We start from the raw sequence: 55,221 nt of genomic DNA, 5'->3' as shown, positions 1-55,221 counted from the left end.
CCAGCCATAAATCTGCTCGTAAATGCGAACGACCAGATAGAACCCGTTCAGAACGGCCAAGCCGATCCACATGCCCTTCAGGTCTACTACAGCTTCCGTGCCAGCAGCAGCGCGGGCTGCTGTGTCAGTCGTTGAGCTCATACCCTTCTCCTCCAATGTGCTCCCAGGGAATTGCGCGTGACCGGTATCGCTCCGCCTCCCACAACGGAGCCGCTTCGTCCTCGTTTCGTAAAGCAAAGCGAAAGCGCGTCTTCTTCAAAAACACGCAAAACCGCCCTTGTCTGCCGCAGCCTTCCCGAACATTCAGAAAAAATCCCCGCCCATAGGCGAGCACATCATCCAAAACCCGGAACCCGGCTGCTTGTTGTTATCGGACGAAAACCGACGTCGCCGCCTAAGCCAAAATCCCCAATCCGCCCCCTTGAAAGAGCAGACCGTAGACCCAGCTCAGCGTGCCGCAACATTCCAATAACCCCCAATAATCACAATACCCGTTAGTATAGAGGAAAACAATCTATCGAATAGCTAATGCAACCCTAGTGGATAGTGTCATAACCACTCTTATGGGTTGGGTAGGATTACGAACGCGCCTGTGGTCCGATGAGTAATATCGCTTTTTATCAGCTGCTTAAGCAGCATGGCGCCATCCGCAGCGATTTTTTGGCATTACCGTGGCTGTTTGTGGCGGCCTCCTCGCCAGTTGGACAGACCCCCTGGCGGAAATCGACCGGAACTCATGGCGCGACCAGGGCATTGCGCAGATCCGTCGCCCTCGCGTCGCGCTCCGAAAGCGGCGCAACGCCGAAACGGAGCTCGATCGTGCGCAACACCGAGAGCGTGTCATAAACGGTCTTGTCGACGAAGCCCTTCTTGGCGAAGGGTGAGATGATAAGCGTCGGCACGCGGGCTCCCGGGCCGAACCGATCGCGGCGCGGCGGCGCGACGTGATCCCAGAACCCGCCATTTTCGTCGGCCGTGACGACGATCAGCATGTCGGCCCAGTTCGGGCTCTTGCGCAGCCGCGCGACGACGTCTCCGACATGGGCGTCGGCGGCCGCGAGATCGGAATAGTCCGGGTGCCCGTTGAAGACGCCCAGCGGCTTGTAGAAGCTGACCTGAGGCAGTTCGCCCTTGTCGATCGCCCGGAAGAACTCGTCGGCGTCCTTGAGGTGGAGGCGGCCTTCTCGACCTTCGGCGTAATTGGCGAAATAAGCGAATGGCTGATGGTGGGATTGAAAGGCGTCCGGCTTGTCCTCGTACGGCTTGAGGCGGCCTTCGCTGACATCGCGCCACCCGCCGGCGTACCAAGCCCAAGTGACGTTCTTGTCCGTCAGCCGGTCGCCAATCGTCGGCGCGTGCGCCGGCGGAAGCCGCTCCTGCGCTTCCGTCTTGTCATGTTTGGAAATGGCGTTCCCTGGCTGCAGCGTGCCGATCGCCTCCAAGTCCATCGTCAATCGGCCAAACCGTTTATGCCGCGGCGGACCGTCAAGCACGCTTCGCGGCGAATCCTCTTCGCGCTCGCGAATCGTGAGTTCGGCGCCCTGCGAATCCCTGATCGCCGCGAGCTTTGGCAGAAATTTCCTTCTGGTCGCCTCCACCGGATTGTCGAAGACCGGCGCGCAACCGCAGATCAGGAAGAAATGGTTGAGCATCGAGCCGCCGAACGCCGCATGGAAGAAATGGTCGGCGAGCGTGAATTCCTTGGCGAGCGCCCACTGCTTGAGCTCTGAACCGTCGTAATAGCCCATGACGAGCGCGCCAGCGTTCGACGCTTCGACGAAGCGGTCCATTTTACCGCCGTCGATCTGCTCCTGCTCGAGATAGAAATCATGGACCGGGTCCATGGTGCGTCCATCGATGTCGACGAAGGGCTCGAGGCGAAACGGCGCATTCGGCAGGCGGCGCGGAAAGCGATCGTCGGCGCGCGGACGCGGCAGCGCGGTCAGCGGCCGTCCATCAAAATCCACTTGTGGCGGGTGCTGCGCCGAGTTGACGCCCTCGGCGCCGGGAAACAGCCCGAACACATGATCGAAGCTGCGATTCTCGGTGAAAATGACAACGACGTGGCCAATTCGCGCGAAAGGATTTTCTTGTTCCTGCGCCGCGGCGCGTGCGCAGGTCGCGGTCGCACAAATGGCGAGCGAAATTACGAATCGTCCTACGGCTTTCATTGACAGGCGTTCTCCGCGCGGCGCTGCGCCGCGCGGAGAATTTAATTGGCGACGCCGCACCATTTGTGACGGCGCCGTCTTCTTTTCATTTTAACGGGCCCTTCGCTCAAGCCCGCTTACTGCGGAAGCGGCGTGTCCTTGGTGCGTGGCGGCAGCACCGGATAGACCGCCTTGGGCTGGTCGCCATTCAGAGTCCCAAGGAATGCGACGATCGCCTTGATGTCCGGATCGGAGAGATTTTCGCCGAGCTGGTCTTTGGCCATCAGGTCGACCGCCTCTTCCAGCGTCCAGACCGAGCCGGTGTGGAAGTAAGGCGCGCGCAACGCCACGTTGCGCAGCGGCGCAGAGCGGAAGACGAAGTCGTCCGCTACGTCATGGGTGACCTTGGAGCGGCCCTTGTCGGCGACGGGCATGATTTCGACGCTCGGCTTTTGAGCGACGCCGAAGGGGAAATAGCCGTTGCCGCCAATGTTGACGCCGCCGTGACAAGCGGCGCAGCCCTTGTCGATGAAAAGACGCAGGCCTTTTTTCTCAACGTCATTGAGCGCGTTGACGTCGCCCTTCAGGAACTTGTCGAATGGCGCATTCGGCGTCGTCAGCGTCGCCTCAAAAGCCTCGATGGCCTTCGCCAAGTTGTCGAAGCTGACGGGTTTCGGGTCGGCCGGAAAGGCGGCCTTGAACTCCGCGACATAGGCCGGCATGCTATTCAGCATCTTTTCGACCTGCGCCGGCGTGTTGTTCATTTCGACGTCGGCCTGAACCGGGCCTTTCGCTTGCGCCTTAAGGTCGACGGCGCGCCCGTCCCAAAATTGCGCGACGTTGAATACGGCGTTGAGAACTGTCGGCGCGCGGCGCGGTCCTTTCGCCCAGCCATGGCCGATCGACGTCGGGCCGGCGTCAACGCCGCCAGTTCCGAGATTGTGACAGCTGTTGCAGCTGATGATCTGACTCTTCGAGAGCCGCGGATCGAAAAAAAGCTTGCTGCCGAGGTCGATCTTTGCCGGCGTGATCTCGTTATTCTTGACGACGCTCGCGACGCTCGCGGCGTCGATCGGCTTGAAGACCGCGTTGGCGTCGGCGCGCAAATCGCCCGCGACGGCCATGGCCGGCGCCAGCAGAATCGCTGCGAGCGCGGCGAACCTGGTCAAATACATCCCTTACTCCTGCAGTTGATTTTGCGGAGGCGCTGTTTCGCGCCGCGAGGAAGGCCTCTCTGCGGACGTCAGCTACCACAGCCACGCTGGCGGCGGAAGGGCGCCTGGGGAGTGACCTCTTTAAAAACAGTCCAGTGTAGCATGAACACGACCTGAAGACCGTAGCGCCCGAACGGAACGCCAAGCACAAGCCAAGCAGGAGATCGTGCAGTTTATTGCGCCACTCTAATGCAATGCACAATCATTACTCGCCACAATGGAAATTCGTCCGGCGAGTTCTTTGACGGCGGCGCCGAGCGTCACAGCCATGACTTGCCCTGCCGCTAAAAGCAGAGCAAACTTAACGTGAAAACAAAAGCCGGCGAGAAGCCGAGCGGTCGCGGAGGAGCTCATGGCGCGCGTTCCTAAGTTTCGCAAATCCGTTGAGACGGCGCTTGTTGCGCTTCCGCTTGCGGCGCTGCTCGCCGCCGGCGGCTGGGCGATGGCTGAGCCGCTCGGCCTGCCAAAAGTCCCCGTCCCGGCGGACAATCCGCAGTCGCCGGAAAAGATCGCGCTCGGCGACAAGCTGTTCCATGACGCGCGCTTCTCGATCGACGGCACGGTGAGCTGCTCGACCTGTCACAACGACAAAAAAGCTTTCACGGACAGTCCGCTGCGGGTTTCCGAGGGTCACCATAAGCTGACCGGCACGCGCAACGCCCCGTCGGTTATCAACGCGGCCTATTACACCTCGCAGTTCTGGGACGGGCGCTCGATTTCGCTGGAGGATCAGTCGCAGCACCCAATGGTAAACCCCGTCGAAATGGGGCTGCCCGATCACGAGCCGGTGCTCAAGATCGTTCGCGAAGATCCCGCCTATGTAGAGGGCTTCAAGAAGGCGTTCGGCAAGAGCGGTCGCGATGTGACGATGGATGACGTGCAGAAGGCGATCGCGAGTTTCGAGCGCACGGTCATCTCGGGCGATTCGCCTTTCGACAAATGGTATTTCGGCGGCGACCGCAACGCCATCAGCGATCAGGCCAAGCGCGGCTTCGACCTTTATGTCGGCCAGGGACGCTGCATCTCCTGCCACGCCATCGAACAGACGCAGGCGCTCTTCACCGACAATCGGTTCCACAATATCGGCGTCGGCATCAACCGTATCCAAAACGACGTGCCGCGCCTCGCCGCCGAATTCCTCAAGGCGAAAGCCGCGGGCGCCTCCGTCGACAAGACGGTGCTCGCCGATCCGAAGGTCTCTGAACTCGGCCGCTTCGCCGTCACAAATTCCTTCGACGAAATCGGCGCCTTCAAAACCACGACGCTGCGCAATATCGCAATGACCGCGCCTTATATGCATGACGGTTCGCTCAAAACGCTCAAAGACGTGGTCAAGCATTACAACGAGGGCGGGAAGAGCCCCGGCGATCCGGCGCCGGTCAACCCCTATCTCTCCGGCGGCATTCGGCCGCTGGATTTGAAGGATCAGCAGATCGACGACCTCGTCGCCTTCCTGGAGACGCTGACGAGTCCTGCCTATGTGACGGCGCAGACAAAGTAACAGCGAGAAAAGCGCAGGAGAAAACAAGCGGCGTCGCCACGAAAGCGCGAAGCCGCGAGGGAGGATAGAAATGACCAGACTGATCACCCGACGCAGCGTGATCGCCGCCGGCGCCGCCGCCGGAACGCTCACGACCCTGCCGATCTCCATGGTGCGCCTCGCCTTCGGCGGAACGCGCGAGGATTTCAGCTTCACTTATATTTCCGATTCGCACATTCAGCAGATCAAGGGCGCGAGCTTCGTGCGCAACTGGGACATGGGCTTGAAGCGCGCCGTCGCCGAGGCCAATCTCATCCTCCCTGAAGCAGATTTCGTCATGTTCGGCGGCGATCTCGCGCAGCTCGGCAAGAAGGAGGAGCTCGACCACGGCGGCGAGATGCTTTCGCATGTGAAGGGCAAGCTCCACTGCGTCATGGGCGAGCATGACTATTATCTCGACCTCGGCGAGTATTGGTCAAAGCTCTATGGTCCGCAGTGGTACAGCTTCGATCACAAGGGCGTCCATTTCGTCGTGTTGAATTCGATTCTCACGACGGATGAATGGACGTTTCATCGGTGGCCGACGGCCGAGCAGCGCATGCTCGAGATGGCCGGCCTCGACAATCCCAACGGTTCGCCGTTCATGGTCGGCGAAAAGCAGCGCGCCTGGCTCAAGGATGATCTCAGCAAAGTGTCCAAGGACACGCCGCTCATCGTCTTCTCGCATTCGCCGCTGCAGAAGATCTACAAGGGCTGGAATTTCTGGACCGACGACGCCGAGCAGGTGCAGGAGCTGTTGCAGCCGTTCAAGACCGTCAATGTGATCTACGGCCATGTGCACCAGATTCAGTACAATCAGATCGGCAACATCGCCTTCAATGCGGTGATGGCGACGTCCTGGCCCTGGCCATATCCCGACACCTATGCGCAAGCCGGCGCGCATGTTCCTGTGCTGACGGTTCCGATGAACCGCGCTGACCCCTTCTTCGAACGCGACGCCACAGGCTGGCAGATGATCGACGTCAACTCCGGCCGCGTCACCGCGCGCTATCAGCTGTGGGACAACCAGGAGCGCGTCGTCGGCTACGATCCAAAGCTCGGGAAGCCCGTCGACAAGCGATATCAAGAGGCGATCGTCCGTAAGGCGCCGCAGCTGCATTACTAGGCCGAGGAGAATGACGATGCGCCGCTACACGATTGCGCTTGTTTTAAGCGCTGTGCTGCTTTCGCCGGCAACGCTCGCCGACGAATTTACGACGACGGACGTCGATCGCTGGCAGGGCGAATTTGATTCCGTTGCGAAGAAAGGCCGCGAGCTTTGGACCAGCGGAGCCGTCGGCACGAACGGCGTGGCCTGCGCGCAGTGCCATCCCAACGCCGCCAACACCCATCCGGAGACTTATCCAAAATTCCAAAAGCAGCTTGGCAAGGTCGCGCAGCTGTTCGAAATGGTGAACTGGTGCATCAGAAACCCGCTGCAGGGGGCCGCGCTTCCGGCCGACGACCCGAAGATGACGGCGCTCGTCGCTTATATTCATAAGGAGCGCAAAGGAGTCGCCATCGACGCCGGCAAGCACTGATCAAATTCGCGGCCGGTTGGAACCATCCGGCCGGCTGCACGTTTGCATACGGTTTATTTCAAAGCGCACGCGCCTTTAACGCGACCGCCAACTAGAGATATTGAATATGGTTCAGGAACTCATCGATCGTATTTACGAATGCTCCTTCGCGCCGGACATGTGGCCCGACGTGCTCGACGAACTTTCACATCTTGCCGAGGCGCAGGGCGGCGTGCTTTTCGCGGCGCGTGAAAAAGTCTCCCGCTGGACGGCGTCTCCGGCGATCTGCGAACATGTCGAGAACTTCATGCGCGGCGACTGGCTGAGCAACTGCACGCGCGGCGGCAGGCTGTTCAGTCGCCGCCATCCGGGATTCCTCACCGACGACGACGTCTATACGGCGGAGGAGCTTGAGCGCGACACCAACTATAGCGACTTCCTGCGGCCTCGCGGGCTGGGGTTCAGCGCGGCGACGGCGATCTCGCTGCCCACGGGCGACACTGGCATCATTTGCCTCGAACGCTCGCATAACCGCGGACCGGTCGAACCGTCCATCATCCGCAAGCTCGACGAATTGCGGCCGCACCTTGCCCGCGCCGCCTTCCTCGCCACGCGTCTGCAACTCGAGCGCGCCCGCGTCGCCGGCGAAACCTTCGCGCTCATCGGCCTTCCGGCGCTCGTGCTTGACGAGGACGGACGCGTCATTTCCGCCAATGACCCGAGCAATGCGCTGAACAAATACGTCCGCTGGCGCGCCCATGACCGCGTGTCGCTCGTCGACGCCTCCGCCGACGGGCTGCTGCGTCAGGCGATGGCTTCGCTCGACGACGATCTCGTCGGCGCGCCGAAATCCTTTGCCGCCCGCGCTGGCGAAGACGAAAGCCCGATGATCGCTAATTTGGTGCCCATCCGCGGTGCGGCGCGCGACATTTTCGTCCGTTGCGCGGCGGTTCTGGTGATGACCCCGGTCGGTTCGCCGCAGGCGCCGGCGATCGAATTGGTTCAGTCGCTCTATGACCTCACGCCGGCCGAGGCGGCGCGTCGCGCGTGGACTTGTCACGGGCAAGACGCTTGAGGAAATCGCCACCGAGCAGTCCGTGTCGCGCAACACCGTGCGCACGCATCTGCGCGGCGTGATGGAGAAAACCGGATGCAACCGCCAGGCGGAAGTGGTCGCGCTCCTGGGTGGACTCGTCCCGCTCAACCCGCCAAAGGGCGAATAAGCGTATACATTTGATTTCAAGCAATTGAGGGGCCGGCCTCATCCGTTTGGATGATGCCGGCCCCTTTCTTTCGTCTTAACGTTTTCTCGAACGTCGGGGGGGCGGACGAAATTGCCGCGGACGCTTCAGTAACTCGGGGTTCGATACTACGCGCTCAATTTTCAGCCTGGCTTTTGAGTCCGACTCTTTCAGCAGCCGTTTTGAGCTTAAATTTGGAGGGCCTTCGCGAGGCCCTCTGCTTACCCTACGTCAGCTTGAGGGCGCGCCATCAGAGCGCTTCCTTCCCGATCACATGGACCCATGTGCTCGGGAAGGAAGCGCTCGAAAATCAAAATATTGGAGCAGGTTCTCATCCAAAAAGTCTTCAACTTTTTCGGAACCTGCTCTCGGCGAATACTTGAGCCACGCTTCAAAAAAAACGCCGTCATCATCAATTCGAATGACGCGGAGAAGCGATTTTGGTCGTAGTTTTTTTATGAACAGTGAGAGGCGCAAGGAGTTAGACGAGCGCAAATGCTCTCATTGTTCGCTTATCTGGCGCTCACTTCTCAGTGATACTTTTACCAGGATGTTTCCTCCTCGACTTTTCTCCCATCTCTTAGGGGCCGTTGCGCGGCCCCATTTTTTTGCCCAGAGTCTCAGACGCCCGTCGGATAGTTCGGGCTCTCACGGGTGATCGCGACGTCATGCACATGGCTCTCGCGCAATCCGGCGTTGGTGATGCGCACGAACTGCGCACGCTCCTGGAACTCCTTGACCGTCGGCGCGCCCACATAGCCCATCGCCGCGCGCAGGCCGCCCGCGAGCTGGTAGAGAATCGGCGCGATCGGGCCACGATAGGGCACCTGTCCTTCGATGCCCTCTGGAACAAGTTTGAGCTGTTCCTTCACGTCGCCCTGGAAATAGCGGGTCGCCGACCCTGCGGTCATCGCGCCCACTGAACCCATGCCGCGATAGGCCTTGAACGAGCGGCCCTGATACAAAAACACCTCGCCGGGCGACTCCTCGGTTCCAGCGAACAGCGAGCCGATCATGACGACGTCGGCGCCTGCCGCGATCGCCTTGGCGAGGTCGCCGGAATATTTGACGCCGCCGTCGCCGATCACCGGCACGTCGGCTTTGCGCGCTTCGTCCGCGGCCTCCATGATCGCGGTGAGCTGCGGCACGCCGACGCCCGCAACGATGCGCGTCGTGCAGATCGAGCCGGGGCCGATGCCGACTTTGATCGCGTCGGCGCCGGCGCCGATCAGCGCCTTGGCCGCTTCGGCGGTGGCGATGTTGCCGGCGATGATCGAGACCTTGTTCGACGCCTTCTTGACCCGCGTCACTTGGTCGATCACCGACTGCGAATGACCATGCGCGGTGTCGATCACCACGCAGTCGACGCCGGCGTCGATGAGCTGAAGCGCGCGCTCGAAGCCGTGGTCGCCGACGGTCGAGGCGGCGGCGACGCGCAGCCGCCCCTCGTGATCCTTGCAGGCGTAGGGATGCAGCGTCGCCTTCTCGATGTCCTTGACGGTGACGAGGCCGACGCAGCGGTAATCCTCGTCGACGACGAGTAGTTTCTCGATGCGATGCTCGTGAAGCAGCCTCTGCGCCTCCGCCTGCCCCACGCCTTCTTGAACCGTGATGAGCTTTTTCGTCATCAGCTCGGCCACGGATTGGCTGCGGTCCTGGGCGAAGCGCACGTCGCGATTGGTGAGAATGCCCACGAGCTTGCCCCTGCCGCCGTCGCTGGCGCGCTCGACGACCGGAATTCCCGAAATGCCGTGGCCCGCCATCAGAGCGAGCGCATCGGCGAGGGTTTCGTCGGGGAAAATGGTGATCGGGTCGATCACCATGCCGCTTTCGTAGCGCTTGACCTTGCGCACCTCGGCGGCTTGCGCGGCGGGCGACAGGTTCTGGTGGATGACGCCGATGCCGCCCGCCTGCGCCATGGCGATCGCGAGACGCGCCTCGGTGACGGTGTCCATCGCGGCCGAAACGATCGGCAGATTGAGCGTGATCTCGCGCGTCAGCCGGGTCGTGACATCGACGGCGGAAGGCATCACCCGCGAATGGCCGGGCCGCAGCAACACGTCGTCGAAGGTCAATGCTTCGGTCAACGTGACGGGCGATATGGCCATTGGCGCCAACTCCTCTGAGCGGCGATGCAAACGCGTCAGCCGCGGGATGGAAATTTGACGGCCTGCGCCGTCAGGGGTTGGCGCGTGCTCATAGCATTATTCAGGACGAAGGCAAATGACAGGAAAACTCGCCTGGAGCAGCCGACGGACAGAGCCTTCGAGGACGGCTCCGTTTGAGAGTCCCCAGGCTGCGCACCGCTGCCTTGGGCGCGTTGGGCGTATGCGCGGCCGGCAGCCGAGAAAATTTGCTATGCTTTCAAGGTAATGATCCGAAACGCGAGCAGATTATGCGCTTTATTCAACTTAGCTTTGCTTCGCGCCTGGTTGCATTGGTCGCTGCGCTCAGCGTCGGCGCGACGCTGATGTCCTCGATACTGCTCTCCTGGTCCAACTACCGCGCCATGCTCGCCGAAGCCGAAGTTGAAGGCGAAAGCGTCGCGCGGCTTCTGGCGCGAAGCGCAAGCCTCGCGCGTGAACTTCCGCTCGAAGTCGAGCAGATGCTTTCGCAGCACATGATCGTCTCGGCCGAGCTTCTGGCGCAGTTTGTCGACGCCGCGGAAAAGGCTGGCATGACGTCGGCCGAGATCAAGAACCGGCTCAGCGCAATCACCGAGAAAACCGTTCTCGACGAGTTCTGGGTGACCGACGAAAAGGGCTACGCCTACATTCACCGCGACAACAACGCGGATTTCCAATTCAGCGCGTCCGCCGAGGCGCAGCCCCAGGCGCATGAATTTTGGAACCTATTGAGCGGCAAGACGGACAAGGTCGTCCAGGACGCCAGGAAGCGGGAGATCGACAATGAGCGATACAAATATGTCGGCGTGCGCGGCATAGACAAGCCGCGGATCGTGCAGGTCGGCTACAATGCGCGCATTCTTGAGAAAGTTGACGAGCAGATCGGCCTTCCGCGCGCCATCGACAACCTTCTGGGCAGCGGCGAAATCGACGCGATCTTCGTTTTCAATAAGGATTCGAAGCTGATCGCCAGTCCCAAGGCTGCACGGCTCAACAATGGCCGCGATCGGCTGACGGACGAGGAGCTGGCGCCTGTCCGGTCCGTTATCGCAAGCGGCAAGCCACGGTCGGTGAATGGCGCCGGCAAGCTCAGCGTCATCTCCCCGATCGATGCGGAAGACGGCGGCGGCGCGATCGGCGCCGCTTTGATCAGAATGCCGACGGCGCGACTGAACAGCGTTCTCGCATCGCAGATCGAAACGGCGCTCGGGATCGCTTTGGCCGCAACCCTGCTCGGCGGCGGCATGGCGGTCTGGATCGCGCGAAAACAGACGGCCCCTGTCGTGGCGATCACCAAGGCCGCGCACAATGTCGAGCGCAGAGCGTTTTCGGCCGGCGAATTGTCGGATGTCGAGGAGCGCACCGACGAAGTGGGACAATTGGCGCGCGTCTTCAAGAAAATGGCGCTCGACTTTCTCGATCGCGAGCGGACGCTCGACGCGCTCGTGACGCAACGAACCCAGGCGCTCCAAGAGAGAAATACGGAACTCGAGAGACTGTCGGCGCGCCTCTCGAAATATCTTTCGCCCCAGCTCTATGGCACGCTTTTCAAGAACAAAACTGTCGCGTCCATTTCAGCGAAGCGGAAGAAACTGACCATCTTCTTTTCCGATGTCGTCGGCTTCAGCGAAATGGCCGAGCGGCTGGAATCCGAAGACATCACGCGCATGCTCAACGATTTCCTCAATGAGATGGCGAACCTCGCGCTGGCCTATGGCGCCACCATCGACAAATATATCGGCGACGCAGTCATGATCTTTTTTGGCGACCCGGAGACGCGCGGCGTCAAGGAAGACGCCGTGGCGTGCATTCTCATGGCGCTCGACATGCAGGCGATGACCCGACAATTGGAGCGCCGATGGCGCGAACAAGGCTTGGACCAGAGGTTCCAGATCCGCATCGGCGTCAACACGGGTTACTGCACCGTCGGCGATTTCGGCAGCCAGGAGCGGATGGATTACACCATCGTCGGTCATCAGGTGAATGTGGCCGCTCGACTTGAGCAGTCGGCCGCGCCAGGCGCGATCCTCATCTCTCATGAGACGATGACGCTAGTGAGCGACGCGATCGAAGTCGAAGAACAATCTCCGCTGCATGTGAAGGGCGTCAGCGGCCCGATCCGCACATATAAGGCGATTGGCAAAAAGACGCCGTCCAAGACGGAGGCCATTCACGAGGAGCGTGAGGGTCTGCGCGTCGACGTCGACCTCCTGAAAGCCAATAAGGACGAGGCGATCAGTCTGCTGAAAGCGACGATCGAGCGCATCCGTTCAAGCGAATAAGCGACATCCGCGCGCTCAGGCGGCGGCGCCGGCGCGGTCGGTGTCGAACTGCAGTTTCGCAAGCCGCGCATAAAGGCCGCCCGCGGCGGTCAGGCTCGAGTGCGTGCCCTGCTCGACGATGCGGCCTTCGTCGATCACGATGATTCGATCGGCTTCCAACACCGTCGCCAGACGATGGGCGATAACGAGGCTCGTGCGCCCTTGCATGACGTCATGCAGCGCCGCCTGCACCAAAGCCTCGTTCTCGGCGTCGAGCGCCGAGGTGGCTTCGTCCAGGAGCAGCACCGGCGCGTCGGCGAGGATTGCGCGCGCGATGGCGAGGCGCTGGCGCTGCCCGCCAGAAAGCGTGATGCCGCGCTCGCCGAGCAGCGTGTCGTAGCCCATCGGCAGCGCCATGATGAAGTCGTGCGCCTGGGCGCGCTTCGCCGCGGCGACGATCTCCCCGCTCGACGCGTCGTCACGGCCGTAGGCGATATTTTCGGCGACGGAGAGTCCGAAGATCACCGGATCCTGCGGAGCGAGCGCGATCGCCCTGCGCAGCGCCACAGGATCAAGATCGCGCAGGTCGACGCGGTCCAGAGTAATGGAGCCGGAATCGACGTCGTAGAAGCGAAGGAGCAGCGCAAAGGTTGTCGATTTGCCCGCGCCGGACGGCCCGACCAGGGCGACGCGCTCGCCGGGCGCAACGACGAGCGAGAAATCCTGCAACGCGGGCTTCTCCGGCGCCGTCGCATAGGCGAAGCGCACATGATCGAAGGCGATGCGTCCCTGCCAGCGCGCCGGCGGCGGCGTCGGCCGCGCCGGGGCCACGATGCGCGGTTGAATGGCAAGAATTTCGGCGATGCGGCCGGCGGCGCCGGCGGCAGCGGAGAGCTCGCTCCAGGTCTGGGTGAGCTCGCCGAGCGAGCTTGCGCCAAGCACCGCATAGAGGACGAACTGGGACAGCACGCCCGACGTCATGTGTCCGGCGAGCACATCCTGGGCTCCCAACCAAAGCACGCCGACAACGCTCGTGAAGACGACGAGAATCGCTCCGGCGGTCACGAGGGCGCGAAGCAGCGTCGCCGCCTGCGCCGCGTCATAGGCGGCCACCACCGCGCGCGTGAATCGCGCCGTCGTCGACGCCTGTGCGCCGTTGGCCTGCATGGCGCGCACGGCCGAGAGATTTTCCCCGGCATAGGCGGAAGCCTGCGCCAGCGTGTCCTGAGCGGAGCGGGAGCGCTGGCGCACCGCCCGGCCTGACGCGATGAGCGGCAGAACGATGATCGGGATGGCCGCGAGCGTCATACCGGCAAGCTTGGGGCTCGTCGCCACCATCATGATGATTGCGCCGAAGAACATGAAGAGATTGCGCAGCGCGACCGACGCCGATGAGCCAAAGGCGGACTTCAGCTGCGTCGTGTCGGCGGTCAGCCGGGAGAGAAGCTCGCCTGTCTTCGCCGTGTCGTAGAAGGCGGCGTCGAGAGCTGTGAGATGTTTGAAGAGATCGGCGCGCAGGTCGGCGACCACATGCTCGCCGAGCGTCATGACGAAATAGTAGCGGGTGCCAGATGCGATCGCGAGCGTCGCGGCGACCGCGATCATCGCGCCGAAATAGGCATTCACCGCGCCGGCGCTGTCGGCCGAAAAGCCGTGGTCGATCATCCCGCGCACGGCGAGCGGCAGGGTGAGAGTCGCGCCCGCCGCCATGAGGAGCGCGACAAAGGCGAAAACGATCGTTCGCTTGTAACGCAGCGCATAGGGCAGCAAGGGCCGAAGCGGAGAGAGTGTGGCCTTCAAACCGCGATCCGGTTTGCGCGCCACGGGATCGACGGAATCGACGTCAGCGTTCTTTTTTGTCATCGGCAGGGGGTATAACGTCCGAGTTCGACGAAAACGAATTGAAGCGGGCGCTCCGCGACCGAAACCGACGCAGAAGTGTATCGAAATCGAAATTTCTTTTCTCTATTGAGCGACGAAAATCGTATCAAACACCGAACCATTATATCTATCATTTGGTTACATGCGCGACATCCTGTCGCACGGGCAATTGACTCAGCGCCAACTTGTGCTAACCTCCGGCCTGCGTCGAAATGACGCGCCCATGGGATGAGAATGCGCCGGCGGACAAGGCGCAACTCAGGGAACGAAAATAAGAGGAGTGAAGAACGATGGCTCAGAAAGAACTCGAAATCACCACGAACACCTACATCTTCGCTGGCATCGGCGCCGTGATCCTCGGCGGTCTCGCCTCTGTCGCGCTTGGCGGCATTCCGAACACGATCGCGGCGGCTGTCGTCGGCGCTCTGGCTGGCGGCTGCCTCGGACTCTTCTTCTAGATTCAAGCGACATAGCGGGGCGCGGAAAGTTTCGGCCTTCCGCCCCCGACGCGAAGCCGGCAGTCGTAAAGACTGCTGGCTTCTCTTTTTGGGCCGTTCCTTCGGCATCTTTTAAAGTGACGCCGTCGTCACGCTCGCCGGCCAGATTTCTCGAGCGCGCTCGCGTAGAACATATTTGCGAATCTTCCCTGTCGAGGTCTTCGGCAGCTCGCAAAAGACGACGTGGCGCGGGCATTTGAAATGGGCCAGATGCTGGCGCGTCCAGTCGATCAGCTCCTCCGCGCTCGCCTGTTCGCCATCCTTCAGCTCGACGAAGGCGCAAGGCGTTTCGCCCCATTTGTCGTCAGGGGCGGCCACCACCGCGGCGGCGCGAACCTTGGGATGGCGAAACAGCGCGTCTTCGACCTCGATCGAGGAAATATTTTCGCCGCCCGAAATGATGATGTCCTTCGAACGGTCTTTCAGCTGGATGTATCCGTCGGGATGGCGCACGCCCAGATCGCCTGAATGAAACCAGCCGCCGTGGAAGGCTTTTTCCGAGGCGCTCTTGTTCTTCAGATAGCCCTTCATCACGACGTTGCCGCGGAACATGACTTCGCCCATCGTCGCGCCGTCGCGCGGCACCGGCTGCATCGTGTCCGGGTCTATCACGTCGAGATTTTCGAGAACCAGATAGCGCACGCCTTGACGCGCCTTCATCTGCGCCTGTGCGGCGCCGTCCAGCAAATCCCAGTCGTCGTGCCATTCATTGACGGCGGCAGGGCCGTAGGTTTCGGTCAGTCCATAAAGATGCGTGACTTCGAATCCGGCGGCTTTCATGCCGGCGAGCACCGCCTGCGGCGGCGGCGCGGCGGCGGTAAAGAATCGCGCGGCCCGCTTCAGCGGCTTCTTTTCCGATTCGGTCGCGTTGAGCAGCGTCGACATGACGATGGGCGCGCCGCACAGATGCGAGACGCCGTGCTCGGCCATCAATTCATAGATCTGGCCGGCGCGCACCTGTCGCAGACAGACATGGGTTCCGGCGTTGACTGAAATCGACCAGGGGAAGCACCAGCCGTTGCAATGGAACATCGGCAGCGTCCACAGATAGACCGGATGGCGGCCCATGTCGCCGGTGAGGACGTTGCCAAGCGCGGTCAGATAGGCGCCGCGATGATGATAGACGACGCCTTTCGGATCGCCCGTCGTTCCGGAGGTGTAATTGAGCGAGATCGCGTCCCATTCGTCGCCCGGCGGCGACCATCGATAATCGGCGTCGCCCGAGCGCAGGAAGTCCTCATATTCGATCGAGCCCAGCCGCTCCCCGGGCACGTCATATTCCGGATCGCTGTAGTCGATGACCACGGGCTTCGCCTTCGCGAGCGAGAGCGCTTCGCGAATGACGTCTGAGAACTCCCGATCGACAATCAACGCCTTCGTCTCGGCATGATCGAGCGTGAAGGCGAGGATCGAAGCGTCAAGCCGCGTATTCAGCGTGTTGAGCACCGCGCCCATCATCGGAACGCCATAGTGGCATTCAAGCATCGCCGGCGTGTTCGCGAGCATGACGGAGACGGTGTCGCCGCGACCAAGCCCCGCCTTTTCGAGCGCGCTCGCGAGCCGCAGGCTTCGGGCGTAAAAATCGCGATAATTGCGCCGCAGCTGGCCGTGCGCGATCGCGATGCGTTCGGGAAAGACGGCTGCGGCGCGCTCCAGAAAGGTGATTGGAGTCAGCGGCTGGAAATTGGCGGGATTTCGTTCGAGGTCGCGATCATAAGGCGAGTTGGTCATCCGGAGAGTCCAAAGGTTCGCCAGCGAGAATGTGATCACGGCGAAAGCGACCTCGCCAGCGCGATAGGCGTAACGTCCGCGCGGCTAAGCTCTGTGAAAGATACGCGCGAGCTACCGGTTGATCAATCGGCGCTCGCGCGAAGACCAGCGTCGTCACTCGCCGAAATCGACGTCCTTGAGCCGTCCGAACACGCGATCGGCGTCGAAATTATCTTCATCGTCCGGCGGCGCCGCGGGCTTGGCCTTGCCGAAGACGTCCTCGGTCGTGGACGGCTCGGGCCGCGGACTGGTGGTGACGCTTGCAGGAACCAGCGTCTGGCCATGATCCTCCACGGTCGCCGGCTTGTCCTTCGCCGCGCGATTAACCTCAAAGTCGAGATCAATCTGCGAGCAAAGCCCGAGCGTCACCGGGTCCATCGGCGTCAGCGCCGCGGAATTCCAGTGGGTGCGCTCGCGGATCGCCTTCAGCGTCGTTTTTGTGGTGCCGACGAGACGCATGACCTGGGCGTCCTTCAGCTCCGGATGATTGCGCACGAGCCACAGAATCGCGTTCGGACGGTCCTGACGGCGCGAGAGGGGCGTATAGCGCGGACCGCGCGCCTTCTTGACCTCCGGCACGACGACCTTGGAGACGGAGAGATGGAGGCGATGGGCCGAGTTTTTCTCGGCCTTTTCGATCTCCTCGCGCGTGAGCTGCCCGGAGGTGATCGGATCATGGCCACGAATTCCAGCCGCGACCTCGCCATCGGCGATGCCCTTCACTTCGAGCGGATGCAGTTTGCAGAAATCGGCGATCTGATCGAACGTCAGTGATGTATTTTCGACGAGCCAAACGGCCGTGGCCTTCGGCATCAGCGGGGCGTTGCCCATCTGCAAACTCCTTGATCAGGCATGGGGGCGACGTCTGGCGCCGCGCCGCCCGGCGCCAGCGACCCACAGAACGACCGTCCATGTTGGGATTTTGCCTATATAATCCGCCGCCGCCTAAAGCGCAATCAACGGAAACTCCCGCTAAAGCGCCGCCAACTCGGCAAGCGCTCATGCGGAGTCCTGCTCGCGAGCATGCGCGGGGCGCAATCCGCGCAAATGCGCCGGCAACAATTCGCCGATCGTTTCGCCGATGGCGGCGCCGTAGCGGTGAAACAAGAGGCCGAAGACGATGAGCAGAACGCCGATGCCCGACAGCGCGAAGGGGAAAAGGATCGAATCCTTGAAAACGCTGCCGGCGAGATAGCTCAGATAAGTCGTGACGCCAACGGCGCCGAATACCGCATAGACGCGGCGCATCAGGAAGAGCGACAGAAAAATCAGTCCCACGTTGACGCCGCAGTAGAGCGCCTTACCCAATTCGTTGCCGCTGTGCTGGGCCGTCAGCCCCCCCCAAAAGGCCAGTAGCCCGAAGAGATGCAGCCAGAAGGCGAAATCGCCGTTCCGCCACCGCTTGAGATCGACGAGCCAGGCCACGGCGAGGACGACGAGCCCAAAATACATGCTCACCGTCGCCCGCTGATCCCATGAAAATTCTGCGACGCCCATGAGCCAGGGCGTCAGATCCATCGACATGAACCAGAGCGCGAAGGCGATGATCATGACGAGGAACGGAAAGGGAAAGGCGAGCAGTGCGACAGACGCCGCGCCGATCGTTCCAAGCTCCATGGGAAGCCAGCTGGATTGGATCCAAACGTAGAAGTCCCGGTAGGGGCGCGCCTCCCCCGCCGGATTGACGTCGTACATCGACTGCAGCGCGAAGATCGCGAGCGGCGCCATGCCGACCGCGCAAGCGATGAGCAGCCCGCCGGGCGTATGCAGGTCGCGCCGACGCCAGAGATAAGCGCCGGCGAAGGCGAACATGGCGGCGTAGACGATCGCGGTGACCAGCAGCGCCTTATCGCCCCAAAGGCCAAAGGCCGTCGTCGAAAACATGCCCATGGCGCCGAGCACGATCAGCGCGCCGGCGTACCAAAGCAGGTTGACGACGTCATAGCGCGGCGCTTGGGACGTCGCCTCCGCGAGTGCCGCGCGCCGCGACGCAAGAAACTGTGACAGCCGCTCGAAGGACGCGGCGTCAATCGCGCCGGCGTCGCGGGCGGCCGCGATATCGTTAATGGTGAACCGAATCTTCATGGCGCTGCTCCTTTGCGGCGACATTCATATGCCGCGCTACGGAAAAAACTTTGTGCAAACGCACAAGAGCGTAGCCGTTCCGAGCGGATTTGACAGCCGCCGCCGCTTGCGCCCATCTAACGCCGGCGCCCACGACGCGAAGGATGAAATGCAACAGAGAAATTCGGGCCTTACCTACGCTGGCGCCGGCGTCGACATCGACGCAGGCAATCGGTTCGTCGACATGATCCGTCCCGCCGTGCGTTCGACGCGGCGCTCCGGCGCCGACGGCGAGATCGGCGGCTTTGGCGGCGTATTCGATCTCAAGGCCGCCGGATTTTCCGATCCTGTCCTCGTCGCGGCGAACGACGGCGTCGGCACCAAGGTGAAGATCGCGATCGAATCCGGTCTGCATGAGACGATCGGAATCGATCTCGTCGCCATGTGCGTCAATGACCTGATCGTTCAGGGCGCCGAGCCGCTTTTCTTCCTGGATTATTACGCGGCGGCCAAACTCGACCCGAACGTCGCGACGTCGGTGGTGAAGGGCATCGCCGCCGGTTGCGTCGAGGCGGGGTGCGCCCTGCTCGGCGGCGAAACCGCGGAAATGCCCGGCCTCTATGCGCGCGGCGACTATGACCTCGCCGGATTCGCGGTCGGCGCCGCAGAGCGCGATCGCCTTCTACCCCGCGACGTCCATGCCGGTGACGTGCTTTTCGGACTCCCCTCCTCCGGCGTCCATTCCAATGGCTATTCGCTCGTACGCAGCGTTGTGAAGCGCGCCGGCCTTGCGTGGAGCGCCACCGCGCCTTTCGCGCGAGACCTCAATCTGGCCAAGGCGCTGTTGACGCCGACCCGCATCTACGTGAAGCCCCTGCTCGCGGCCTTGAAGGCGACGCCGCAAATCGTCGCCCTCGCCCATATCACCGGCGGCGGCTTTCCCGACAATCTCCCACGCGTGCTGCCAAGCGGGCTCGGCGTTGCGCTCGATCTGTCGACGTTCGCGCCTCCGCCGGTTTTCCGTTGGCTCGCCGAGACGGGCGGCATCGCGGCAAGCGAGATGCTGCGCACCTTCAACTGCGGTATCGGCATGGTGGTGGTGGCCTCCGAGCCCGCCGCCGGCGAGGTGGAATCGGCCTTGCGCGCTGTCGGCGAGAAGCCCGTGCGCATTGGCAAAGTCGTCGAGACCGACGGCGAGCGGGTCGTTACGCACGGGACTCTGACGTTGTGACGCGGCTGCGCACCGCGATTCTCATCTCGGGGCGCGGCTCAAACATGGACGCGCTGATCGCCGCCGCCAGGGACCCCAGCTTCCCGGCCGAAATCGCCCTTGTGCTTTCCAATCGCCCCGATGCGCCGGGCCTCGCCAAGGCGAAGGCCGCCGGCGTCGCGACGGCCGCTGTCGACCACAAGATTTACGCCGGACGCGAGGAATTCGAGCGTTCGCTGCAATTGGTGCTGGAAACCTACCGCATCGAATTCATTTGCCTCGCAGGCTTTCTACGCATGTTCACGCCCTGGTTCGTCGGCCTCTGGCGCGGGCGCATGCTCAACATTCACCCTGCCCTGTTGCCGTCCTACCGCGGACTCGACACGCATGAGCGCGCGCTGGCCGACGGCGTAAAGATTCACGGCGCCACCGTGCATTTCGTCGTACCGGAAATGGACGAAGGTCCGATCGTCGCGCAGGCCGCCGTGCCCGTGCTCGACGACGACACGCCGCAGACGCTCGCCGCGCGCGTGCTTGCCCAGGAGCATGTCATTTATCCGATGGCGCTGCGGCTGGTCGCGTCGGGCGCCGTACGGATCGAAGGCAATCGCGTGCTCGCGGCGCCGGCGCCCCGCGAGGCAGCCCTTATCGTTCCCGACGCCATCGCGCCGACCCAAGGAATTTCATGACGATCACGCTTTACTGCTTCCGCCCTGTCGCCGGACTGCCGGACGCATCGCCTTTCGTGACGAAAGCGATGGTGCTTTTGAAGATGGCGGGACTCGACTATGTCGAAGACCGCAGCGGGTTCTCGAAAGCGCCGAAAGGCAAGCAGCCCTACATCAACGACGACGGCGAAACCGTCGCCGATTCAACCTTCATTCGCTTCCATATCGAAAAGAAATACGGCGTGGACTTCGACGCGCAGTTGAGCGACGCGCAAAAGGCCGTCGGCTGGTGCGTCGAGAAGATGTGCGAAGAACATCTCTATTGGATCATCGTCCATACGCGCTGGATGGATGACGGTAATTTCGAACGCGGTCCGGCGCGTTTTTTCTCAAGCGTGCCAGCCATCGCGCGCCCGCTGGCGAAATGGTTCATTCGCCGCAAGATCGCCAAATCGCTTTGGGCGCAGGGCATAGGCCGTCACAGCCCGTCGGAAATTGATGCGCTCGGCGTGCGCGACATCGAAGCCCTCGCGACGCTGATCGGCGACAAGCCCTATTTGTTCGGCGATGCGCCCTGCGGCGCCGACGCGACGGTCTTCGCCTTTGTGGCGTCGGTCTTATCGCCGATGTCGGAGAGCGCCGTTCGCGACGCGGCGCTGGCGAACGCCAACCTTGTCGCCTATCGCGACAGGATGATGCAGGCGTATTTCCCTGAGAACGCGGCGGCCTAATTTCCGCGCCGCAGGCGCCGGGCTTGGCCCGGCCATCCACGCCGTCACATGTCACGTGTAAAAAGGGTGGACGCCCGCGACAAGCGCGGGCTGTCGCCTTGATTAGCCGACGATCTCGTTGCCGGAAAAGAACTGCGCGATTTCCACCGCCGCGGTTTCCGGCGCGTCGGAGCCATGCACCGAGTTCTCGCCGACGCTCAGCGCATGTTCCTTGCGAATTGTGCCCGGCGTGGCGTTCGCGGGATTGGTCGCGCCCATGACTTCGCGGTAGCGCGCAATGGCGTTCTCGCCTTCAAGCACCTGCACGACAACCGGTTCGGAAATCATGAAGTCGACGAGCTCGCCGAAAAACGGCCGCTCCTTATGCACAGCGTAAAAGGCCTCCGCCTGTTCACGCGACATGCGGATGCGCTTCTGAGCGACGATGCGCAGGCCCGCATCTTCGATCAGCGCGTTGATCTTACCTGTGAGATTGCGCTTCGTCGCGTCGGGCTTGAGAATGGAAAAAGTGCGTTCGATCGCCATAGGAGCGCATCGCCTCGTCGTTGGAGTATTAGTAGGCGCCGCGCTTATATCGGTCGCTTGGCGAGGCGGCAAGCCTACATCGCGTCGGCCTTTTCCGCTTCGCTGCTCGTTGGCGAGGGCCGGAACCTGGTCGCCGGATCGTTGCGATCGATGCGCCAGTTCGGATGGTGGAAATGCAAGACGTGATCGCCGTTGTAGGAAACGACGGCGTTGTCGAACGTCAGCGCGCCGATCCGCCGCCAATTGCGAAACGTTCCCTTCTTAAATCCAGTGCGGCCGGTCACTTCGCCATCCTCAGTGACCTCGATGGTGAAAACGATCTCGCGCCTCGGCGTTGGATCGCCCTTGTCGAACATCATCGCCAGCAATTCGTCGCGTGAATCGAGGTCATCTCCTTCAATTCGCGGATGACCCGGCGCAAGCTTTAAGCGCATGAAGCGCGGCGCTCGGGTAGGAATGTCGCGAGGCTTGCCGAGCTCGGCGACTTCGTGGAGCTGCCGCTCGGTCGGATCCTTATCGGTGATCGCGAATACGACGCCCGCGGTCATGACAATTGGCGAGGTCCGCCAATCATTCGAAAGCGTGACGTTCGGCGCATTGACGAAATCAACATCGTTGATGTTGCGCGTCGATGCGCCGACGATATCGTCGATCGTGAAGAAGTTCGCCGTCTGCAACGGCTCTTTATGGTCTGGGTCGGTCGTCGGAAAGAGCTTGCCGGCGATGCCCTGCCCGCGCGGTTTGCCGCGCTTCACCGCCCCGCCGTTGGAATAGCGCGCGACGACAAGCGCCTTGCTGCCCTTCTGGAAATAACCGGTGTAGCCGCTGTCCTCGGTAATTTCCCAGACCCCCGTCAGAACGACGCCCCAGGGATGCACGATGCGTCTGAAGCCTTTTTTGTCAGGCCCCCACCTGAGATCGCTGCGCGCATCGACCGATCGCTCGGCGGCCTGCGTCAGGAAGTGCCTGCCCCTCCAAAGCGCGCGCAACATGTCGAAAAAGGTCGGCATCACGAAGGGGAGCGGCTCTTCCCCTGGCGCGCCCCAGATCTTTTGATAGGGATTGGCGAACACCGCGTCGCGCACTTCGCTGAATCGCGAACCGGGATAGACGCGGTCTTCATCGACCAATTCAATGACGCCGAAATCATTCGGGCTCATGGCGCGCCTCTCTTTCAATCGATTGATGAAAACAAACCCTTCTGAACGGATGACTTTATTCGAGCCCATCCGATTGTCCAGCTTCGCCTGATCAGCGATAGGCGCTCGCGACGCCGATAAAATCCTTGGCCGTCAAACTCGCGCCGCCAACCAGCGCGCCGTCGACATTGGCGACATGCATCAATTCGCGGGCGTTCGACGGCTTGACCGACCCGCCGTAGAGAATGCGCACATCGCCGCTCTTGCCGCCGCCGAGCTTGGCTTCGATCCGCTCGCGCGCGAAGGCGTGCATTTCGGCGACGTCATCGACGGTCGGCGTCAAGCCTGTGCCGATCGCCCAGACCGGCTCATAGGCGACGACGATATGCGCAGGCCCGTCAGCGGGGAGAGAGCCCTCGATCTGCGCGCCGACGACGCTCAACGCATCGCCTGCCTCTCGCTCGGCGCGCGTTTCGCCGACGCAAATGATCGGCGTGAGTCCGGCGCGCAGGGCGGCGGCGGCTTTCGCCCGCACGTCGGCGTCGGTCTCGCCATGGTCCGAACGACGTTCACTGTGGCCGACGATGACGTAGGACGCGCCGGCGTCCTTGAGCATCTCGGCGGAAATGTCGCCCGTGTGAGCTCCGCTGGCCTCGGCATGGCAATCCTGCCCGCCCAGGCCCAAGCCGCCCCGCATCGCAATCTCGCGCGCGAGGGCGATCAGCGTGGCCGGCGGGCAGACGATCAGTTCGGCGCGCGCGCGCAGCGCATCGTCATAGGCGGCGCCCATCGCCTCGATCTCGGCCAGCGAGGCGCGCAGCCCGTTCATTTTCCAATTTCCGGCGACGAGCGGACGACGGATCATGCGAAATGCTCCTGACAATACGCTTCGGTAACAGAGCTAAGGCCGCGCAACAATGCGGGCGCGCCCATAGGAATGTCATTGCGCCGTCATTTATTTCGATATATCTGGATTTATGGAAATAGAAGCGGCTCTCGCCTGTCTTTCCGCGCTTTCGCAGCCGACGCGGCTCGAGACCTTCCGTTTGCTCGTCCGGCACGAGCCCGAGGGTCTGCCGGCCGGCGACGTCGCGCGGGCGCTCTGCGTTCCGCAAAACACGCTTTCCGCCCATCTCAATGTCCTTTCGCAGGCAAAGCTGGTCATCAGCGCCCGCACCGGCCGCAGCATCGTCTATCGGGCGGATCTTTCGCGGCTGAATGCGCTGGCGCGCTTCCTCGCCGAAGACTGTTGCGGCGGCGCGCCATGCGCCCCCGCCGACTCTCTTGCACGCATCAAATGTGAGTCTCGCCAATGACAGACAGGATCTACAACGTGCTGTTCCTCTGCACCGGCAATAGCGCGCGTTCGATCATGGCCGAAGCGCTGCTGCGCGAGCGTGGCGCCGGCCGGTTCAACGTTTTTTCCGCCGGCAGCCATCCCAAGGGCGAGGTGAACCCTTACGCGCTCAAAACGCTGGAGACGATGGGCCTTCCTTCCGAAGGCTATCGTTCCAAAAGCTGGGACGAGTTCGCCCGCCCTGACGCGCCGCGCATGGATTTCGTCTTCACCGTCTGTGACAGCGCAGCGGGCGAAGCTTGCCCGGCATGGCCCGGTCAGCCGATGACGGCGCATTGGGGCATCGAAGACCCTGCGGCGGTCGAAGGAAGCGACATAGAAAAGCAGCGCGCCTTCGCCACCGCCTTCCGCTACCTGCGCAACCGCGTCGATCAGTTCTGCGCGATTCCGCTGCATCGCCTCGACAAACTCGCGCTCAGCCAGCGCCTGCGCGAAATCGGCGAGATGGAAGGCACAACATCGCCGAACGCGACCGCGGAGTAAGTCATGACCATTTTCGAACGCTATCTCTCGCTCTGGGTGGCGCTTTGCATCGTCGCCGGCGTCGCGCTGGGCCATTTCTTGCCGGGCGTGTTTCACGCCATTGGCGCGATGGAGGTCGCAAAGGTCAATTTGCCCGTCGCGGCGCTCATCTGGCTCATGATCACGCCGATGCTGATGAAGATCGACTTCGCCGCGCTCGCCGAAGTCGGGCGTCACTGGCGCGGGATTGGCGTCACGCTCGCCGTCAACTGGGCGGTAAAGCCCTTTTCAATGGCGCTGCTCGGATGGATTTTCATCGGCTATCTGTTTCGGCCCTATTTGCCGGCGGACCAGATCGACTCCTACATCGCCGGCCTGATCCTGCTTGCGGCGGCCCCTTGCACCGCCATGGTGTTCGTCTGGTCGAATCTCACCAAGGGCGAGCCGCATTTCACGCTGAGCCAGGTCGCGCTCAACGACGCAATCATGATCGTCGCTTTCGCGCCCATCGTCGGGTTGCTGCTTGGATTGTCCTCGATCGTCGTGCCCTGGGACACGCTGTTTCTCTCGGTGGTCCTCTACATCCTCGTTCCGGTGATCATCGCCCAGCTCGCCCGCAAACGGCTGCTCGCGGCAAGCGGCGAAAAGGGTCTCGCCAGAACGCTCGCGCATATCGGCCCGGCGTCGCTCATCGCGCTGCTCGCGACGCTCGTTCTGCTCTTTGGTTTTCAGGGGGAACAGATCATCCGGCAACCCGCGATCATCGCCATGCTTGCGGCGCCGATACTGATCCAGGTCTATTTCAACGCCGGGCTCGCCTATCTGCTCAATCGCGCGGCGGGAGAGGCGCATTGCGTCGCCGGCCCTTCGGCGCTGATCGGGGCGAGCAATTTCTTCGAACTGGCGGTCGCGGCGGCCATCAGCCTCTTTGGCTTTGATTCGGGCGCTGCGCTCGCCACCGTTGTTGGCGTCCTGATCGAAGTTCCAGTGATGCTGAGCGTCGTCTGGATCGTCAATCGGAGCAAGGGTTGGTATGAGCGCGGAGCGCTTCGATCGGCTGATCGAATCTCCGCGCCCATCGATCTGCCCTAGATCAGCAGAGGCGATAGCCATACGCCGCGAGCTGGCGGCCGGTGATGCGCATCATGGGCGCCGGAGCTTGATTGCCGTGGCGTCGCACGTGAGCCATGAAGGCCTGGCGCAGCCCGGGCTTATAATGCGCGGCGAAAACCGCCGTCATGCGCGGATCGACGACGCCCCCCTCGGGCCCGCCAAACCAGGGCGCATGGAAGCCGAAAACCGCACCCTCGGAAACGCAGGACTGGGGATTCGCCAGATAAAGCGTGCATGAGGAATCGCATTCAGTCGGGCCAATCCGGATCGGCTCGCCCCGAGCTCGCGCCCTCGCAAGCCTAGCTTCATATTGCTCCACGCGTCCGCCATAATCCGGGGACATGACATCGAAAGCATTCGCGGGCGCAGTCAAAAGTACAAGCGTCATCGTTCCTGCAAGACCAAGAGATCGCAGCATAGGATTTCCTTTTGGGGCGCTCGTAAGGGGCGGCCGCGCCGCCCACAGCTGTTAGGGCTCAGTCGACCGAGCGCATGTCTCGGGCCCCTCGGGAAGGGGAAGGGCAGCGACTCGCGCGCCTCTTCCAGCTTCAGCGTTCCTTTTTTAAACAAGCGATATCTGCAGTGCAAGCAGGGCCTTAACTTTATGGTTAAATTTTTTTGAAGATAGCGCTTGGCGAGACGGCAATGCGCCCTAGCGCCTTCAGCCCAACGATACGTCGAAGATGCAGGGCGCGCGGGACGTTCGGCGCCTAACAGACACAGCGGATCCATCTCCAGATCTGCTAAATTTATTTTCCCGCATTTGCAAAGGAGCGAAGGTTGAAACTCCCTCCATTTCGCGTCGCGCTCGTCGTTCTTCTTGGAGTCGCTTTCGCGTGGCTGCAGTTTGCGGAGCCGGCCAGCCCGCCGCCCGCGCAGATCGACTGGCGCGAGGACGGCCAGCTGCATGTATTTTTCTCGCCCGACTGTCCGCATTGCCATGAAGCCATCGAGTTTCTCAAACAGCGGCGCAAAATCGCTTACGTGCTACATGACATTTCAAAACCGTCGAGCGAGGCGCTCTTTCGTAGAGTCGTGAAGCACTACGGCATAGAAGACCCAGCCGTTCCTCTCTTCGTGCGCGGCTCGCGCTATGTCATTGGCTTTGACTCAACGCAAACCACCGGGCGCGAAATTCTCGCGCTGCTTTCCGGCCAGGAAACCGTCGCGCGACGCGCCGCCGAATCGAAAATTACTATTCCGCTCATCGGCGAAGTCGATCCGACGCATCATTCCCTTCTCGCGCTGACAGCGCTCATGGGTTTGTCGGACGGCTTCAATCCATGCGCGATGTGGGTGCTGATCTACCTGATATCTCTCATCGTGAATATTCAGGATCGGCGAAAAATCTGGTGGCTGGTGGGCACGTTCGTGCTCGCTTCAGGAGTCCTGTACTTCCTGTTCATGACCGCGTGGCTCAACACTTTTCTTTTCATTGGATATATTCGTCCGCTCACGCAGCTCATCGCGCTGACGGCCATCGGTTTCGGCCTCGACCATCTCATCGGCGTCGCAAGGGCGCGCGGAGAGGTCGTCTGCGAAGTGGGCGACCTGGAGCAGCGCCAGCGCACGATGCAATGGGGACGCAAGATCGTCGCCGCGCCCGTAGGGATCGCCAGCCTCATCATGGTGATTGCGCTGGCCTTCGCGGTGAACGCGATCGAATTCATCTGCTCTGCAGCATTACCGGCGATCTACACGCACCTGCTTGCGTTAACCGATCTGCCGATCGCTCTGCACTATGCCTACATCGGGCTCTATGTCGCCTTTTTTATGCTGGACGATCTCATCATCTTCGGATTGGCCGCCTTCGCCGTGCAGAAAATTGTCAATACTCGCTACGCAGCCATCAGCCGCATGATCGGCGGAGTCGTTCTCATTGGCCTCGGCGGTTGGATGCTGGCCCGTTGAACGCGGGACCGCTGTCGCTCTCAACGATCATGTTCAACGCGAGCCAATGTTCCAGGCGGGGCCGTGGCGATAGCGGCAAGACCCGTGCAACCGCACTGCAAGGAAGAGAGCGCTCATACACCGGATCGACGCTCCGCACAGCGACGGAACGCCGGGAGGTGGCGCTGTTGCGAAGCCTGTTGAAGCCGCGTCAAGACGTCGCGAACTCTCGCGTCGCTCACTTGCGCCAAAAGCCGCTCATACATCGCGGCGTTCTCGATCTCCGCCTCGACTCCCGCTTTGCACGCTTCGGCAAGACTCGAGGGCGCCGGGACCTGACCCGCCCATCTATCTTTCGGCGGCTCGATGCCGAAGCGTTCAAAAAGACCGAGAAGCGCGTTCGCGTGGCGCTCTTCGGCTTCAATGATATTCACAAAAGGTCTAACCGGCCCGAATCTGTCGATCACGCTTTGATAGGTCGCGCGAGCCTTGTACTCGTCGTCGAGCGCCTCACGCAGCGCTCCGATCGTCTTTTCGTCGACTGACATGCTGCCTTCTCCAACTTAGTGGTTTCAATTCAAATGGCGGCCACGAGTTTCAAATGGTGGCTATGAGCTCAAGACCAAGAAGGCGTGACAACAAGTAGCGACGACCCGCATCAGCAGCGAGGCGTCGATTCGCCACGGCGGCGTTCGCCGCAATCGGCCAGCCGCGCGCTTGAAGTTCCGCGATCCGGGCCCTTATCCATCAGATACGGCGCGGTTTGCGCTCGCCGGACAGCCCTTTTTCAAGGAGACGCTTTAATGACAATCGAAGAAGAACTGAGTCAGACGCGCGAGGTCGTTGGCGTCTTCAACGACGCTGGCGCGCTCCAAGAGGCCATCGACGATCTGATGTCGTCGGGGTTCGATCGCGCTGAGATCAGTCTGCTCGCAAGCGAGGAGGCCGTCGATGAGAAGCTCGGTCATAAATACAAGAAAGTCACCGAGCTTGAAGACGTGGAGGCCGCGCCGCGGACGCATTACGTGTCGGTGGAATCGATCGGCGATGCGCAAGGCGGCGTGATCGGCGGGCTGGTGTATGTCGGCGCCGGCGCGGCGATCAGCGCCATATTCGCGTCGGGCGGCGCCCTGGCGACCGTGATCGCGGGCGCGCTGCTCGCGGGAGGAAGCGCCGGCGTGCTCGGCGCGGCCTTGGCCAGGCTGATCGGCGAACATCACGCGAAACACCTCGAAGAACAGCTGCGCCACGGCGGCTTGCTCCTCTGGGTGCGGACCTGGGACGCCGAGCGCGAACGTAAGGCAAAGGAGATTTTGGCGCGCCATTCCGGGCGCGATGTCCACGCCCATACCGTAAAGCCCTAGCGCGAACGCTTGCGCTTCTTCTCGTTATCCATCGCAAGCGACTTGCCCAGGATGTGCTCGTCGCGGCCGATGACGTGTGCGCTGGCGCCGACGATGAGCGGATCGGGCCCGTGTACGACGCTATGATCTTTATTCGGATAATCGAGGCTCGATAAAAAGTGCTGCATGCAATTCAGGCGCGCGCGCTTTTTGTCGTCCGATTTGATGACGATCCAAGGCGCGTCGGCCGTGTCGGAGAAGAAGAACATCGCCTCCTTCGCCTCGGTGTAATCGTCCCATTTGTCCATCGACGCGCGATCGATCGGCGAGAGTTTCCACTGCTTCAAGGGATCGTTCATGCGCGAGCGGAAGCGGCGCTGCTGTTCCTCGCGCGTCACCGAGAACCAATATTTGTAGAGGCGAACGCCGGAATTGACGAACATGCGCTCAAGATCGGGACATTGGCGCATGAAGTCGAGATATTCATTCGGGGTGCAGAAATTCATCACGCGCTCGACGCCGGCGCGATTGTACCAAGAGCGGTCGAAGAAAACGATCTCGCCGGCCGCCGGCAGGTGCTGGATGTAGCGCTGGAAATACCACTGGCTGCGCTCGCGCTCGGATGGCTTTTCCAGGGCGACGACCCGCGCGCCGCGCGGATTGAGATGTTCCATAAAGCGCTTGATGGTGCCGCCCTTGCCGGCGGCGTCGCGCCCCTCGAACAGCAAGACGATGCGTTGACCGGTCTCCTTCACCCAGTTTTGCGCTTTGAGGAGCTCCACCTGCAGGAGTTCCATGTGCCGCAGGTAGACCTTCTCGCTCAGGCGGGTCTTGTAAGGAAATTCTCCTGACTCAAACGCCTTCCGGACCGCCTCGGCGTCAGCCCGCAGGCGACGCACGTCCTGATATGGCGCGTGGGGATGCGCCGCGCGCTCGGCCGCTTGAACGTCCCCAGGCTCAGCCTCGACTTTGCGACCTGGAGCCTCCACGCCGGTCTCAGCGACGGCGTTAACGGTTTCATCCATTATCGGCTCTCATTTCCGGCGCGCGCTCCGATCTGGAACTGCTCAGGCGGGAATTCTGATCGGGGGGAGACTGCAGGCATTCGAAACACAGGGCAATAGCGCATTTCGACGCTTCGGCAGTTCCGTGCGGAGCGCATTGCCACGCGCCCGCCCCCTCCCTATAGTCCGCCGCCAAAACCGGGAAGCCGGATCCAACGCACCCAAGGAAGCAATACCCATGCTAGAAGGCCTGCGCGTCGCCTCGCAGAACTGGATCGGCCGCACCATCATGGCGCTTGTCATGGGCGTCATCGTCATCAGTTTTTCGATCTGGGGCGTCGGAGACGTGTTTCGCGGCATGACGGCCCAGCGGCTCGCCCGCGTCGGCAGCGGCGAAGTCACGGTCGATACCTATCGCAGCGCCTATCAGAACGAACTTCGCCGCATTCAGCAGCGGATGCGGCGCGCGATCACCAATGAGGAAGCCCATCAGTCAGGACTGGATCTGCAGATCCTGGAGCGCCTGATCACCGAGGTCGCGCTCGACCAAAAGGCGCAGCAGCTCGGACTGGCCGCCAGCGATGAGACCACCCAGCGTCTGCTCGCATCTGAAAAGGTGTTTCAGGGCCCCGACGGCAAATTCGACGCCGCGCGGTTCAAGCAGATCGCCAATGACTCCGGCTTCACCGAGCGCGGCTTCGTCGCGGATCAGAAGAACACTTACCTGCGCAAGATGATTACCGACATCGCCGTCGCCGGAGTGGAGCCGCCGAAGTTGATGGTCGAGGCGATTTATCGCTTCCGCAATGAATCGCGAACGATCGACTACGTCATTCTGCCGCCGTCGCTGGTCGGCGCCGCGCCGACGCCATCCGACGAAGAGCTGAAAAAATACTTCGACGAGCGCGAGCAGACCTTCCGCGCCAAGGAGTACCGCAAGCTGACGGCGCTGGTCGTTAGCCCTTCCACGGTCGGGAAGCCGGAGAGCGCGCCTGCCGAGCAGGTGCGCAAGCTTTACGACGAGGTCAAATCGAAGCGCTACGGAACGCCGGAAAAGCGTGATGTGCGGCAGATCGTGTTCAAGACCGACACCGAAGCTGAAGCCGCGCTCGCCAAGCTCAAAGCTGGCGCGGACATCGACGCAATGGCGGCCGAACTCAAACTCAATCCGAAGGACGTCAACCTCGGCCTCGTCGAACAGCGCGACTTCGGCGACCCCAAGGTCGGAGCGGCCGTTTTTGCGCTTCCCGAGCCGGGGCTGACCGGGCCGGTTCATACCGCCTTCGGCGCCGTCGTGTCCCAGGTCAGAAGCATCGCCCCGGCGGTCTACAACAAGACTTTCGAGCAGGCCGAGCCGGAACTGCGCGCGGAAATCGCCGCGCAGGGCGCCATGCCTGAAGTGCGCCGGCTCCATGAGGCCATCGAGGATCAGCGCGCCTCCGGCAAGACGCTCGCCGAATCCGCAAATGCGGTCGGGCTGGAGACGCACGTCTATGACGGCGTCGACGATGCAGGCAATGATCGCAGCGGCAAGCCGATCGCTGGCCTTCCTGCCGGTCCAGACCTCGTGAAGGCCGCCTTCGCATCGGACATCGGCGTCGACAACGATACTGTCGCGACGCGTGACGGCGGCTACGTTTGGTACGAGGTTAACGGCATCGAGCCCGCGCGGCAGAAGACATTTGAAGAGGTGAAGCAGGCCGTCGCCGACGCCATGCGCAGCGACGCGGCGCAAAAGGCGCTCGCCGCCAAGGCCGACGAAATCGTCGCCAAGCTGAACGCGGGCCGGCCGATCGAAGACGTCGCCAAGGAAGTGGGCGTTCAGACTCAGCGCGCCAATGAGGTGAAGCGCGAGGCGCGTCCCGACTTCAACACCAACGTCATCGTTCGATTCTTCGATGTGGCGCCGCGCAACGCCGGCTCCGCCGTCGTCGACAATGGGCGGCTGGTGTTTTTCGTGCGCGACTCGAAAACTCCCGTATTCGACCCGAGCTCGATCGAAGCGAAGACGATCGCCGAGCAACTGAAGCCTGCATTTCACAACGACCTGCTGGAGCAATATGTCGGCGGCCTCGAGAAGGCGCTCGGCGTCGATATCAACCAGAAGGCCTTGGAAGCCGCGACCGGAGCGGAACCCGACAAGTGAGCGGCGCGCTGTTTGAGCCCGACTTCGACGCCTTCGGCGCCGAATACGACGCTGATCGGCCACAGCTGGTCGTGACGCGGCTGGTCGCCGATCTCGAAACGCCGGTCTCCGCCTATCTCAAGCTCACGCGCGATCGGCGCGGCGCTGCTTTTCTGCTCGAATCCGTCGAAGGCGGCGCCGCTCGCGGCCGCTACTCGATGATCGGCCTCGACCCAGACGTGATCTTTCGCGTTGTCGGCGAGAGGGCGGACATCAATCGCGCCGCGCTCGACGACGCGAGCGTCTTTACGCCTTGCGAGGCGGCGCCGCTCGTCGCCTTGCGTCAGCTCATCGCCGAATCCGCCGTGCCGCAGGCCGTGCGGCTGCCGCCGATGGCGGCGGGTGTCTTCGGCTATCTCGGCTATGACATGGTGCGCCAGATGGAGCGCCTCGCGCCGGCCAAGGAAGACAGGATCGGCGCGCCTGACGCGCTTTTCGTGCGTCCGACGGTCATGATCGTCTTTGACACGGTGCGCGACGAAATCTCCATTGTCACGCCCGCTCGGCCAAAAGCCGGCGTTGCGGCGAAGGCGGCCTATGAAGCGGCGCTCGCGCGCCTCGACAAGGTCGTCGCGACGCTGGAGGCGCCGCTGGAGCATCGCGACGGCGGGGCCGACGTGCAGCTTCTCCCTCAGGAGCCGGTTTCCAATACGCCGCAATCGCGTTTTCTGGAGATGGTCGAGCGCGCGAAAGAATACATTCGCGCCGGCGACATCTTTCAGGTCGTGCTGTCGCAGCGGTTCACCGCGCCTTTCGCTTTGCCCGCCTTTGCGCTCTATCGCGCGTTGCGCCGCGTGAACCCGGCGCCCTTTTTATGCTTTCTCGATTTCGGCGAGTTCCAGATCGTCTGTTCGAGTCCCGAGATCCTCGTGCGCGTCGCCGAAGCCAAGGTGACGATTCGCCCGATCGCCGGCACGCGCTGGCGCAGCGAGGTGACGGCGGAGGACGAGCGTCTGGCGGCGGATCTCCTCGCCGATGAAAAGGAGCGCGCCGAACATCTGATGCTGCTCGACCTCGGCCGCAACGACGTCGGCCGCGTCGCAAAGACCGGCACAGTGCGCGTCACCGACAGTTTCACGATCGAGCGCTACAGTCACGTGATGCACATCGTCTCCAATGTTGAAGGCGAACTCGATGCGCGCCACGACTGCATCGACGCGCTCGCCGCGGGGTTTCCCGCCGGCACCGTCTCCGGCGCGCCGAAAGTGCGCGCCATGGAGATCATCGACGAGCTCGAGACCGACAAGCGCGGAATCTACGGCGGCTGCATCGGCTATTTCGGCGCCGGCGGTCAAATGGACACCTGCATCGTGCTGCGCACGGCGATCGTGAAGGACGGCAAGATGCATGTGCAGGCAGGCGCTGGCGTCGTCTACGACAGCGAACCGGAATATGAGCACCGCGAATGCGTCAACAAGGCGAAGGCGCTGTTCCGCGCCGCCGAGGAAGCTGTTCGCTTCGCAACGCGCGCGCGGCGGGGGCAGTAGCCATTTCCGCCAAAGCGCACGGACAGCGAAACAGGCGGCGGCGCATCTGATGGACGGCCCAACGATCTACGACGACGGCGACGATCCCTACCGCGCAATTCGCGTCGGCGAACCGAATGGCGGCGACGCCGCCAAATGGGGCGTGCTGCTCTCGCGCTTCATGCGCATCGTCGCGTTATTTTGGCTCGTGCAAGGCTTGATGCAGTGGCGGATCATTCTCGCTGCGGAACGCTCGATCTTTGAAACCATGCCACAGAGCGCAGCCTCCGCCGTTATTTTCTTCGCCGTGCTCGATCTCATCGCCGGCGTCGGCCTGTGGCTGGCGACGCCCTGGGGCGGCGTGTTGTGGCTGCTCGTTGCAAGCGCGCAGATTTTTCTGACGCTCAGCATGCCGGGGTTCTTCACCGGCGGCTATTGGCTGATCGGCGTCAACGCCGTGCTGATCGCCATGTATTTCGGGCTGACCTTCGAGGCCGGACGCGACGTCGAGGCGCAGCACATGCGCGAACGCCGCCGTCGCCGCAGATTTGACAGGAAAACGCCAAAAGATTCCTGATCCGCAAGGTTTGTTTGAAGAATCATTAGCGTAAATCGAACCTTTAAATTCATCCATCATTCACCGCAAACAGCCCTATCGCGGTAAACGCGGGATTCAGGCTGTTGTTTAAACCGCCTTTCATCTGCGTCGATCTAATTTGGTTTCATCGAAGGCCGATCAAGAGATGCGCGACGCATCCGCTGTGATGGAGAAGACGATGAGCGCCATGATGAAGACCGCCCCGCAGGCTCGCGAGGATCGCGCCAGCGAGATCCGACCGGTTTATCTCGAAGCGCTCACGCTCGTCGAACGCCTTCACCGCCGTCTGCTCGACGTCATCAAGGACGAATTCGACCGCCGGGATCTTGGCGACGTCAATTCCGTGCAGGCGCTGCTGCTTTACAACATCGGCGACAAGGAGTTGACCGCGAGCGAATTGCGCACGCGCGGCTATTACCTCGGCTCCAATGTTTCATACAACGTCAAGAAGCTCGTCGACATGGGCTATATGCATCATGCGCGCTCGCGCCTTGATCGGCGTTCGGTGCGCATCAGCCTGACTCCGAAGGGCAAGCAAATTCACGATATCGTTGCGCAGCTTTATGAGAAGCACGCGCTGACGGTCGAGCAGATCGGCGGCGTCACCTGCGACGAATTTCGCACCCTCAATACGTCGCTTTCGCGGCTGGAGCGCTTCTGGACCGATCAGGTCCGCTATCGCCTCTGACGCGATCTCGCTTTCTTCTCGTCTCTCAACTGTTGTCTCGTCTACCGCCGGCAAGCGCCTCACAGCCGCTTCGCCGGCGTTTTTCGTGCGTCCCCGCGCTTAGAGCCGGTTCCGAAAAAGTTGACAGACTTTTTCGATGAGAACCTGCTCCAACATTTTGATTTTGAGCGCTGCCTTATCGATCACATGATCCATGTGAGCATCCATGTGAGCGGGAAGCGCTCTAGCGCAAGCCGCCGCTCAGTCCTATCTTAACGGCTGTTAACCACGACCGCAGGAGCTCAAATGCGATGGTCCCTCACGATCGGCTCCTTCATGGGGACCGCCGTGCGCATTCACGTCACGTTCCTGCTGCTCTTGGGCTGGATCGGCTTTGCGGCCTACCAGCGCGGCGGCGCCGTCGCAGCGCGCGACAGCGTCCTGTTCATCGTCGCGATCTTTATCTGCGTCGTGTTGCACGAGTTCGGCCACATTTTGACCGCGCGACGCTATGGCATCGTCTCGCCGGTGATCACGCTGCTGCCGATCGGCGGCGTGGCCGACATGGAAAAGATGCCCGATAAGCCCCGTCAGGAGTTGCTGATCGCGCTGGCGGGTCCGGCGGTCAATCTCGTCATTGCGGCTTTGCTGATCCTGTTTCTTGGCGCCGTCGATGTGTCCGAGGGGATCCAGATCAGCGATCCATCCGTCAATCTTCTGAAACGTCTGGCGGCCGTGAACGTCTTTCTTGCGGCGTTCAACTTGATCCCGGCCTTTCCGATGGACGGCGGCCGCGTGCTGCGGGCGGCGCTGTCGATCTGGATTGGGAAGGGCCGTGCGACGCGCATCGCCGCGCAGATCGGTCAGGGCTTCGCTTTCCTCCTCGGCTTTCTCGGGCTGTTCGGAAATCCGCTGCTGCTGTTCATCGCGATTTTCGTCTATATCGCGGCCGCGGGCGAAGCGCAGATGACGTCGATGTCCGAGGCGGCGCGGGGCCTAAAGGCCGCCGACGCCATGGAGACGCGCATCGCCGTGATCGAGCGCAGCGCAAGCGTGCGCGAAGCGGTAGATATCCTTCTGGCCACGTCTCAGGACGAATTCCCAGTCGTGGACGCCTCGCGCCGGCTCAGCGGTTTCCTGTCCCGCGCCAACATCATCGAGGCCTTGCGAGCTTCCGAACCCGGCGCGCCGATCGCGCCTTTCGTTCGCCAGGAGCCGGAGACGATCGATGGTCGAGAGAGCATCGACGCCGTCCTGCCCAGGCTCACGGGCGGAGAGGCGGTCGGCGTGACCGACGAGGAGGGGCGGTTCTTGGGTCTCCTGACCCGTCAGTCGCTGGCCGAGATCATGATGATCAAAGATGTTCGGCCGGACTGGCGCTTCTCGCCGCGGGACGACAGCCGTCCGACGGTTGCTTAAGCCCGCCGCCCGGCCTATTGCACTGTCAAACCCGCGCCAGGAGGCTGGACAGCAGCCCAATGTCCAACGTCACGCTTATCGACAACTACGACAGCTTCACCTTCAACCTGGTTCACTATTTTGGCCAGTTGGGCGCGAACGTCACCGTGCACCGAAACGACGCCGTTTCGGTCGCTGAAGTGCTGGCCGGCGGACCCGACGCGATCGTGCTGTCGCCCGGCCCCTGCACGCCGCATGAAGCAGGCATCTGCATGGAGCTGATCTCAGCCGCCGCCGAGACCGTGCCGATTTTCGGCGTCTGCCTCGGCCATCAGTCGATCGGCGAGGTGTTTGGCGGCGACGTCATTCGGGCGCCGCTGCCGATCCACGGCAAGATGGCGACAATCCTGCACCACGGCGACGCCGTGTTTCGCGGCATCGAAGGGCCCTTCCAGGCGACGCGTTACCATTCGCTGATCGTCAGCCGCGACACCCTTCCCGACTGCCTGCGGGTGACGGCCGAGACGCCGGACGGCCTCATCATGGCGCTATCGCATAAGACGCTCCCAACCCATGGCGTGCAGTTCCATCCCGAGAGCATCACCTCGCAGCACGGCCACAAAATTTTGCAAAATTTCCTCGATCTCGCGCGGGAATGGAACGAAGGCCCGCGGCGGCGTGAGAAGGCGGCGTGAGGGCCGCTTCGAAGGTCGCCTGCACCCGTCGGCCGGCGGCCCTGGCCTTGCGCAACGGCGCTGAACGACAGTGAGCGAGGATTTCAAATCCTACATCGCCGCGCTGGTCTCCGGCGCGCCCCTTGCCCGCGACGAGGCGAGAGCGGCGTTTTCTCTGATTTTTCGTGGCGACGCCACCGCGGCGCAGCTTGGGGCCTTTCTCATGGGCCTGCGCCTGCGCGGCGAAACGATTGACGAGATCATCGGGGCCGCGGAGGCGATGCGCGCCGCGATGACGCCGGTCGAAGCGCCGGCCGGCGCAATCGACATTGTCGGGACCGGCGGCGACGGCGCCGGCACTTACAATATTTCCACTCTTGCCGCGATCATCGCTGCAGCCGCCGGCGCGATCGTCGCCAAACATGGCGGCAAGGCGGCTTCGTCGCTTTCGGGTTCCTCCGACGTGCTCGGCGAACTCGGCGTCAAGGTCGGCATTTCGCCAGCCGCCGCCGCCGCATCGCTCCAAGATGCAGGAATCTGCTTCATGGCCGCGACGACGCACCATCCGGCCATGCGCCACGCCGCGCCGGTGAGAAGCGAGCTGGGCGTGCGCACGCTCTTCAATTTGCTTGGCCCTTTGTGTAACCCCGCGCGGGTCGAGCGGCAGATGATCGGAGTCTTCTCCCGCGACTGGCTCGAACCTTTGGCGCATGCGCTTCGCGAACTCGGCGCAAAGCGCGTCTGGCTGCTGCATGGCGGCGACGGGCTCGATGAAGCGACGACGACGGCCGTAACCCATGTGGTTGCGCTCGAAGACGGCGAAATCCGCAGCTTTGAGCTGTCGCCGGAGGAAGCGGGATTGCCCCGCGCGACGATTCAGGCGCTTGTCGGCGGCGACGCGGCGCATAACGCAAGAGCTCTGCGCGCCGTTCTGGAGGGCGCGAAGAACCCCTACCGCGACGTCGCCGTCCTCAACGCCGGCGTGGCGCTGGTCGTCGCCGGGCGCGCCGCAAATGTGCGCGAGGGCGCGGCGCTCGCTGAGGCGGCGCTCGATTCCGGCGCGGCGCGGGATAAGCTCGACGCGCTGATCCGCTGCTCCCATCGAGACGCCTGATCGCCCTTCGCCTTTCGATCGGGATAGGATTGCGCCCGTTTATCGGCTATTCATGAGCAGCCGGCAGTCGGCGGAACGAATTCGAGCGATGGCGGTCGCGGCCCGCCCGCCGTAGGCGAGAAAATGACCGACATCCTAAGAAAGATCGAAGCTTATAAGCGCACCGAGATTTCCGAGGCCAAGGTGCGCATGCCCTTCGCGACGCTCGAGCGCAACGTGCGCGATCATGATCCGCCGCGCGGCTTCGTCCATGCGATCGAGCAGAAACTGAACGAGCGTCGCATCGCGCTTATCGCCGAGATCAAGAAGGCAAGCCCGTCCAAGGGAATCATTCGCCCAGACTTCGATCCGCCGAAATTGGCGCGCGCCTATGAAGCCGGCGGCGCGGCCTGTCTTTCAGTGCTGACCGACACGCCCTCGTTCAAGGGCAGGCTCGAAGATCTCGAAGCCGCGCGAAAGGCGACGCATCTGCCGGCGCTCCGCAAGGATTTCATGTTCGATCCCTATCAGGTCTATGAGGCGCGGGCTTACGGCGCCGATTGCATCCTCATCATCATGGCCGCCGTCGACGACGACGAAGCGAAGGCGCTGAACACGGCCGCGCATGATCTGCGCATGGACGTGCTCGTCGAAGTGCATGACGAGCAGGAGCTCGATCGCGCCCTGGCGCTGGAGACGCGTCTGATCGGCGTGAACAATCGCGATCTGCGCGACTTTAAAGTGTCGCTCGAAGTCAGCGAGAGGCTCGCCGAGAGGATTCCGCGCGACAAGATCATTGTCGCCGAAAGCGGCATCACGATGCATGACGACTGCGTGCGCCTCGAAAAATCGCACATCTTCACCTTTCTCGTCGGCGAGAGCCTGATGCGCAAGCATGACGTCGAAGCGGCCGCGCGCGAACTCCTGCAAGGCTCGGCAGGAAATCCCAAATCTGACCCAGCAAGGTCAACGGCAGGGGCGTAAGGTGCGCGCCGCCAACGTGAGTGGTGAATTTAGTTAGCTCCCCGCCTCAATCTTTTCCCGCGCTGCGCTCGCAAGAAAGGCCGAGCGCGTGAGGCCCCGATTCTTCGCCGCCGCATCGATCGATTCAAGTAGCCCCGCGTCGAAGGTCAGATTGGCGCGCACGACGCGGCCGGAGTCGAGCAGCAGCGGAATGAGCACAGTCGTCTCTCCCGGCGCGACTTCGCCGGATGCAAGAATTTGCGTAAGCGTTCGCGCCTTATTGATCTTGAACCCGCCGCCCCGCTTGTAGCTCATCACTTCGCGCAGCGCCCCCGTCGCGCTGGCGATTGCCTCTTCCGGCGTCGCGCCGACGCCGACGCAACCGTCCACGTCCGGAAAACGCACGCCCCAATTTTTTCCGGCGCCGTCGATCACTCCAACGAAATGCGTCATTCCTATTGTTCCATCCATCCGGCGGCCTTGGCGATGGACCGCGCGGTTCCGGGCGTCAGTTGCCGATGGCGCGGCACAGTGATCATGACGCCGGGCCGCTTTTCGTCGACGAAACGGTCATGGCTTCCGCCACCAATGTTTATCCAGCCGTCCTTTTCCAGTCGCGCGACGATTTTACGGGCATTGGTTTCGACCTTTGCCATAAAACCACCCTGTAATGCGCACTATTATACACACGATTGATCGATTATCAATGTGATCCGACCTTGCCTCGAACCCGCCAAAAGCGCAAAACGCGAGCGATGACCCAACTCACCCACCTCTCCGCCGCCGGAGAAGCGCATATGGTCGACGTCTCGGCGAAGGCCGAGACGTCTCGCGTGGCGCTCGCCCGTGGCCATGTGGTGATGGCGCGCGACACTCTGCGTCTCGCTGTCGAAGGTCAGGCCAAGAAAGGCGATGTGTTCGGCGTCGCCCGCGTTGCGGGCATCATGGCGGCCAAGAAGACGAGCGAACTCATCCCGCTGTGCCATCCTCTGCCCCTGTCGAGCATCTCGGTCGAGATCACGCCCGATGACGCACTGCCCGGCCTGCGCGTTCTTGCCGAAGCATCGGTCACCGGCAAGACCGGCGTCGAGATGGAGGCGCTGACGGCCGTCTCAATCGCCTGTCTGACGATTTATGACATGCTGAAAGCCGCCGATCGCGGCATGCGCATCGAAGGCGTCGAACTCGTCGAAAAACGCGGCGGCAAGTCGGGCGACTGGCGGCGCGGCGAATAGTTCGATTGCGGCCGCAAGCCTCGCTATCGTAGCAGCCGACATATTACATGATTGGTGGAGGCGCCCGCCGAAATGAAATTGTCCCTCTCTCGGATCGTCGCCGTTTTTTTTTGCTGGCGATCGCTCTTGGCGTAACGTTCTCCTTCGCTTATCCCGGCGTCGATATTGACGTGGCCCTCGCGACAGTCATCGTGCTCGTCGCGCTCTCAGTCGAAAGCCTCGCGGCGTTCATCTTTCGCCGCGTCGCGAACCGGGGATAAGTTTCGCGTGGATAAGCTTCTTTCCGTTCCCGACGCCCTTGCGCGGGTGCTCGCTGAGACTTCACGGCTTGGCGAAGAATTGACGCCGCTGGCGCGGGCGCGCGGCCGCACGCTGGCCGCCGACCTTGTCGCCCGCCGCAGCCAGCCGCCCCTCGCCGTCTCGGCCATGGACGGCTTTGCGCTGCGCGCCGCTGACCTCGCCGCCGGCCCGCTGCGCATCGTCGGCGAAAGCGCCGCAGGCCGCGGCTATGGCGCGGCGCTCAAGCCGGGCGAAGCCATCCGCATCTTCACCGGCGCGCCGGTCCCGGAGGGCGCCGACGCCATATTGCTTCAAGAAGACGCTGTCGTCGCCGACGGCGCATTGACGGCAGGCGCCCCGCCCGGCCCGCATATTCGCGGAGCTGGCCTCGACTTTCGTGAAGGCGCGATCGCGCTCTTCGCCGGCGTGCGCCTTGGCCCGGCCGAACTCGCGCTCGCCGCGGCGATGAACCACGCTGCAATTCCTGTCGCGCGGCGCCCGCGCGTGGCGATCATCGCTTCGGGCGACGAACTTGTCCCGCCGGGCGCCGAGCCCGGCCCGTCGCAGATCATCTCCTGCAACAATCTGGCGGTCGCCGCCATCGCCGAAGACGCCGGCGCCGAAGTCATCGACCTCGGCATCTTCCGCGACGATCTCGCGGAACTCGAACGCGGCATTGGCCTTGCCCGCGAGGCGCGCGCCGACGTTCTGGTGACGCTCGGCGGCGCGTCGGTCGGCGACCGCGATCTGCTGCGTCCGGCGCTGGCGCGGCAGGGCATGTCGCTTGACTTCTGGAAAATCGCCATGCGGCCGGGCAAGCCCCTGATCCATGGCGCGCTGGGCGACTCCCGCATCCTCGGCCTTCCCGGCAATCCGGTCGCGTCCTTCATCTGCGCGCTGGTCTTTCTCGCGCCGCTCCTGCGCGCGCTGCAGGGCGATCCGGAGGCCGGCGACGACCGAACCGAGACGGCGATCGCTGGCGCCGATCTTCCCGCCAACAAGGGGCGGCGCGACTATATGCGCGCGCGGCTCGCCCTGGACGAAAATGGCCGCCTCGTCGCGACGCCGCAGCCGCTGCAGGATTCTTCGCTGCTCACCGAGCTGGCGCAATCGCAAGCGCTGCTGATCCGCGAGCCAGGCGCGCCGCCCCTGATGAACGGCGACCCGTGCCGCATCCTTCGGCTGCCATGATCCATGCCGCGCGTCCGTGACTTTGGCGCCGCAACATGGCAAAGGAAACGCGCGCGCTGGTTAGCGCGCAACGAAAGCAGGCCTGCATGTCGATCATCGATTCCGTCCGTAAGTCGCTCGTCCCGATCCATCCGGAAGGCTACGTCTTCATCGCTGGTTTCGCCGCTGTCTCCTTCCTGCTTGACTGGCTGTCGCCGACGCTCGGCTGGATGGGCTTCATCGCCACCGCCTGGTGCGCGTATTTCTTCCGCAATCCGCCGCGGGTGACGCCGCTGCGCGAAGGGCTCGTCATCTCGCCCGCGGACGGCGTGGTCAGCGCAGTTGGCTTCTTTCTGCCGCCGGCCGAACTCGGCCTGGGAGCCGAGCCGATGCAGCGGATCTCCGTGTTCATGAGCGTCTTTGACGTGCATGTGAACCGTGCGCCGATCACCGGCCGCATTTCGAGAATTGCTTATAAGCCGGGCCTGTTCCTCAACGCCGACCTCGACAAGGCCAGCGACGACAATGAACGCAGCGGCATGGTCATCGAAGCGCCGTCGGGGCGCTTTGGGGTGGTGCAGATCGCAGGTCTCGTCGCGCGGCGCATCGTCGGATTCGTCAAGGAAGGCGAGCAAATCGGCGTCGGCGACCGTTTTGGTCTGATTCGCTTTGGGTCGCGCGTCGACGTCTATATGCCGTCATCGGCACGGCCCATGGTGGCTATCGGGTCCCGGGCCATCGCCGGCGAGACCATACTCGCCGACATGACCGCCGGCGTCGCCGCGCTGACATTCAAGGCGGGTTGAACAAGCCATGGCCGATCCGTTCTTCTCCGGGCGCGATGCGCAAGAAGGAACCCTGACGCCCTCGGAACAGCGTCGGCTGCGATTTCGCAACATTCCGTTGCGCATCGTTCTTCCCAATCTCGTGACGCTGCTCGCCCTGTGTATGGGGCTGACGGCGATCCGCTATGGAATTGAAGGACGATTCGAGACGGCCGTGACGGCGGTGATGGCCGCGGCGGTGCTCGACGGGCTGGACGGCCGCCTGGCGCGCGCCATCAAGGGCACGTCGCGCTTCGGGGCGGAACTCGACTCGCTTTCGGATTTCGTCGATTTCGGCGTCGCGCCCGGCCTGCTGCTGTATCTGTGGACGCTGCACGAGATCAAAGGCCTCGGCTGGTTCGCCGTGCTCGTCTTCGCCATCGCCGGCGCACTACGGCTCGCCCGCTTCAATGTGACGATGGACGATCCGACGAAGCCCGCCTGGCACGCCGAATTCTTTGTCGGCATGCCGGCGCCCGCCGGCGCCGTGACGGTGTTGCTGCCGCTCTATCTGCATTTCTCCGTCTTGGAGCTGCCGGCGTCCAAGGCGATGACGCCGTTTTACATCGTCTATGTGCTCGGCATCGCCTTCCTGATGGCGAGCCGCATTCCGCATTTCTCAGGAAAACGCATCGGGCGCATACCGCGCGACCTCGTCATTCCGGTGCTTTTCGGCGTGGGCGTGACGGCGCTGCTGCTTGCGATCTACCCGATGGAGCTGCTCGCCGTGCTCAGCGTCGCGTTCCTCGCCGCTATTCCGTTCAGCGTGAGGCGATACAACCGTCTCGCGAAGGCCGAGGCGGAAAAAGCGGCGGCGCCGAAAGAGGCGTGACAGTAAGCAGTAAGCGCTGACGTCAAAAGCGATCTGCACGGTCGCGGTAGTTTTCCCGCTCAGCTCCTTGCGCGATTCCTGCCAGTTGATCGCGCTTAGGCACGGGAACGAGCAGCACGCCAGATCCTTTGGGGATGAAGGCGAACTCCTGGCCGGGCCGCCATTTGTTCGCCTCACAAACCGCTTTTGGGATCGAGATCTGAAATTTTGCGGAGAGAGTGACGGCGTCGGAGTTTTTCATAAGTAACCATCGTCGATAGTCATCAAGTCAGAAATTGACATAGGCCGTTCGAAATCAAGCTCACCGAGCGGCGGCGAGCGGCGCCAGCGGCTGGCTCTCGACCTTTTGATTGACGGGCGCTGAGGCGCGGTCCGGCTCCGCCTCGCTTCCGCGCGCATCGATCACGGCGTGCGTCTCGGCCTCCCCCGGGCGCGGGGCTGTCAGCTGCGCGCCGATCTTTCGCACCACGTCGGGCGCTTCGGCGAAGGCGCCGTGGCCGACGAAGTCCGTCGAGAACGACGAGATGTCGTGCACGGCGACGCCCAATCGATCGAGCTCAGACTTGTCTTCAGGATTGGTGGGATTCATCGCGCCGAGACGGGGACGGTCGCCGGCGATGCGCGACGCGAGCGACAGCGCGCGATCATTGTTGGCGACGAAGATCGACACATGCCGAGGATCGACGCGCGCGACCTGTTGGCGAAAAACATTGAGATCGATGTCGGGCGCGGCCAGCATGACCTCGCCAAGTTTGCCGTCGAGATCCGGATGGCCGGACTGCGCGACGCCGCGCAGCGTCTCCATCGTCAGCCACGCGCCCATCGAATGGGCGAGCACATGGATGCGGCCGACGCCGGGCGTGCGCGACAGTTCGACGACGAACTTCTCAAGCGCGTCGCGCGAGACTGTCGCCGCCTCCTTGTCGGACTCATAATTGAACAGCCCGCCTCGGGAATTCCAGGTAAAGAGCGCGGGAACGCCGGAGAAGCGTCCGTCGGCGACAATCTGCGCCAGACGAAAGCGCGCCTCCTCGACTCCCGTGTTGAAGCCGTGCACGTAAAGCAACACGTCGCGCGAATTGCCGATGCGCCCCGAGACATGCGAGGCGACTTCGCCGTAAAACTCCTGCTCATCCATGTTGCGCTTCGACAGCACCGTGAAATGCCGCCGCCGATCGGCGCCGCCGAAGCTTGGACGCTCGAGGCTTCCAGCACGATGGTTGAGCGGGACGCCAATCGAGGTCAGCGAAAAATGCGCCCGGCCGTCGTCTGTCGCGCCTTCGGAGCGCCGCGTCGAAGCGACGAAAATGGCGACATTTGACGGCTCCCCCTGGGCTCCAGAGACAAGAGAAACGGCGTTGCCGACGTGGCCGTCGACCATGCGCATGCCGTCCGACACGCAGCCGCCAAGCGACGCCGCGATCAAGAGCGCGCATAGGCGCGTCAGCGTTTCTTTTCCATGAGTGCGCAAATTGGTTGGCTCGATCCAGCGCCTGCTCGGAAGTGAATCCTGAGCGGCGCGCTTCGACTGAGGCGCTTCGCCTCTCCCCCATCGTTTCTGACGAAAGAAAGCGACCAAAGCGGGGCGAGACGCCCGCCACAACAGGGAAAAAATCTCGACATTTCATGGATGCTGCGCAAATCGGTCGCACTTGCGCGAATGCGGGCCGCCTGCGCATAGTGCCAGGAAAATAACACTCAGGGAGATCCGACGTGGCGGCGCGCCCGCTATGTCGAAAAGCCAATGCGGATCAAAATCTTGGGGTCGGGCGCCGGCGGCGGCTTCCCGCAATGGAATTGCAACTGCGCCAATTGCCGGGCTGTCCGCGCCGGAGCGCCCGGCTTTTTGCCGCGCACACAGTCGTCATTGGCGGTGAGCGTCAATGGCGTCGAATGGCTGCTGCTCAACGCCTCGCCTGATCTGCGCCAGCAAATCGCCGCCGCGCCCCAGCTTGCTCCGGGCCCCGACGACGGTTTGCGCGCGAGCCCGATCAAGGCGGTGGCGCTGACAAATGGCGACGTGGACCACGTCGCCGGTCTTCTCAACATGCGAGAAGCGCAGCCGTTCAGCCTCTACGCCGCAGGACGCGTTCTTGATGCGCTCGGGGCCAATCCTATTTTCACGATCCTGCAGACGCAGCTCGTGCCCCGCATTGAGCTGCACACAGAGAAAGCGACGCCTGTCACCGGAGCGGGCATTGATCTTGGGCTCGCGATCCGCGCCTTTCCCGTTCCGGGCAAGATCGCGCTCTATCTCGAGAACGCCAACGCGCCGAATTTCGGCACGAGCGCCGGCGACACGCTGGGGCTCGAGATCATCGAAACCGCGACGGGCGACTCATTCTTTTACATTCCCGGATGCGCCAAAATTGACGCGGACCTCGCCGAGCGGCTTCGTGGCGCCAAGCTGGTGTTCTTCGACGGCACGCTTTTCCACGAAAACGAGATGATCGAGCAAGGCCTGCTTGGCAAGACCGGTTCGCGCATGGGCCATATCAACGTCAGCGGCGCCGACGGCTCCATCGCCGCGTTCGAGCCGCTCGACGTGAAGCGCAAAATCTATGTGCACATCAACAATTCCAATCCTCTGCTCAACGAATTCTCGGACGAATATGCGATCGCCCAAGCCGCCGGCTGGGAAATCGGCGAGGATGGCATGGAGGTCGACCTGTGAACGAGATCGTAGCCATTGATTGGCGCGGCGCCGCGCCGCTCGCCCGCGACGAATTCGAAGCTGCGATCCGCGCTGTTGGCGCCGAGCGCTATCACGACAAGCATGAGTTTCATAAGCTGCTGCACGGCGGCAAGCTCCAGAAGGAGCAGGTCGCCGCCTGGGCGCTGAACCGCTACTGCTACCAGGAGGCGGTGCCGCGCAAGGACGCCGCCTTTATGAGCCGCGTCCATGATCGCGAACTTCGCCGCGAGTGGATACATCGCATCCATGATCATGACGGCCTCGGCGAAGAAGGCGGCGGCATCGAGCGCTGGCTCGTGCTGACGGACGCGCTCGGCTTCTCGCGCGATTACATGACCTCTCGGCGCGGCGCCCTGCCCGCGACAAAATTCGCCGTCGAAGCCTATGTGCGCTTTGTCGTCGAGCAGCCGCTCGTCGTTGCGGTCGCGTCTTCGCTGACCGAACTCTTCGCGCCGTCGATCCATCGCGAACGCATCGTCGGAATGCTGGAAAATTACGATTTCGTCGACGACCAGGTGATGGCCTATTTCAAACGCCGGCTCACGCAGGCGCCGCGCGATTCCGAGTTTGCGCTCGGCTATGTACTCGATAACGCCAGGACGCGCGCCGAACAGGAAGCCTGCGTCGGCGCCGTGCGGTTCAAATGCGACGTCTTGTGGGCGCAGCTTGACGCATTACATCACGCCTACGTCACGCCCGGGCTGATACCGCCCGGCGCATGGCGGCCAGGAGAAGCCAATGTCTGAGGCGCAGGCCGCGCGGTTCGTGATTGGCCCGGACTCGCGTCCGGCCTTCACGCGCTACGCGCGGCTGCATGAAGACCGCGCGCGGTCTCGAACGGTTATTCTGGCGCCCGAGCGCGCCTATGAACTCGATCCGATTGGGCTCATCGTGCTGCGCGCGATTGATGGCGCAACGCGCCTCGCCGATCTTTGCGCGCGGCTCGCACAGCAATATTCCGCACCGCTCGACGTTATCACGCGCGACGTCACGGCGCTGCTGCAGGGGCTCGCCGACAAGCGGCTGCTGCGCGACGGAACCGACGAATTTGCGGCGCCGCCGCCTTCCGCCTTCGCCACATCTATTTCGCCGTTCGCGGGCGGACCCGCGGGGCTGCTCGCCGAGCTTACCCATCGCTGCCCGCTGCAATGTCCCTATTGCTCCAATCCGCTCGAACTCGAGCGCTCGAACGCGGAGCTGACCGCTAGTGAATGGGGCGAGACCTTCCGTCAGGCGGCGTCGATCGGCGCGCTGCAGCTGCATCTTTCCGGCGGCGAACCGACGGTGCGACGCGATCTTGAAGAGATACTCGCACACGCGGTCGACGCTGGGCTCTACACCAATCTCGTCACCTCCGCCGTTCTGCTGACGCGCGAGCGGCTGCAGCGTCTCGCCGAGATCGGCCTCGATCATGTGCAGGTCTCCATTCAGGATGTCGTTCCTGAGAGCGCCGACCGAATCTCGGGCTATCAGGGCGGCGTCGCCAAGAAGCGCGACGTCGCGCGATGGACGCGCGAATTCGGGATGGGATTGACGATCAATGCGCCGATGCACCGGCAGAACATCGCGCATCTGCCGCAGATCATCGACTTCGCCGTCGAGGTCGACGCGCAGCGTATCGAGATCGCGCATATTCAATATTACGCCTGGGCGCAGATGAACCGCGCCGCGCTCATCCCGACGCGCGAAGCCTTCATGGAAACGGTCGGCATCGTCGACGAAGCGAAGAAGCGTCTCGCCGGCGTGCTCAATTTCGATTTCGTCATCCACGATCATTACGCGACGCGGCCGAAGGCCTGCACGGGCGGCTGGGGCCGATCAATCATGGCGGTGACGCCATCCGGCAAAGCCCTGCCCTGCCACGCCGCGCAGACCTTGCCGGGACTCACCTTCGACAATGTGCGCGAGAGGCCGCTCGGCGACATCTGGCGACATGGCGCGGCCTTCAACGCTTTCCGCGGCACGGACTGGATGAAGGAGCCCTGTCGTTCTTGCGAGCGCCGCGAAATCGATTTCGGCGGCTGCCGCTGTCAGGCGTTCGCAATCGCCGGCGACGCCGCGGCGACGGACCCCGCCTGCCACCTCTCGCCGGACCATGCGCGCTTCGCCGCTTACGCGGAAGTCGAATCGCACATCACGGCGCCCGACTTTATCTACCGCCGCTATGGCGGCGCCGCGGCGTCGACGCCGCGCGCCAAGGAGCCCGCCTAGCCTTAGCGCTGAGCCGCGCGAGGATCGTCGCGCGGATCGAGATTGGTGATGTTCCAGGGCCCGACGCCGGTGACTTGTATCACCGTGTCGTCTTCGAAATTGACCCAATGGCCCGCTTCCGCGGGCGCCGCCGCAAAGCCGCCGGCGGAAAGCGTCTTCTCGGCGCTTGGATCGAGCTTAGCTCCCTGGCCGTAACGAACGGTCCCCGACAGCACCGTCATCGTTTCCATGCCGCTGTGCTTATGCGCGCCAATTTTATATCCTTTGGGCGCGCGCATTCTCAGAATGTAAGGCCCGCCCTGCGTCGGATCGCCGAAGAGCATCGCGACTTCCGCGCCCCTCGGCAGTTCTGCCGGACCCGCCTTCCATTCGAGTTTATCTTGCGAGAACACGAAGCCTGGAGCTTCCGCCATTACGGCGATGGGAGCTGCGAGGCTTATGGCCGCGCCCGCAAGAACTGCAGCAAGATTTCGCATAGCTTGGGCCTCCAAAGCGCCGCTCGCTTGAGATAGTGCGCCGAAGACACACAGACGCGAAGAATTCAAAAATTCGATTTCGGTAACAAACGAGCAACTTCCACAGGGCATATTAAGCCTTGTCTCGCGGAGTTAAGGATTTGTTTCGCATAAGTTGCGTAATGGAGCTTGTCGCATGAAGTCGCGGGATACGCTTGTCCGTCTCAAACGGTTCCAGGCCGAGGAAAAACGTCGGCGCGTCATCCAATTGAATGCAATGATCGGCGAATTCACGCGCATGGCCAATGAGCTCGACCGTGAGATCGGTCAGGAAGAGCGGCGCGCCAACATCGACGATCCCAATCATTTCGCTTATCCGACCTATGCGCGGGCGGCGCGCACGCGACGCGACAACATTGTTGCGTCAATCACGGAACTGCGCGGGCAACTCGAAGAGGCCGAAACGCAGTTCAAGGAGGCCAGCGAAGACTTGGCCAAGGCGCAAAGCCAGGAAGCGCGGGATCGCGGCGCCGAGCGCATGGTTGACGTCGTCGCCGAGCGACGCCACGCCGAAATGCCGGAAATTTTGCGCAGGGTTTAGGGCCGAAACAGCCGCCAACGCAGCCTGCCTCGCGGCGCGCGCGCCCAAACACCAAGCGTTTTTCGGCGACCGGCGCTGATCTCTTCGCCTCTGGCGAGAGCGTGTGCGACCGATGCGACATCGAAGTCAAACGCTCGGAAAAAAAGCGCCGCGCCGGAACGCCCGGCATCGATGAAGGCCAATTCGAAACGCGCGAGGTCGGCGACCCAGGGCGGCTCCAGTTCGCACTTTGCGACACGCCTATCGAGAAATGCAGTGAGCGCCGCAGCGTCCGAGCGATTTGTCGCCTCTCGTGCAGCGCTGCGGATCGCCTGGCGGAAAAGCGCATCGAATCGCTCGCCCAATGCGCGCGCCGTGAGCGGCAGCGCCCTGCGCGCATAAAGCGCGCGTTTGCCGATCAGGCTCTGCGCAAAGACTTCCGTTTCGCGCCTGTCAATTCCGGCGAGGCGCTCCGTGTCATGCATACTCAAGCCGAAACGCATCGCCACGGCGATCGGCGCTTCGAAGAATTCCCGCCGCAGATCATCGTCGGTGAACAGGCGCGCGAGCAGCGCCTGCGTCTGCGCTAACGCCATCGCCCGTTCTCCACGAGCGTTCGTCGCGCGCGCGCCACTTCATCGATGAGTTCGCCAAACGGCGGCATTTTCTCGTCGCGTTCGAGAATGACGGCCTTGACCGGCGCGCGGGCGACAACGCGATCATAGAGCCGCCAAACCGCATCGCTCGTCGCGGCGTCATGGCTGTCGATCAGCAGGCCGTCTCGCTGGCGTCCGCCGGCGTAGTGGATTTGCACGAGCCTGTCCCATGGCCAGCGCTCGAAGTCGCGTTCGAGATCGACGCCGAAATTCGTCGCATTCACATGCATGTTGGCGACGTCGCACAGCCAACCGCATCCAGTCGCTTCGAGCGTACGCCACAAAAATTCAGCTTCGTCCATTTCGCCGCCTGGAATGCGCACCACGCAAGTGATGTTTTCCAAGATCAGCGGCGTCTTGATGCGCCTGCGCACAACTTCGACATTGCGCGCGACGACGTCGACCGCTTCCCGCGTATAAGGCAGAGATGCAAGATGGCCGATGCTGATTCCGCCCGCGCGCGTGAAGCAAAGATGTTCGCTCCACCAGGGCGGATCGATGCGTTCGATCAGCGCGGCGATTTTATCGAGATAGCATGAATCGACGCCATCCGCGCTTCCGATCGAGAGATCGAGACCATGCGCGACGAGCGGAAAATGCGCTCTTAAAAGCTCGAGTTCAGCGAGCTTTTCTTTCGATGCGTCGAGATAATGATCAGCGATGATCTCGATGAAATCGACATCCTCGCGTCGGGCGAAGAGATCGGCGCGAAACTGCGGACGATAGCCAAGTCCGGACCCGAGGGCCGGCGCGTCAATCGCGGACGCCACCATCGCTCGCTCCGCCGTCGCCGCAACTGCCGCCGCAGCTTGTTCCGCAATCGGAGCCATCGCTTCCCGAGCCGCGACTGAAGGCTTCGGCGAACATCGCCTCCGTCGTGCCTTTGAGCGGCGCGAATCCATAAAGGCCGATGAGAAACAGCGCGGCGCCGTGGAATGCGCGCGCTTCGGGTCCGGGCGATCCGATGTGATCGACGGCCTCCTTCAGACGGCCGCCATAGGCGAGCCGCATCGCGTCGAGATAGGCGTGCCCGCGACGGCTCGCATGGGTTCTGGTCAGCACATAGGCAAGCGCAAAAAGCGACGCGACCGACGCAGCTGCGAGAAAGACCAGATAGGCGACATTCACAGCGCCTGTTGTCCATTCCACATAGATCTTGGCAAGCGCCAGACCGACGATGATCAGCGTTCCGCCGACCTGCACGCGCCGGCGCCAGATCTTCACGGACTTGGGCTTGATCAGCTCCTCTGCGGCGAGTTTGGCGCGCAGCGGCGCGAGCTGTTCCAGCAGCCAGCGCCGCAAGCCGCGATCTTCGAACAGCGCATGCGCCTTCGGCTTCGCCTGCACGGCTTCGAGCAGACGCGTCTCCATGGCGTTGAGTTCGCCCGGCTCCGGCTGCTTCTCTGTGGGAATGACGTGATCCTCCGCGGCGAGGACGACGAAGCCGCGCTGCGCAAGATCGTAGATCAGCGTTCGGATGACCTGATTGACGCCGCCCTGCAGGAAGGCGACCTCCATCGCGTCGGGGTTCTGCGGCACGGGCGGCGGCGGACGGCGATCGGTGCGATCCGCGAGCCGAATGCAAAGGTAAGTGGTCGCCAGCACGAGGATGACGACGAGGCCGAAGACATTGAGAAATTCTGGCCCGGGAAGATTAAGGATCGCAATATTCTGCACGCCAACCGCCTCAGTTCGTGATCACGTCTTGAACAAGCCGTCGCGCCTGTAGCGTCGCGACCGCCAACACCGCCATGCCGATCGCCTGATGCGCGAGCGCCAGCGCGAGATGCGGCGAACCGGCGAAAGGCGGCTCGACGAGCACCAACGTCGCAACGCCAAGCGCGATCTGCATGAGCACATGGCCAAACAGAATTGCTGCGCCGCGCCGCGCGCGCCCTTCCGCGTTCATCCACGCGTCCAGAAGATGCCCGAGCGCCAGAGCGAAGATCAGATAGGCGATCATGCGGTGGAAGAATTGGACGGTGATCGGATTGTCGACGAGATTGGTCCAGAAAGGCTCCAATCGCCACAAAACGTCGGCCGGAGGAATGAAGACGCCGTCCATCAGCGGCCAAGTGTTGTTGACGAGGCCCGCCCGCAATCCAGCGACGAGGCCGCCGACGAAAATCTGCAGAAACACAAAAGCCAGGATCGTCAGCGCGACCGCCTTCAGCCGACCTGCCCCCTCATGCACGAGAGAGACGGCGCGCGGCCCGAGGCCGCCGGCCACCCATAGGCATGCGGAGAAGATCAGCGCGGCGAGCAGCAGGTGAATCGCGAGGCGCTCCTGCGCCACCTCGATGCGGTTGACGAGGCCGGATGCGACCATCCACCAGCCGACGCCGCCCTGAAGCGCCCCGAGCGCGAGAATGCCGACAAGCTTCGGCTTCGCCGAACGCGGCAGGCGGCCGGTCGCCCAAAACCATATGAGCGGGACGGCGAAAACCACGCCGATCACCCGCCCGAGAAGACGATGCGCCCATTCCCAGGCGTAAATATATTTGAACCCGGCGACATCCATGTCCGGGAACAGTTCCCTATACTGCGGAATCTGCTTGTATGCCTCGAATGCCTCCTGCCACTCTTGCTGGGACAGCGGCGGCAGCACGCCGGTGACAGGCTTCCACTGCACGATCGATAGGCCCGATTCGGTCAACCGGGTCGCGCCGCCGACGATGACCATCAGAAAGACCAGACCCGCGACGAGCCACAGCCAGTTGCGCACCGCCCGGGCGTTCGCCTCGGTCGCGTGGTGTCTGATCGCTGGGACCGGTTGGGGAAAATGCAGCCAATCTTCCATGACACGCCGAGGGTTGGGAGGCGGATGACGGCGGCCAGTTAAGGGATGCGGCCCTCGCTTGTCCACACCCGGCGGCCGTCTCTGGCAGGTCGGGCCAATTTGGCTGAAAACTGCGCCGCTTCGGATGTTAGAATAGCGCGGCTTGAGTCGAGGGATCAGGTGTCGGGCAAAAGCGATGAAGCGATGCGCACGATCGGCGAGGTCGCGGCGAGCCTCGACCTTCCCGCGCATGTGCTGCGCTTCTGGGAAACCCGTTTCAAGCAGATCAATCCTCTTAAGCGCGCCGGCGGGCGGCGCTTTTACCGGGAGCGCGACATCGAACTCGTGATCGCGATCCGCCGCCTGCTCTACGACGAAGGCTATACGATCAAGGGTGTGCAGCGCATCCTCAAGGAGGCTGGCGTCGAGGCGGTCCTGGCGGGCGCGGGGCGACGCCAAGCGGACCTGCCCGGGACTCCCTCCCCTTTCCGTCCAGGCGTGAGCGAGGGACGAATCGGGTCAGCGCGAGACGAAGACGAGACGGACGCCGCCCTCTCGGCCGACGAACGCGCCGTTCTGCGCGCGCAAAATCCAGTTTTTGCAGGGCTCGAAGCTCAGGACGCGGCGCCGCCCGTCGAACTTAGCGAGCCTGATGCGGCGTCTTCGGCCCGCGGCGAACCACGCCCGCTCGCGGCGCGGGAGGCGCAAATTCTGCGCGAGGTTCTGGCCGAAATCGAGGAATGCAAGCGCCTGCTCAGACTGACCAAGCGATAGCGAACCAGGCGTTGCCAGCGCCGCGCGGCCTCACTATAAGGGCGCCAGTCGGAGTGTAGCGCAGCCCGGTTAGCGCACTTGTCTGGGGGACAAGGGGTCGTGGGTTCGAATCCCGCCACTCCGACCAAAAATCTGGTTTCCCTTCGAAGTCAGGCTCATCCGGCCGCCTGAAGTTGCGCCAGCGCTTTCTTCGCGAGTGAGGCGCCTCGACGTGAATACCTCAGCAAATGAGTCCCATAGGCGACCTTGCGCGCGCGGCGCAGATAGCCGATCGCCCTTTTGACATGCCGATTGGCGTGCGCCCTTTGCGCCATCACGGCATGATCGATCGCGTTGTCAATGTGCTGGACGAAGGAGGAGCTATGGGCCGGCTCTTCGCCATAGGGGATCGCCTTGTTGATCTGGGCTATGGCCTCGGCAATATGATCCTCGGCTAGCGCGGCGCCAGGAATGACAAGCGCCGCTATCGAAGAACCGATCGAAGCGCGCAGGAATGAGCGTCTATCCATGATGCTCTCCTATCAATTGGGCAAATCGCTGGGCTTGTTCGTATCGTTCGGCCTGTTTGCACGCTGTGCTAGGTAGTGCGTGACCGCGATGGCGAAAGGGCTCGAGCGGTATTGGGAGGGCGGTTCTGCCGGCGTCTTTAAATTGTCGGCGCTCGCCGGCGGCTCATATGCTTCGCCGATCACGACCGAACAGGGACGCGAACCGGCGGAACCACAAGCTTTAGGCGCCAGCCACATATCTGAGACAGCCATGAGGATTCGCGCGACTCGCGTGGAGGCGGGACAAGCGATAGTCAGTTCGGCAGCCGCGAGAAAAGCGCCGCGCGATCAAACGCACCGACGAGCGAAGCGTCGAAATTGAGCGGCCCAGCCAATGTCACGCGCACGGCTGCGGGCTCGAGCGGCTTGAGATGGCGGTCCATGACGCCGACGCCGCAAACCTGGGCGGGAGCGACGCCTGCGACGCATTGCGCGTAAAGAGGGTCGCTCGGCAGGAGCGAGCCATATGCAAATGTGATCTGGTCGGAGCGAGAGTTGAAAACATTGAAGGCGTCGAACTGCAATCGCCAGCCATCCGCCCATCGATAGCCCAGTCGTGCGTTCAACGTGCCGGTGGCTGGCGAATTGAAATAGCCGTCCTCGGTGAGCGCCCTGGCCCCGAAGTAGCGATACTTCAGCGCGCCGAACCAACCGGTCGCCTCGCCGAGCTCCAATCCGCCCATCGCCGTCACCGCTATGGCGTTCGACAGATAATTGCCGGGCGCATTGCCCAAGAATGTCCCATAAGGCAAGGCGTCAGGCGTCATCAAATCGAGCCACGCCAAGGTCTGCGCAACGTCGACGCCGCGGTAGCGCGCCTGCACGAGCGCCACGTCGCCGTCAAATCTGATCCAGGAATTCGGGGCGTATTTGTTGGCGAATTCGAGGCCATATCTGCGACTGGGGCGACCGAAGATGGTCGTGCCGCTGTCGCCGACGAACTGGTTTTCCGATTCGAGATTGAGCCAGAACAGGCTGATGCTGGAATCGAGCCCTTCGATGAATTTGGTGCGGGCGCCGATCTCGGCGCCGCGTGATTTCACCAGCAGCGGAATCGAAGCGGCCTGAACGAAGCCGTCATTGTCGGCAAGTTCTGCTGTGGAGACTCGCAGCACCGCGCCCCGCGCGTCGGTCGAATGGAAGCCTTCGCCGTAATTGGCGTAGAATTCCGTCTTGTAGAAGGGGCCGACGATGATCGAGAGCTTCGGGCTGAACAGCGACGCATTCTTGACGCCCTGATTGAACGGTCCCGTGAGAAGGAACGCCGGCAGGCCGGTGCTCGCCGCGAGTTTGGGCGCGTCCAATAGCGTCTGGCGGGAGCTTACGGCGGCGTTGTAATAGTCGAACCGCGCCCCCGCGACAGTCTTCAGCCAGGGCGTCCAGCGCACGGCCGTGTCGCTCCAGACGCCGATGCTGCCTTCGCCGACCGCGTTGTTGCTGAGCGTGTCATAGAG

General features: G+C 62.7%; 58 protein-coding genes and 1 tRNA gene. 33 read left to right on the top strand and 26 right to left on the bottom strand.

Translation table 11 applies throughout. The features are described from left to right. The 4 genes from IYW40_RS21535 to IYW40_RS01340 all read right to left on the bottom strand — a co-directional run. Positions 1 to 141: methane monooxygenase/ammonia monooxygenase subunit C (locus IYW40_RS21535; protein ID WP_281432853.1), on the bottom strand; the 141-nt coding region annotated here is incomplete at its 3' end. Between the two features lie 593 nt (positions 142 to 734). After that, positions 735 to 2,171 (bottom strand): acid phosphatase, encoded by a 1,437-nt coding sequence (gene acpA, locus IYW40_RS01350; protein WP_196399118.1) that lies wholly within the window; start codon positions 2,169 to 2,171, stop codon positions 735 to 737. 116 nt (positions 2,172 to 2,287) lie between these two features. Next, a complete protein-coding gene (locus IYW40_RS01345) occupies positions 2,288 to 3,325 on the bottom strand; it encodes a cytochrome-c peroxidase (protein ID WP_196399117.1) in 1,038 nt (345 codons plus the stop codon). 225 nt (positions 3,326 to 3,550) lie between these two features. Further along, on the bottom strand, positions 3,551 to 3,718 hold the full coding sequence (locus IYW40_RS01340; protein WP_196399116.1) for a hypothetical protein: 168 nt from the start codon (positions 3,716 to 3,718) through the stop codon (positions 3,551 to 3,553). Between IYW40_RS01340 and IYW40_RS01335 the strand changes: the two genes are divergently transcribed. From IYW40_RS01335 to IYW40_RS21530, 5 genes are all read left to right on the top strand, one after another. Further along, positions 3,717 to 4,865: a cytochrome c peroxidase gene (locus IYW40_RS01335; protein WP_196399115.1), complete on the top strand. Its 1,149-nt coding sequence runs from the start codon at positions 3,717 to 3,719 to the stop codon at positions 4,863 to 4,865. The two genes, IYW40_RS01340 and IYW40_RS01335, sit on opposite strands and share 2 nt — an antisense overlap. A gap of 70 nt (positions 4,866 to 4,935) precedes the next feature. Further along, positions 4,936 to 6,009, top strand: coding sequence for a metallophosphoesterase family protein (locus IYW40_RS01330; protein ID WP_196399114.1), 1,074 nt, complete (start codon positions 4,936 to 4,938; stop codon positions 6,007 to 6,009). A gap of 16 nt (positions 6,010 to 6,025) precedes the next feature. After that, positions 6,026 to 6,424, top strand: coding sequence for a cytochrome C (locus IYW40_RS01325; protein WP_175095081.1), 399 nt, complete (start codon positions 6,026 to 6,028; stop codon positions 6,422 to 6,424). A gap of 106 nt (positions 6,425 to 6,530) precedes the next feature. Continuing rightward, positions 6,531 to 7,478, top strand: a complete 948-nt coding sequence (locus IYW40_RS01320) for a helix-turn-helix transcriptional regulator (protein ID WP_246720576.1) — start codon at positions 6,531 to 6,533, stop codon at positions 7,476 to 7,478. Further along, complete coding sequence (locus IYW40_RS21530; RefSeq protein WP_246720575.1) at positions 7,417 to 7,626, top strand: helix-turn-helix transcriptional regulator; 210 nt, start codon at positions 7,417 to 7,419, stop codon at positions 7,624 to 7,626. The genes IYW40_RS01320 and IYW40_RS21530 overlap by 62 nt, the downstream gene beginning before the upstream one ends. Positions 7,627 to 8,264: 638 nt before the next feature. Here the strand turns inward: IYW40_RS21530 and guaB are convergent. After that, positions 8,265 to 9,752: an IMP dehydrogenase gene (guaB, locus tag IYW40_RS01315; protein ID WP_196399113.1), complete on the bottom strand. Its 1,488-nt coding sequence runs from the start codon at positions 9,750 to 9,752 to the stop codon at positions 8,265 to 8,267. Between the two features lie 362 nt (positions 9,753 to 10,114). Between guaB and IYW40_RS01310 the strand changes: the two genes are divergently transcribed. After that, entirely contained in the window at positions 10,115 to 12,052 is a 1,938-nt protein-coding gene (locus IYW40_RS01310; protein ID WP_246720574.1) for an adenylate/guanylate cyclase domain-containing protein, read from the top strand. A gap of 15 nt (positions 12,053 to 12,067) precedes the next feature. Here the strand turns inward: IYW40_RS01310 and IYW40_RS01305 are convergent, their stop codons facing one another. After that, positions 12,068 to 13,894 carry an ABC transporter transmembrane domain-containing protein gene (locus IYW40_RS01305; protein ID WP_196399111.1) on the bottom strand — a complete coding sequence of 609 codons (1,827 nt, stop codon included), beginning with the start codon at positions 13,892 to 13,894 and terminating at the stop codon, positions 12,068 to 12,070. 308 nt (positions 13,895 to 14,202) lie between these two features. Between IYW40_RS01305 and IYW40_RS01300 the strand changes: the two genes are divergently transcribed. Next, positions 14,203 to 14,370: a hypothetical protein gene (locus IYW40_RS01300; RefSeq protein WP_018408675.1), complete on the top strand. Its 168-nt coding sequence runs from the start codon at positions 14,203 to 14,205 to the stop codon at positions 14,368 to 14,370. Positions 14,371 to 14,481: 111 nt separating this feature from the next. Here the strand turns inward: IYW40_RS01300 and IYW40_RS01295 are convergent, their stop codons facing one another. The 3 genes from IYW40_RS01295 to IYW40_RS01285 form a co-directional block, all read right to left on the bottom strand. After that, positions 14,482 to 16,140, bottom strand: coding sequence for an acyl-CoA synthetase (locus IYW40_RS01295; RefSeq protein WP_196399110.1), 1,659 nt, complete (start codon positions 16,138 to 16,140; stop codon positions 14,482 to 14,484). A 153-nt stretch (positions 16,141 to 16,293) separates the two neighbouring features. Further along, positions 16,294 to 17,010, bottom strand: a complete 717-nt coding sequence (locus IYW40_RS01290; protein WP_123176458.1) for a cell cycle transcriptional regulator TrcR — start codon at positions 17,008 to 17,010, stop codon at positions 16,294 to 16,296. Between the two features lie 168 nt (positions 17,011 to 17,178). Further along, positions 17,179 to 18,264, bottom strand: coding sequence for a hypothetical protein (locus IYW40_RS01285; protein ID WP_196399109.1), 1,086 nt, complete (start codon positions 18,262 to 18,264; stop codon positions 17,179 to 17,181). 148 nt (positions 18,265 to 18,412) lie between these two features. Between IYW40_RS01285 and purM the strand changes: the two genes are divergently transcribed. From purM to IYW40_RS01270, 3 genes are read left to right on the top strand one after another with little or no spacing between them, the layout of a single operon-like run. Next, on the top strand, positions 18,413 to 19,474 hold the full coding sequence (purM, locus tag IYW40_RS01280; protein WP_246720573.1) for a phosphoribosylformylglycinamidine cyclo-ligase: 1,062 nt from the start codon (positions 18,413 to 18,415) through the stop codon (positions 19,472 to 19,474). Continuing rightward, entirely contained in the window at positions 19,471 to 20,142 is a 672-nt protein-coding gene (purN, locus tag IYW40_RS01275; RefSeq protein WP_196399108.1) for a phosphoribosylglycinamide formyltransferase, read from the top strand. Before purM ends, purN begins: the two co-directional genes overlap by 4 nt. Further along, entirely contained in the window at positions 20,139 to 20,852 is a 714-nt protein-coding gene (locus IYW40_RS01270) for a glutathione S-transferase family protein (RefSeq protein WP_196399107.1), read from the top strand. Before purN ends, IYW40_RS01270 begins: the two co-directional genes overlap by 4 nt. A gap of 102 nt (positions 20,853 to 20,954) precedes the next feature. On the opposite strand, the gene ndk is transcribed toward IYW40_RS01270, so the two are convergent. The 3 genes from ndk to tpiA all read right to left on the bottom strand — a co-directional run bounded on the left by ndk (position 20,955) and on the right by tpiA (position 23,381). Beyond that, positions 20,955 to 21,377, bottom strand: a complete 423-nt coding sequence (ndk, locus tag IYW40_RS01265; protein ID WP_196399106.1) for a nucleoside-diphosphate kinase — start codon at positions 21,375 to 21,377, stop codon at positions 20,955 to 20,957. A 74-nt stretch (positions 21,378 to 21,451) separates the two neighbouring features. After that, positions 21,452 to 22,537: a hypothetical protein gene (locus tag IYW40_RS01260; RefSeq protein WP_196399105.1), complete on the bottom strand. Its 1,086-nt coding sequence runs from the start codon at positions 22,535 to 22,537 to the stop codon at positions 21,452 to 21,454. Positions 22,538 to 22,628: 91 nt separating this feature from the next. Continuing rightward, positions 22,629 to 23,381 carry a triose-phosphate isomerase gene (gene tpiA, locus IYW40_RS01255; protein WP_196399104.1) on the bottom strand — a complete coding sequence of 251 codons (753 nt, stop codon included), beginning with the start codon at positions 23,379 to 23,381 and terminating at the stop codon, positions 22,629 to 22,631. 112 nt (positions 23,382 to 23,493) lie between these two features. On the opposite strand from tpiA, the gene IYW40_RS01250 reads away from it, so the two are divergent. The 3 genes from IYW40_RS01250 to arsB are packed head-to-tail and all read left to right on the top strand — an operon-like array spanning position 23,494 to position 25,427. Beyond that, positions 23,494 to 23,832: a metalloregulator ArsR/SmtB family transcription factor gene (locus IYW40_RS01250; protein WP_175095093.1), complete on the top strand. Its 339-nt coding sequence runs from the start codon at positions 23,494 to 23,496 to the stop codon at positions 23,830 to 23,832. Further along, complete coding sequence (locus IYW40_RS01245; RefSeq protein WP_196399103.1) at positions 23,829 to 24,356, top strand: arsenate reductase ArsC; 528 nt, start codon at positions 23,829 to 23,831, stop codon at positions 24,354 to 24,356. Before IYW40_RS01250 ends, IYW40_RS01245 begins: the two co-directional genes overlap by 4 nt. A gap of 3 nt (positions 24,357 to 24,359) precedes the next feature. After that, positions 24,360 to 25,427 (top strand): ACR3 family arsenite efflux transporter, encoded by a 1,068-nt coding sequence (gene arsB / locus IYW40_RS01240; RefSeq protein ID WP_175095095.1) that lies wholly within the window; start codon positions 24,360 to 24,362, stop codon positions 25,425 to 25,427. A 1-nt stretch (position 25,428) separates the two neighbouring features. Here arsB and IYW40_RS01235 read toward each other — a convergent pair whose 3' ends face one another. Beyond that, positions 25,429 to 25,866: a hypothetical protein gene (locus tag IYW40_RS01235; protein ID WP_196399102.1), complete on the bottom strand. Its 438-nt coding sequence runs from the start codon at positions 25,864 to 25,866 to the stop codon at positions 25,429 to 25,431. 362 nt (positions 25,867 to 26,228) lie between these two features. Between IYW40_RS01235 and IYW40_RS01230 the strand changes: the two genes are divergently transcribed. Continuing rightward, positions 26,229 to 27,359 carry a glutaredoxin family protein gene (locus IYW40_RS01230; protein ID WP_196399101.1) on the top strand — a complete coding sequence of 377 codons (1,131 nt, stop codon included), beginning with the start codon at positions 26,229 to 26,231 and terminating at the stop codon, positions 27,357 to 27,359. Positions 27,360 to 27,472: 113 nt separating this feature from the next. Here IYW40_RS01230 and IYW40_RS01225 read toward each other — a convergent pair whose 3' ends face one another. Then, the gene (locus tag IYW40_RS01225) at positions 27,473 to 27,886 is read right to left on the bottom strand and encodes a DUF2202 domain-containing protein (RefSeq protein WP_196399100.1); all 414 of its coding nucleotides are present in this window, start codon (positions 27,884 to 27,886) and stop codon (positions 27,473 to 27,475) included. 255 nt (positions 27,887 to 28,141) lie between these two features. Between IYW40_RS01225 and IYW40_RS01220 the strand changes: the two genes are divergently transcribed. Then, positions 28,142 to 28,702, top strand: a complete 561-nt coding sequence (locus IYW40_RS01220) for a hypothetical protein (RefSeq protein ID WP_175095099.1) — start codon at positions 28,142 to 28,144, stop codon at positions 28,700 to 28,702. Here the strand turns inward: IYW40_RS01220 and ppk2 are convergent. After that, a complete protein-coding gene (gene ppk2 / locus IYW40_RS01215) occupies positions 28,699 to 29,706 on the bottom strand; it encodes a polyphosphate kinase 2 (RefSeq protein ID WP_196399099.1) in 1,008 nt (335 codons plus the stop codon). The two genes, IYW40_RS01220 and ppk2, sit on opposite strands and share 4 nt — an antisense overlap. Positions 29,707 to 29,923: 217 nt before the next feature. Between ppk2 and IYW40_RS01210 the strand changes: the two genes are divergently transcribed. From IYW40_RS01210 to trpC, 8 genes are all read left to right on the top strand, one after another. Next, complete coding sequence (locus IYW40_RS01210; protein WP_196399098.1) at positions 29,924 to 31,831, top strand: peptidylprolyl isomerase; 1,908 nt, start codon at positions 29,924 to 29,926, stop codon at positions 31,829 to 31,831. Further along, entirely contained in the window at positions 31,828 to 33,357 is a 1,530-nt protein-coding gene (gene trpE, locus IYW40_RS01205) for an anthranilate synthase component I (RefSeq protein WP_196399097.1), read from the top strand. Before IYW40_RS01210 ends, trpE begins: the two co-directional genes overlap by 4 nt. Positions 33,358 to 33,406: 49 nt before the next feature. Further along, positions 33,407 to 33,913: a DUF6163 family protein gene (locus IYW40_RS01200; RefSeq protein WP_196399096.1), complete on the top strand. Its 507-nt coding sequence runs from the start codon at positions 33,407 to 33,409 to the stop codon at positions 33,911 to 33,913. Positions 33,914 to 34,112: 199 nt separating this feature from the next. Further along, positions 34,113 to 34,622, top strand: coding sequence for a winged helix DNA-binding protein (locus IYW40_RS01195; RefSeq protein ID WP_232366096.1), 510 nt, complete (start codon positions 34,113 to 34,115; stop codon positions 34,620 to 34,622). 285 nt (positions 34,623 to 34,907) lie between these two features. Beyond that, positions 34,908 to 36,020: a site-2 protease family protein gene (locus tag IYW40_RS01190; protein ID WP_196399095.1), complete on the top strand. Its 1,113-nt coding sequence runs from the start codon at positions 34,908 to 34,910 to the stop codon at positions 36,018 to 36,020. 59 nt (positions 36,021 to 36,079) lie between these two features. Further along, complete coding sequence (locus IYW40_RS01185) at positions 36,080 to 36,694, top strand: aminodeoxychorismate/anthranilate synthase component II (protein ID WP_018408698.1); 615 nt, start codon at positions 36,080 to 36,082, stop codon at positions 36,692 to 36,694. A gap of 70 nt (positions 36,695 to 36,764) precedes the next feature. Continuing rightward, complete coding sequence (trpD, locus tag IYW40_RS01180; protein WP_196399094.1) at positions 36,765 to 37,787, top strand: anthranilate phosphoribosyltransferase; 1,023 nt, start codon at positions 36,765 to 36,767, stop codon at positions 37,785 to 37,787. 123 nt (positions 37,788 to 37,910) lie between these two features. Then, the gene (gene trpC, locus IYW40_RS01175; RefSeq protein WP_196399093.1) at positions 37,911 to 38,750 is read left to right on the top strand and encodes an indole-3-glycerol phosphate synthase TrpC; all 840 of its coding nucleotides are present in this window, start codon (positions 37,911 to 37,913) and stop codon (positions 38,748 to 38,750) included. 33 nt (positions 38,751 to 38,783) lie between these two features. Here trpC and IYW40_RS01170 read toward each other — a convergent pair whose 3' ends face one another. After that, positions 38,784 to 39,182: a type II toxin-antitoxin system HicB family antitoxin gene (locus IYW40_RS01170; protein ID WP_196399092.1), complete on the bottom strand. Its 399-nt coding sequence runs from the start codon at positions 39,180 to 39,182 to the stop codon at positions 38,784 to 38,786. 2 nt (positions 39,183 to 39,184) lie between these two features. Beyond that, entirely contained in the window at positions 39,185 to 39,385 is a 201-nt protein-coding gene (locus IYW40_RS01165; RefSeq protein ID WP_196399091.1) for a type II toxin-antitoxin system HicA family toxin, read from the bottom strand. Positions 39,386 to 39,484: 99 nt separating this feature from the next. Here IYW40_RS01165 and moaC point away from each other — a divergent pair, with 99 nt between their 5' ends. From moaC to pssA, 4 genes are all read left to right on the top strand, one after another. Next, positions 39,485 to 39,964, top strand: coding sequence for a cyclic pyranopterin monophosphate synthase MoaC (gene moaC / locus IYW40_RS01160; protein WP_196399090.1), 480 nt, complete (start codon positions 39,485 to 39,487; stop codon positions 39,962 to 39,964). A 267-nt stretch (positions 39,965 to 40,231) separates the two neighbouring features. After that, positions 40,232 to 41,434, top strand: a complete 1,203-nt coding sequence (gene glp, locus IYW40_RS01150) for a gephyrin-like molybdotransferase Glp (protein WP_196399089.1) — start codon at positions 40,232 to 40,234, stop codon at positions 41,432 to 41,434. 35 nt (positions 41,435 to 41,469) lie between these two features. Then, on the top strand, positions 41,470 to 42,219 hold the full coding sequence (locus IYW40_RS01145; RefSeq protein ID WP_196399088.1) for a phosphatidylserine decarboxylase: 750 nt from the start codon (positions 41,470 to 41,472) through the stop codon (positions 42,217 to 42,219). Positions 42,220 to 42,226: 7 nt separating this feature from the next. Next, complete coding sequence (gene pssA / locus IYW40_RS01140; RefSeq protein WP_196399087.1) at positions 42,227 to 43,069, top strand: CDP-diacylglycerol--serine O-phosphatidyltransferase; 843 nt, start codon at positions 42,227 to 42,229, stop codon at positions 43,067 to 43,069. A 22-nt stretch (positions 43,070 to 43,091) separates the two neighbouring features. Here pssA and IYW40_RS01135 read toward each other — a convergent pair whose 3' ends face one another. Together IYW40_RS01135 and IYW40_RS01130 are read right to left on the bottom strand one after the other, a co-directional pair. Beyond that, positions 43,092 to 43,310, bottom strand: a complete 219-nt coding sequence (locus IYW40_RS01135) for an AbrB/MazE/SpoVT family DNA-binding domain-containing protein (protein WP_196399086.1) — start codon at positions 43,308 to 43,310, stop codon at positions 43,092 to 43,094. Between the two features lie 60 nt (positions 43,311 to 43,370). Beyond that, the gene (locus IYW40_RS01130; protein WP_246720572.1) at positions 43,371 to 44,540 is read right to left on the bottom strand and encodes an alpha/beta hydrolase; all 1,170 of its coding nucleotides are present in this window, start codon (positions 44,538 to 44,540) and stop codon (positions 43,371 to 43,373) included. 273 nt (positions 44,541 to 44,813) lie between these two features. On the opposite strand from IYW40_RS01130, the gene pqqB reads away from it, so the two are divergent. From pqqB to pqqE, 3 genes are read left to right on the top strand one after another with little or no spacing between them, the layout of a single operon-like run. Beyond that, positions 44,814 to 45,743 carry a pyrroloquinoline quinone biosynthesis protein PqqB gene (gene pqqB / locus IYW40_RS01125; RefSeq protein WP_196399084.1) on the top strand — a complete coding sequence of 310 codons (930 nt, stop codon included), beginning with the start codon at positions 44,814 to 44,816 and terminating at the stop codon, positions 45,741 to 45,743. After that, positions 45,740 to 46,510, top strand: a complete 771-nt coding sequence (gene pqqC / locus IYW40_RS01120) for a pyrroloquinoline-quinone synthase PqqC (RefSeq protein WP_196399083.1) — start codon at positions 45,740 to 45,742, stop codon at positions 46,508 to 46,510. The genes pqqB and pqqC overlap by 4 nt, the downstream gene beginning before the upstream one ends. Beyond that, a complete protein-coding gene (pqqE, locus tag IYW40_RS01115; protein ID WP_196399082.1) occupies positions 46,503 to 47,975 on the top strand; it encodes a pyrroloquinoline quinone biosynthesis protein PqqE in 1,473 nt (490 codons plus the stop codon). The genes pqqC and pqqE overlap by 8 nt, the downstream gene beginning before the upstream one ends. A 2-nt stretch (positions 47,976 to 47,977) precedes the next feature. On the opposite strand, the gene IYW40_RS01110 is transcribed toward pqqE, so the two are convergent. After that, on the bottom strand, positions 47,978 to 48,451 hold the full coding sequence (locus IYW40_RS01110) for a cupin domain-containing protein (RefSeq protein ID WP_196399081.1): 474 nt from the start codon (positions 48,449 to 48,451) through the stop codon (positions 47,978 to 47,980). A gap of 175 nt (positions 48,452 to 48,626) precedes the next feature. On the opposite strand from IYW40_RS01110, the gene IYW40_RS01105 reads away from it, so the two are divergent. Further along, positions 48,627 to 49,031 (top strand): flagellar export protein FliJ, encoded by a 405-nt coding sequence (locus tag IYW40_RS01105; RefSeq protein ID WP_196399080.1) that lies wholly within the window; start codon positions 48,627 to 48,629, stop codon positions 49,029 to 49,031. On the opposite strand, the gene IYW40_RS01100 is transcribed toward IYW40_RS01105, so the two are convergent. From IYW40_RS01100 to IYW40_RS01085, 4 genes are read right to left on the bottom strand one after another with little or no spacing between them, the layout of a single operon-like run. Continuing rightward, positions 49,028 to 49,606, bottom strand: coding sequence for a hypothetical protein (locus IYW40_RS01100; protein ID WP_196399079.1), 579 nt, complete (start codon positions 49,604 to 49,606; stop codon positions 49,028 to 49,030). The genes IYW40_RS01105 and IYW40_RS01100 overlap by 4 nt on opposite strands. Further along, a complete protein-coding gene (locus IYW40_RS01095) occupies positions 49,597 to 50,439 on the bottom strand; it encodes a DUF692 domain-containing protein (protein ID WP_196399078.1) in 843 nt (280 codons plus the stop codon). Before IYW40_RS01095 ends, IYW40_RS01100 begins: the two co-directional genes overlap by 10 nt. Continuing rightward, a complete protein-coding gene (locus IYW40_RS01090) occupies positions 50,420 to 51,343 on the bottom strand; it encodes a TIGR04222 domain-containing membrane protein (RefSeq protein ID WP_196399077.1) in 924 nt (307 codons plus the stop codon). The genes IYW40_RS01095 and IYW40_RS01090 overlap by 20 nt, the downstream gene beginning before the upstream one ends. A 10-nt stretch (positions 51,344 to 51,353) precedes the next feature. Beyond that, on the bottom strand, positions 51,354 to 52,466 hold the full coding sequence (locus IYW40_RS01085) for a COX15/CtaA family protein (RefSeq protein ID WP_196399076.1): 1,113 nt from the start codon (positions 52,464 to 52,466) through the stop codon (positions 51,354 to 51,356). Positions 52,467 to 52,625: 159 nt separating this feature from the next. Here IYW40_RS01085 and IYW40_RS01080 point away from each other — a divergent pair, with 159 nt between their 5' ends. After that, a complete protein-coding gene (locus tag IYW40_RS01080) occupies positions 52,626 to 53,219 on the top strand; it encodes a MerR family transcriptional regulator (protein WP_196399075.1) in 594 nt (197 codons plus the stop codon). Positions 53,220 to 53,268: 49 nt separating this feature from the next. After that, positions 53,269 to 53,346: transfer RNA gene (locus tag IYW40_RS01075), tRNA-Pro, on the top strand. A gap of 28 nt (positions 53,347 to 53,374) precedes the next feature. On the opposite strand, the gene smbP is transcribed toward IYW40_RS01075, so the two are convergent. Then, entirely contained in the window at positions 53,375 to 53,728 is a 354-nt protein-coding gene (smbP, locus tag IYW40_RS01070) for a small metal-binding protein SmbP (RefSeq protein ID WP_196399074.1), read from the bottom strand. 293 nt (positions 53,729 to 54,021) lie between these two features. Continuing rightward, a partial coding sequence (locus tag IYW40_RS01065; RefSeq protein ID WP_196399073.1) for a TonB-dependent receptor occupies positions 54,022 to 55,221 on the bottom strand: 1,200 nt, incomplete at its 5' end.

It is taken from the genome of Methylocystis sp. H4A (assembly GCF_015709545.1).
Taxonomy (GTDB): Bacteria; Pseudomonadota; Alphaproteobacteria; order Rhizobiales; family Beijerinckiaceae; genus Methylocystis; species Methylocystis silviterrae.
Note: the sequence above shows the minus strand (reverse complement) of the source record. Positions and strands in the feature narration are given on the sequence as shown.

Excerpts from the sequence above, each read along its gene's own strand:
- acpA (WP_196399118.1), bottom strand. The coding sequence starts at position 2,171 with ATGAAAGCCGTAGGACGATTCGTAATTTCGCTCGCCATTTGTGCGACC.
- IYW40_RS01345 (WP_196399117.1), bottom strand. The coding sequence starts at position 3,325 with ATGTATTTGACCAGGTTCGCCGCGCTCGCAGCGATTCTGCTGGCGCCG.
- IYW40_RS01335 (WP_196399115.1), top strand. The coding sequence starts at position 3,717 with ATGGCGCGCGTTCCTAAGTTTCGCAAATCCGTTGAGACGGCGCTTGTT.
- IYW40_RS01340 (WP_196399116.1), bottom strand. The coding sequence starts at position 3,718 with ATGAGCTCCTCCGCGACCGCTCGGCTTCTCGCCGGCTTTTGTTTTCAC.
- IYW40_RS01330 (WP_196399114.1), top strand. The coding sequence starts at position 4,936 with ATGACCAGACTGATCACCCGACGCAGCGTGATCGCCGCCGGCGCCGCC.
- IYW40_RS01325 (WP_175095081.1), top strand. The coding sequence starts at position 6,026 with ATGCGCCGCTACACGATTGCGCTTGTTTTAAGCGCTGTGCTGCTTTCG.
- IYW40_RS01320 (WP_246720576.1), top strand. The coding sequence starts at position 6,531 with ATGGTTCAGGAACTCATCGATCGTATTTACGAATGCTCCTTCGCGCCG.
- IYW40_RS21530 (WP_246720575.1), top strand. The coding sequence starts at position 7,417 with ATGACCTCACGCCGGCCGAGGCGGCGCGTCGCGCGTGGACTTGTCACG.
- guaB (WP_196399113.1), bottom strand. The coding sequence starts at position 9,752 with ATGGCCATATCGCCCGTCACGTTGACCGAAGCATTGACCTTCGACGAC.
- IYW40_RS01310 (WP_246720574.1), top strand. The coding sequence starts at position 10,115 with ATGTCCTCGATACTGCTCTCCTGGTCCAACTACCGCGCCATGCTCGCC.
- IYW40_RS01305 (WP_196399111.1), bottom strand. The coding sequence starts at position 13,894 with ATGACAAAAAAGAACGCTGACGTCGATTCCGTCGATCCCGTGGCGCGC.
- IYW40_RS01300 (WP_018408675.1), top strand. The coding sequence starts at position 14,203 with ATGGCTCAGAAAGAACTCGAAATCACCACGAACACCTACATCTTCGCT.
- IYW40_RS01295 (WP_196399110.1), bottom strand. The coding sequence starts at position 16,140 with ATGACCAACTCGCCTTATGATCGCGACCTCGAACGAAATCCCGCCAAT.
- IYW40_RS01290 (WP_123176458.1), bottom strand. The coding sequence starts at position 17,010 with ATGGGCAACGCCCCGCTGATGCCGAAGGCCACGGCCGTTTGGCTCGTC.
- IYW40_RS01285 (WP_196399109.1), bottom strand. The coding sequence starts at position 18,264 with ATGAAGATTCGGTTCACCATTAACGATATCGCGGCCGCCCGCGACGCC.
- purM (WP_246720573.1), top strand. The coding sequence starts at position 18,413 with ATGCAACAGAGAAATTCGGGCCTTACCTACGCTGGCGCCGGCGTCGAC.
- IYW40_RS01270 (WP_196399107.1), top strand. The coding sequence starts at position 20,139 with ATGACGATCACGCTTTACTGCTTCCGCCCTGTCGCCGGACTGCCGGAC.
- ndk (WP_196399106.1), bottom strand. The coding sequence starts at position 21,377 with ATGGCGATCGAACGCACTTTTTCCATTCTCAAGCCCGACGCGACGAAG.
- IYW40_RS01260 (WP_196399105.1), bottom strand. The coding sequence starts at position 22,537 with ATGAGCCCGAATGATTTCGGCGTCATTGAATTGGTCGATGAAGACCGC.
- tpiA (WP_196399104.1), bottom strand. The coding sequence starts at position 23,381 with ATGATCCGTCGTCCGCTCGTCGCCGGAAATTGGAAAATGAACGGGCTG.
- IYW40_RS01250 (WP_175095093.1), top strand. The coding sequence starts at position 23,494 with ATGGAAATAGAAGCGGCTCTCGCCTGTCTTTCCGCGCTTTCGCAGCCG.
- IYW40_RS01245 (WP_196399103.1), top strand. The coding sequence starts at position 23,829 with ATGACAGACAGGATCTACAACGTGCTGTTCCTCTGCACCGGCAATAGC.
- arsB (WP_175095095.1), top strand. The coding sequence starts at position 24,360 with ATGACCATTTTCGAACGCTATCTCTCGCTCTGGGTGGCGCTTTGCATC.
- IYW40_RS01235 (WP_196399102.1), bottom strand. The coding sequence starts at position 25,866 with ATGCTGCGATCTCTTGGTCTTGCAGGAACGATGACGCTTGTACTTTTG.
- IYW40_RS01225 (WP_196399100.1), bottom strand. The coding sequence starts at position 27,886 with ATGTCAGTCGACGAAAAGACGATCGGAGCGCTGCGTGAGGCGCTCGAC.
- IYW40_RS01220 (WP_175095099.1), top strand. The coding sequence starts at position 28,142 with ATGACAATCGAAGAAGAACTGAGTCAGACGCGCGAGGTCGTTGGCGTC.
- ppk2 (WP_196399099.1), bottom strand. The coding sequence starts at position 29,706 with ATGGATGAAACCGTTAACGCCGTCGCTGAGACCGGCGTGGAGGCTCCA.
- IYW40_RS01210 (WP_196399098.1), top strand. The coding sequence starts at position 29,924 with ATGCTAGAAGGCCTGCGCGTCGCCTCGCAGAACTGGATCGGCCGCACC.
- IYW40_RS01200 (WP_196399096.1), top strand. The coding sequence starts at position 33,407 with ATGGACGGCCCAACGATCTACGACGACGGCGACGATCCCTACCGCGCA.
- IYW40_RS01195 (WP_232366096.1), top strand. The coding sequence starts at position 34,113 with ATGAGCGCCATGATGAAGACCGCCCCGCAGGCTCGCGAGGATCGCGCC.
- IYW40_RS01190 (WP_196399095.1), top strand. The coding sequence starts at position 34,908 with ATGCGATGGTCCCTCACGATCGGCTCCTTCATGGGGACCGCCGTGCGC.
- IYW40_RS01185 (WP_018408698.1), top strand. The coding sequence starts at position 36,080 with ATGTCCAACGTCACGCTTATCGACAACTACGACAGCTTCACCTTCAAC.
- trpC (WP_196399093.1), top strand. The coding sequence starts at position 37,911 with ATGACCGACATCCTAAGAAAGATCGAAGCTTATAAGCGCACCGAGATT.
- IYW40_RS01170 (WP_196399092.1), bottom strand. The coding sequence starts at position 39,182 with ATGACGCATTTCGTTGGAGTGATCGACGGCGCCGGAAAAAATTGGGGC.
- IYW40_RS01165 (WP_196399091.1), bottom strand. The coding sequence starts at position 39,385 with ATGGCAAAGGTCGAAACCAATGCCCGTAAAATCGTCGCGCGACTGGAA.
- moaC (WP_196399090.1), top strand. The coding sequence starts at position 39,485 with ATGACCCAACTCACCCACCTCTCCGCCGCCGGAGAAGCGCATATGGTC.
- IYW40_RS01145 (WP_196399088.1), top strand. The coding sequence starts at position 41,470 with ATGGCAAAGGAAACGCGCGCGCTGGTTAGCGCGCAACGAAAGCAGGCC.
- pssA (WP_196399087.1), top strand. The coding sequence starts at position 42,227 with ATGGCCGATCCGTTCTTCTCCGGGCGCGATGCGCAAGAAGGAACCCTG.
- IYW40_RS01135 (WP_196399086.1), bottom strand. The coding sequence starts at position 43,310 with ATGAAAAACTCCGACGCCGTCACTCTCTCCGCAAAATTTCAGATCTCG.
- pqqB (WP_196399084.1), top strand. The coding sequence starts at position 44,814 with ATGCGGATCAAAATCTTGGGGTCGGGCGCCGGCGGCGGCTTCCCGCAA.
- pqqE (WP_196399082.1), top strand. The coding sequence starts at position 46,503 with ATGTCTGAGGCGCAGGCCGCGCGGTTCGTGATTGGCCCGGACTCGCGT.
- IYW40_RS01110 (WP_196399081.1), bottom strand. The coding sequence starts at position 48,451 with ATGCGAAATCTTGCTGCAGTTCTTGCGGGCGCGGCCATAAGCCTCGCA.
- IYW40_RS01105 (WP_196399080.1), top strand. The coding sequence starts at position 48,627 with ATGAAGTCGCGGGATACGCTTGTCCGTCTCAAACGGTTCCAGGCCGAG.
- IYW40_RS01100 (WP_196399079.1), bottom strand. The coding sequence starts at position 49,606 with ATGGCGTTAGCGCAGACGCAGGCGCTGCTCGCGCGCCTGTTCACCGAC.
- IYW40_RS01095 (WP_196399078.1), bottom strand. The coding sequence starts at position 50,439 with ATGGTGGCGTCCGCGATTGACGCGCCGGCCCTCGGGTCCGGACTTGGC.
- IYW40_RS01085 (WP_196399076.1), bottom strand. The coding sequence starts at position 52,466 with ATGGAAGATTGGCTGCATTTTCCCCAACCGGTCCCAGCGATCAGACAC.
- smbP (WP_196399074.1), bottom strand. The coding sequence starts at position 53,728 with ATGGATAGACGCTCATTCCTGCGCGCTTCGATCGGTTCTTCGATAGCG.